Source organism: Kitasatospora sp. NPDC056138, assembly GCF_042264695.1.
In the GTDB taxonomy this organism is placed as follows: domain Bacteria; phylum Actinomycetota; class Actinomycetes; order Streptomycetales; family Streptomycetaceae; genus Kitasatospora.
Map to the genome: position 1 here is coordinate 55,758 of NZ_JBHJVK010000018.1, position 55,980 is coordinate 111,737.

Sequence of the window (55,980 nt, forward strand, 5' to 3'; positions counted from 1 at the left end):
CGTCCTGACCAGCGGAGACGACGAGGACGAGGACTGATCGCGAACCGTTTTTGCAAGGTGTGACCGGGGGCGGTGCACCTGTTCCGTGGACGGACACCCAACGTTCACGTCAATTGCCGATCCGGCGTGCGTGACGGGTGGGTGTGCCGGGTAGGACGGTCGGGGTCCGTGGGCGCTCGCAGGTAGATTCGATGCAGCGAGCGACCAGGCCCGCCACCCTGCCCCCTGGGCGGGGCCCGTCCAGGTGGGAGAACTGAGTTGCTGGACCGCGTCACCCTGCGGGGCCTGCGTGCCCGGGGCCATCACGGCGTCTTCGAGCGCGAGCGCATCGAGGGCCAGACCTTCGTGGTCGACCTCGTGCTGTTCCTGGACACCCGCCCGGCCGCCTCCGGCGACGACCTCTCCCGCACGGCCCACTACGGCATCGTCGCCGAGGAGGTCACCGCGATCATCGCCGGTGACCCGGTCGACCTGATCGAGACCCTCGCCCAGCGGATCGCCGACCAGTGCCTCAAGCACGAGGCGGTGGAGGAGGTCGAGGTGACCGTGCACAAGCCGGACGCCCCGATCACCGTTCCCTTCGACGATGTCACCATCACGATCCACCGGGGCCGCGCGTGACGCGAACCGCCCTGTCCTGTCCCACAGCCCGAGCCGTAGAGGGATACCGATGAGCACCGACCCGACCACCTCGCCGACCACGTTCGACCTGGAGCGCCGAGTCGACAGTGCCGACTCGACCCTGCACAACCCGCGGCACGCCGTGATCGCGCTCGGCAGCAACCTCGGCAACCGCCTGGAGACCCTCCAGGGCGCCGTGGACGCGCTGGAGGACACCCCCGGCGTCCGGATCACCTCCGTCTCCGCGGTCTTCGAGACCGAGGCCGTGGGCGGCCCCGACGAGCAGCCGAACTACTACAACGCCGTGGTCGTGCTGCGCACCACCCTGCCGCCGAGCTCGCTGCTGGAGCGCGCCAACGCCGTCGAGGACGCCTTCGGGCGGGTCCGCACCGTCCGCTGGGGCGCGCGCACCCTGGACGTCGACATCCTCGCGTACGAGGGCGTCACCAGCGACGACCCGCAGCTGCTGCTGCCGCACCCCCGGGCCCACGAGCGGGCCTTCGTGCTCGCGCCCTGGCTGGACGCCGAGCCGGACGGCGAGCTGCCGGGCCACGGCCGGGTCGCCGATCTGCTGAAGGGGCTGGGCGAGGAGGCCGGTGACGCGGTGCGGCGGCGCGAGGACATCCAGCTGCGGCTGCCCGAGTAGGCCCCGCGCGCTCCGTGCGCGCGGCAGGCCGTGCAGCGCCCCGTGCCGGGGCGCCGCGCGGCTGCCTTCCGGCCGGGAACGGGGCGTGCGCGGCCTCCGCGCACGCCGGATCGGGAACTCCGCGGTGCCGGTCGGCCGTACGAGTAAGTGATCGGAAGGGCTCGGCCCGGGTACGGTGGCCTGTGGCGCCGCCGTAGCGCGACCGTCCGTCAGATCCGTCCTCAGCCGTCGGCCGGGGCGCCCCAAGCCGTCGCGTCCGTCGGGAAGGAACTCCGTCCGCGTGAAGCCGCTCCGCCTCCGCCTGCTCCTGGGTATCGCCATCGTGGCGGCGGTGCTCTCCTGGGCAGGTGCCAAACTCTGGGACTCCTTCGGCCAGCTGCCCGGTGTGCCCACGGCTGCCCCGATCGTGCTGGCGGCGGTCGCCGTCGTCCTGCTCGCCACCGCGATCTCGCTCCGGGCCAGACTCAAGGCCGTACGGGAGCGGCAACCGGGCGCCAAGGGAGTGGATCCGCTGGGCGCGGCGCGGGCGGTGGTCCTCGGCCAGGCGAGCGCCCTGGTCTCGGCCGTGGTGACGGGCATCTACGGCGGTGTCGGCGTCTACCTGCTCGGCCTGCTGGACATCACCGCCCGCAAGCAGCAGGCCGTGACGGCCGGCTTCGCGGTACTGGCGGGCGCCGGTGTGATCGCCGCCGCGCTGTGGCTGCAGCACGTCTGCAGGCTTCCCGAGGACCACGACGACCCGTCCGGTCCGGCCGCCTCACCCCGTTGAGCCGGGCCCGGCCGGGCGGATCTGTCATGACGTCAGGTGATGGTTCGGGTACCTGACGTGGTTTCGGCGCGCTGTCAAGACCCGAAAGGGTGTCGCGGCTGACAGCGCCCCGATTCGCACGCTAGTTTCTTTGACATGTCACGCGGACGCCACCGTCAATCCTCCGTCCTCGGCCGGGCCGTACCTCCGATCGCAGCAGGTGCCCTTGTCGTCGCCGCGCTGGTCGCGCTGGTGGTCAGTCCCGATGAACCACTGGTGCGCTCGGTCGGTGTCGCGGCGGTGTTCGGCGCCGTCGGCATGGCGGTCCTGCTGCGCCAGCGGGACCGGACCGCCAAGCAGGCGGCCGAGGTCGCCGCCAACCGCCGCCTGGTGGCCGAGGAGCGCTACGAGGAGCAGATCGCCGAGGCCGAGTACGCGGCCGAGGTCGCCGAGGAGCGGGCCACCCGTTTCGGACGCCGCCTGACCGCCGAGAAGGCCCGGCTGGCCAAGGCCGAGACGGAGATCGCCCGGCTGCTCCGCGAGCGTGCCGTGGCCGTCGCCGAGCAGGCCCTGAAGGAGGCGGAGGCGGCCCAGCTGGCGCTTGCCGCGGCCCGCCCCAAGTACCCGGCCACTCCGGCGGCGTTCGTCCGCGCGGCGGCCGTACTGCGGCACCTGGAGCGCGAGGCCGAACGGGCCGAGGCGCGCCGGGAGGGCTCCGCGCGGGCCCAGCTGGCGCTGCGGCCCAAGGCGCAGACGGTTCCCGCCCTGGCAGCAGGGGCGACCCCGGCGGCGGAGGCGGCTGCGGGGACTGCCACCGTCCCGGGTGCGGCGACGGGTGCGGCGCGCCTGGTCCCGGTGGCGTCGGTGGCGCCGGCCGTTCCCGCCCTCCCGGCTGCGCCCGCGGCGCCTGCTGCGGCGGTTGCCCCGGTGTCGACCGGCCTCGTACCCCGGCTCGCGTCGGCTGCCGCTTCCGTCGGGCCGGCCGTGCCCGCTGCGGTGTCCGCCGGAACGGTGTCCGCAGGGGCGGTGGCGTCGGGGGCTCCCGTCGCGCCCACCGCTCCGGCCGGTCCCGTCGTGCCCCGGTCCGCGCGGCCGGAGGAGACGGCGGCCGTCGGGCCGGTCGGTGCTCCGACGCGCTCCGGCGGGCTGCCCGCCGTCGGCCCGCGGCCCGTCCGTCCGGCGCCGGCCGTGCCGCAGCCGGGCGCGCCCGAGCCGGTGATGCCGCAGCCGCGGGTTCTCGGCGGTGCCGTCCTGCCGCGTGCGCTCGGTGCGGCGGCTCCGGCTGCGCAGGCCGGTGCGGCCGTTCCTGCCGGTCGGCAGCGTCCGCGTCCGCAGGGGGCGGGCCGCTCCGCGGGATTCAGCTTCTTCGGACGACCCGGTGCCGTCCGTCCGGCCGCTCCGGCGGCCGCCGCGGGCGGTGTGGCGGAGCTGGGCGAGCGGGCCGAGCTGGCGGACCTGGCCGACGTGGTCGGGGACGAGGCGGTGGCCGAGAGCGCCCGGTACGCCGTCCCCGGGACGGACGAGGCGGCTGTCGAGGTCGCCGGGCAGGGCGTGCGGGAGCCGGAGGGCCAGCCCGGCCACACCCGCCCCGAGGTGGTCGACCTGACGCCGCACGACGAGACCGAGTACCTGGAGCTCCCCGAACTCCGTGCCGACCAGGGCCGGCAGCGGTAGCGGACGACAGCGGACGACGGCACGTACGACGGACGCCCGGCCCCCTTTCGCAGGGGGCCGGGCGTCCGTTCTGGGTACGGCGCGTCAGATCGCGACGCCGAAGTCCTGGGCGATGCCCGCGAGGCCGGAGGCGTAGCCCTGGCCGATCGCGCGGAACTTCCACTCGGTGCCGTTGCGGTAGAGCTCGCCGAAGATCATGGCGGTCTCGGTGGCGGCGTCCTCGGAGAGGTCGTAGCGGGCGATCTCGGCGCCGCCGGTCGCGTTGAGCACGCGGATGTAGGCGTTGCGGACCTGGCCGAAGTTCTGGCTGCGGGCCACCGCGTCGTAGATCGAGACCGGGAAGACGATCTTGATGGCCTCGGCGGGCAGACCGGCCAGGTTGACCTTGATCTGCTCGTCGTCGCCGTCGCCCTCACCGGTGCGGTTGTCGCCGGTGTGCACCACGGTGCCGTCGGGGGCACTGGTGTTGTTGAAGAAGACGAAGTGGCCGTTGGACAGCACCTTGCCGTCCGCGTTCAGCACGATCGCGCTGGCGTCCAGGTCGAACTCGGTGCCCGTGGTGGTCCGTACGTCCCAGCCGAGGCCGACGGTGACCGCGGTCAGGCCAGGGGCCTCCTTGGTCAGCGAGACGTTGCCACCCTTGGAGAGGCTGACTGGCATGGTGTGTGGTGTCCCTTCGTTGCTCTTGTAGGCAAAGAACGTAAAAGGGGCCGGGCATGGTTCCAGCCGGGCCGGATCGATCTGCTGTCACGGCCGCCGGTGCCGGGGCGCGGAGAGGGGGCCGGTCAGACCCGGGGAAACTTCCCCTGCAGCGACCAGATATTCGGGTTGTCGCCCAGTCCCTCGTGCAGCTCGGTCAGATCGGCGATCACGTCCTGCAGGAAGTCCCTTGCCTCCCGGCGCAGTTCGGCGTGGCGGACCACGGCCGGCGGGGTGTTCCGCCGCCAGGTCGCGCTGATCTCCACCAGGCCGAAGCGGCGGGCGAACCGCAGCAGTTCGGTGTTCTGGGTGAAGTCCAGGTCGAAGGTCTGCACGGCGGCGGCGCGGCTGCCGCGCACATCGAGGTCCAGTTCCTCGACGGAGTCGCAGAGCGCCCAGGCGAAGTCGAGCACCGGCACCCATCCCCAGGCTGTGGACAAGTCCTGGTCGTCCGCCTCCAGGAAGATGTCACCGCAGAACAGGTCGTACCGCAGGCTGCGCACCGAGGCGTTGCGGTAGTCGGTCTGCGGGGGGTCGGGGAACCGGTCGGAGAGGGAGTAGTCGAGCTCGATCACGTAGGCCATTGTCCGGCATCCGGCGCGGGGCATCCGGCGGCGGCGGACCGGGCGGACTTGTCCACAGCTGTGGACAAGTGGAGAAGCCGACAAAACGAGAAGGTGCCCGGTCGACGGGTGGATGAGCCGGGGGACGAGTCGGGCGGATAACCGGGTGACCGGGGCGCGGCGGGGCGGGATGATGGGGGCATGCCTGAGCCCATCCGCGTACGGGGGTCGGTGGTCGTCCCGGACGCCGAGCTCGTCTGGCGCTTCTCACGTTCGTCCGGCCCCGGTGGCCAGCACGTCAACACCTCCGACACCCAGGTCGAGCTGCGGTACGACCTGGCGGCTTCGGACGCCCTTCCGCGGGTGTGGAAGGAGCGGGCGCTGGAGCGGCTGGCCGGCCGGCTGGTGGACGGTCGGGTCCTGGTGGTCCGCGCCTCCGAGCACCGTTCGCAGTGGCGCAACCGCGAGGTCGCGGCAGCCCGGCTGGCCTCGCTGCTGGGGGAGGCCACGGCCCCGCCGCCGAAGGCCAGGCGGGCGACCAAACCGAGTCGGGGGATGGTCGAGCGGCGGCTGCAGAACAAGCGGCACCGGTCGGAGTTGAAGCAGGGGCGCGGACGGCCGTCGGAGTACTGAGCAACGGCGTTGCGGTCCGGCCGAGTTGACGGGTGCCCGGGTGATCGGGCGGTCAGGCGAGCTTGCGGTAGCCGCCGCGGAAGTAGAGCAGGGGCCGGGCGTCCGGGCTCGGCACCCGGGCGGCCAGTACCCGGCCGATCAGCAGGGTGTGGTCGCCGGCGCCGACCCGCTGCTCGGTGCGGCACTCGACCGTGGCGAGCGCGCCGTCGATCAGTGGCGCGTTGACGAACTCGCCGCGGTGGTGCGGGGCGTCGGCGAAGAGCAGGCGGTCGCTGAGGCGGCCCTTCATGGCGAAGCGCGAGGCGGTCGTCCGGTGCTCCTCGCCGAGCAGTGACACGGCCCAGGTGTCCACCCGGGAGAGCAGCTCGTCCATCCGGGAGTCCTCGCGCACCGAGACGAGCACCAGCGGCGGCTCCAGCGAGACCGAGAGGAACGAGGTCGCGGTCATGCCGACGTCCTCGCCGTCGGCCCCGCCTTCGGGGTCGTGGGCGGTCACCAGGGTGACGCCGGCGGCGAGCTGGGCCAGCGCGGACCGGAACTCGTCGGCGGTGGCGGTCGGGGCGGCGGAGGTGGGCCGTGGGGAGCTGTACACGTACCGCACGGTAGTCGGCGCGACGGGTGGGCGGCATCGGGCCCTGGTCGTAGGACTGTCTCGGGACCGCAGACCGATGGCGGGGGCTGACCGCGGTCCGGCCCCCGGCCCGAGGCCGATGCGGAACCCTCCGTGGGCCTTCTCGCCCGCAGGGGCGGCCGGTGGGCGGTCCCGGCCGTCAGGTGCCCTCAGCAGCAACTCCCGGCCGTCGGCCACCCAATAGTCGTGATTGTCCGGGAACGGCTGGGTATCGGGCAGATGAACTACATATGTACGCATAAGGGTTGTGTGATTTGGGTCACAAGTGGCGGCCTATTGTTGACCGAGCGTGCCGATCGCAGTGCTCGCTGTGATTCAGTTCTTCTGGCAATCGGACCATAACCAATCAAGAACTATCCGAAGCAGCCGGGGAGCCCCCGCATGGAAGCCGAGTCGGAGCCGTACGTCCGCCTGGCGACCCTCCGCACCTTGCACCGGGTCGTGGCGGACCTCAACGCTGCCCGCAGCCTGGCAGGCACCCTGCAGGCCGTGGTCGAGGGCGCGGTGCACGGACTCGGGTTCGACGCGGCTGCGGTCAGCCTGGTCCGGCCGGACGGCGATCTGGTGGTGGCCGCGGTCTGGGAGATCGAGGAGAGCGCGTTCGGCGGGCCCGCCGTGCTGCTCGGCCAGGTCGGCTCCCGGGAGTCCTGGGACCGGCTGCTGGGGGTCAGCGACCACTGGGGCACGCTGCGCTTCCTGCCGCACGACCGGGGCTGGGCGATCGGTCCCGACATCCCGCGCTGGACGGGCGACGGCCCGCTGCCGGTGTACGCCAACGACTGGCACCCCGCCGACGCCCTGCTCGCCCCGATGTACAGCGCCGGCGGCGACCTGCTGGGCGTCCTCTCGGTGGACCGTCCGCGCAGCGGGAAGCGCCCCGGCGCATGGACCCGCGAGGCCCTGGAGATGTTCTCCCTGCAGGCGTCCATCGCCATCGGCAACGCCAGGCTACGCGCGGAGATGCAGCGTGCGCTGGCCCGTCTGGAGAAGGAGCAGCAGGCGCTGCGGGCCAGCGAGGAGAGCTTCCGGCAGGCTTTCGAGTTCGCCCCGAGCGGGATGGCCATCACCGAGCTGCACGGTGCCGGGCGGGGCCAGTTGAGCCGGGTCAACGACGCGCTGTGCCGCCTGCTCGGCCGTCCCCGGGCCACCCTGCGCCAGCAGCGCTTCGCCGATCTGGTGCACCCCGACGACCTGGCGCTGCTGCACCGCACCAGTGCCGACGGCGGCCGGGCCGAACTGCGGCTCTCCCGGCGGGACGGCGGCTACCAGTGGGTCTGTCTGCGCAACTCCGTGGTGACCGACGCCGCCGAGGGGCCGAGCTTCCTGCTCACCCACGTCGAGGACATCGAGGACCGCAAGCGGCACGAGCTCCAACTCGCCCACCGGGCCAGCCACGACGCGCTCACCGGCCTGCCGAACAGCGCCGAGCTGCGGGCCAGGCTCGGCCGACGGCTGTGCGACCAGCCGCAGTTGCCGGGGCCGGCCGGGCACACCGCGGCCCACCCGGAGATCGGCTTCTCCCCGCCCGGGTACGTCCCGCCGGGCTACCCGCCGCCCGGGTACCCCGACCCGGCGTACGCGGATCCCGGCTACGCCGACCAGTCCCGCGCCGAGCCCGGCTACGCGGATCCGCTCGGGACGCCGCACACGGAGCCCGCGTACGCCGCCCAGGGCGTCTCGTGCGGCGGGCACGGCGGCTACGACGGGCTGGGTGTCCCGGCCACTCTGACGCACGGTTACGGCGCGCCTGACGGCTCCGGCCCGGGTGCCGACTCGCGCTCGCTGGAGCGGGACCGCGAGGACTTCGCCGCCGGGCGCCCGCTGGTCGGCAGGGAGGAGACCCCGCCGGACCACGTGCACGCGGTGGTGCCGTCCGAGGGTGCCGGCGGCGGTGAGTTGTGGAGCGGGGGGTTCCGGGGCGGCGGGGTCGAGAAGGGGCTCGCGGTGCTCTTCTGTGACCTGGACGGCTTCAAGTCGATCAACGACCGGTTCGGTCACAAGGCGGGCGACGCGGTCCTGATCGAGGTGGCCAGACGGCTCCAACAGGCGGTGCGCGAGGGCGACACGGTGGCCCGGCTGGGCGGGGACGAGTTCGTGGTGCTGGCCGACGGGATCGGCCGCGAGGAGGCCAAGGACCTCGCCGGGCGGCTGCGCAACGCGATCGTGCCGCCGATGCGGATCGACAACCGCACCACCCGGGTCGGCGTCAGCCTGGGGATCGGCTGGGCGGGCTGCGGAATGAGCATCGAGGAAGTCCTGCACGCCGCCGACGAGCGGATGTATGACGAGAAACGGGCGCGTGGAGGCGCTGTGAGGGGCGCGCGGGGAGAGCGTTCGCATCGTCGCGCGGGCTGAGCGCAGCTCAGGGCGCCTTTCCCTGCGGTCAGCTCCGGAAGGTAGGGTTCGCGGGTACGACCGTCACCACTGGCCCGTACGGCGCGCTGCCGTGCGGCGCGCTGCGATGGGGAGTTGACCACCGTGACCACGGACGGCAGCAACGGCGCGCCCGAGAGCGCGGCCAAGGACGACCCGTTCGCCTACCTCTACCGCCCGGCGGAGGGCGAATCGGCGCCCGACACGACCCCGGTACCGGGGCAGCCGCGTACGTCGTACGCGCGCCCGATGGAGGTCGGCCGGGCCCAGTACGGCCAGCAGCCGCGCCCGCCGTACGGGCAGCAGCAGCCGTCGGTGTCGCCGACCGTGCAGGTTCCGCAGCAGCCGAACCGCTACGCCGAGCACTCCCGCCCGCAGCCGGGCGAGGAGCGGTCCTCGGGCGGGCGCGGCAAGGCCGCGGTGATCGGTGTGGTGGCCGTGATCGCCGCGGTGGCGATCGGCGGCGGGATCGCGCTGTCCGGTGGCGACGCGGGCAAGTCCGACAACGGCGCCAAGCCGGCCAACAGCCACAGTGCACCGGCCAGTCAGGGTGCGAGCCCGAGCGCCGCGGGCTCGTCGGCCGCGCCCTCGGTGGCGCCGCCGTCCAAGGATCCGATCGCGGACGCGTCCAAGTTGCAGCTGCAGGGCGCCGCGGTGAGCAGCACCATCAAGAACGCGGTCTCCAAGGACGGCAGTTACGTCACCCTGACCGGCGGTCCCGGTTCGAGCCTGGCCTGGACGATCGCGGTGCCCACGGCGGGTCAGTACCGGTTCTGGGTGCACTACAACAACCCGGGCGCGGACATTCCCGCCACGGTGCTGGTGAACGGCACGGAGTCGGCCACCGGCCCGGTCATGCTGAAGAACTACACGCACTCCAGCGATCCCGACCAGGCGTGGACCCGGGGTGCCATATGGCCGCAGCTGCCCGCCGGGACCGTCACCCTCACGGTGTCGGTTCCGGCCGGGAGCAGCGTCGCGATCGACCAGGTGGCGATCAAGCAGTTCGCGGACAGCACCGCCCCCTGGTGACCACCCCCGCCAGGCGGGCCACCGTCTCGGCCATCGCGGTGCGGGCCGGGGCGAGGTACTTGCGCGGGTCGGTGACCCGGTCGTCCCCGGCCAGGTACCGACGGACGGCCGGGGTGAAGGCGGTGTTGAGCGCCGTACCGATGTTGATCTTCACCAGGCCGGCCGCGATGCCCGTCGACAGCTGATCGTCCGGTACACCGGAACTGCCGTGCAGCACCAGCGGGACGGGGACGGCGTCAGCCAGACGGCGGATCAGGTCGTGGTCGAGTGCGGCCGTCCGGGTGGTCATCGCGTGTGAACTTCCGACGGCCACCGCGAGGGCGTCCACCCCGGTGTCGGCGACGTAGCCGGCCGCCTCGCGGGGGTCGGTGCGGGCGCCGGGGGCGTGCGGGGAGAGCGGTGGCTCGCCGTCCTTGCCGCCGACCCGGCCCAACTCGGCCTCCAGGTGCAGGCCGTGCCGGTGGGCCCAGGCTGCGGCCTCGGCGGTGGCCTTGACGTTCTCGGCGTGCGGGAGGGCGGAGGCGTCGAACATGGCCGAGGAGAACCCGGCGGCGGGTGCCGCCCGGAGCAGTTCGACGTCCTCGACGTGGTCGAGGTGGAGCGCGAGCGGTACCCGGGCGGCGGCAGCGATCTCGGTGCAGGCGCGGGCCAGCGGCAGCAGCCGGCCGCCGTGGAAGGCGACGGCGTTCTGACTGATCTGCAGCACGGCCGGGGTGGCGGCGCGTTCGGCCCCGGAGGCGATCGCCTCGGCGTGCTCCAGGGTGATCACGTTGAAGGCGGGCAGGCCGCGGCGTGCGGACACGGCGGCGGCGAGCAGCTCGGCGGTACGGGCAAGAGGCATGGGTGTCCCCCGGAAGGTGGGTGGCGGGGCGCGGCGCCGCTACCCACCCCCGGTGGGACGGGAGGGCTCAGGCCGCGTGGGCGACCGTGTGCAGGCGGTCCGCGCCGACGATCCACTCGCCGCGGCGCATCACCGCGACGAGCTCGTAGGTGTCGGAGTCGAGGACGACGAGGTCGGCGTTCTTGCCTGCCTCCAGGGAGCCGATGGAGTCCGACAGGCCGAGCAGCCGTGCCGGGACGGTGGACAGGGACTGCACGGCCTGGCCGAGGCTCAGGCCGTTCACGGTGACGGAGCGCCTGAAGGCGACGTCCAGGGTGAGGGTGGAGCCCGCGATGGAGCCGCCCTCGACCAGGCGGGCGACCCCGTTCTCGACCCGGACCTGGAGCGGGCCGAGCGGGTAGAGCCCGTCGCCCATCCCGGCCGCGCCCATCGCGTCGGTGATCAGCGCGACCCGGTCCGGGCCCGCCGTGCCGTACGCGAGGTCCAGCACCGAGGGGTGCAGGTGGACGCCGTCGTTGATCAGCTCGACGGTGACCCGCTCGTCCTCCAGGAGGGCGACGATCGGTCCCGGGGCGCGGTGCTGGATGCCCGGCATCGCGTTGAACAGGTGGGTGGCGACGGTGGCTCCGGCGTCCACCGCCTCCAGCGTCTTGGCGTAGTCGGAGTCGGTGTGGCCGACGGCCGCGATGATGCCGAGGTCGGCGAGCATCCGGACGGACTCCAGGCCGCCCGGCAGCTCGGGGGCGAGGGTGAACATCCTGGCGTGGCCGCGTGCGGCGTCCGCCAGCTTGCGCACCAGTGCCGGGTCCGGGTCGCGCAGCAGGTCGGGGCGGTGGGCGCCGCACCGGCCGGGAGAGATGAACGGGCCCTCGAAGTGGATGCCTGCCAGGACGCCGTCCTCGACCAGCTCGGAGAGGACGGCCGCCTGGTGGCAGAGCTCGTCGATCTCACCGGTCACGGTGGAGGCCATCGTGGTGGTGGTGCCGTGTTCCAGGTGCGTACGGGCGACCTCGAGGGCCTCCTCGGCCACCCCGGAGGCGTACGAGGCGCCGCCGCCGCCGTGCACGTGCAGGTCGACGAAGCCCGGGACGACGGTGTGACCGGTCAGGTCGAGGTCGCCCGGCTCGCCGCCGCCACCGCCCGCGCGGGGCGCGCCGCTCGTCACCGTCGCGATGCGCGAGCCCTCGACGGTCAGCCGGCCGTGCTCGACGACACCGCCCGGCAGCACCAGCCGGGCGCCGGACAGTGCCGTACCAGCGGCGACGGTGGCGCCGCCGGCCCGAAGGCCGCAGGGCGCCGATTGATTCCGCGCGGTCGTCACGCGGTCACCTCCATGGAGAGCAGATCCCAGGCGAGCAGGCCCGCGCCCAGGGACGCGGCGGTGTCTTTGAGCATGGCCGGTACGACCTTCGGGGGCATCTGGAAGGTCAGCCGCTCGGCAACCGCCGCGCGCAGGGGCGTGAAGAGGGTGTCACCGGCCTCGGCCAGCCCGCCGCCGACGATCACGGTGGCGGGGTCGAGCAGGCTCTGGGCCAGCACGATCCCGTCCGCGAGGGCGTCCACGGCGTTCTGCCAGACCGCGATCGCGCGTTCGTCCCCGGCGTCGACGGCGACCGCACAGGCCGCCGCGTCCGCCGCGGCCTCGCCGCTCGCCTCGGCCCAGGCCCGGGAGACGGCCGAGGCCGACGCCAGGGTCTCCAGGCAGCCGCGGGCTCCGCAGCCGCAGGCCGGGCCGCCGGGCCGGACCACGACGTGGCCGATCTCGCCGCCGTAGCCGTGGGCGCCCGCTTCGATCCGTCCCTCGATGCCGATGGCTCCGGCGATGCCGGTGCCGAGCGCGACGAACAGGAAGCGGTCCACGCCGCGGCCGGCGCCGAGCCGTCCCTCCGCCAGTCCGCCGGAGCGGACGTCGTGGCCGAGGGCGATCGGTACGGCCGTGCCGTCCGGGCCGCCGAGGCGTTCGCCGAGCAGCTTGCGCATCGGCAGGTCCCGCCAGCCGAGGTTGGCGGAGAAGACCGCGATCCCGTTCTTCTCGTCGATCGTCCCCGGCACGGCGACGCCTGCGGCGAGCGCCGGGCAGCCGAAACGGCTGCAGCCCTCGTCGGCCAGGTCGGCGGCGAAGTCGAGGATGGCGGCGACCACGGCGTCGGTGCCGCGCTCCCGCCCGGTCGGTCGGCGTGCTTCGAACAGCACGGAGCCGTCCTGGGCGAGTAGCGCGGCCTTCATGCCGGTGCCGCCCACATCGAGTGCGATGACGTGCTTCACGGGTGACAGTGTCCCTTGACCAGGTCGAAGAGGTCTAGTCCAGTTGCCGGATTGGTCTGGTCCAGCGGGGGTGAGCTTTGTCGCCATCGGAGGTGCACCGGGTGCTCTCCAGAACCGTGGGCAACCTTCCTTCCTGTTGCACCGCGCCGGTGCGGGCAAACGTGGGGTGGTGGGGGAACCGGACGGTGGGGCGGGCGCGGGGCCGGCGGGCGCGCGGGGAAGCGCGCGACCGGGCGCGCTCGGGGCGGCGCGTCCCGCCTCCCCGGCGGGGCCGCCGGCCCTGCCGCGAATCGTCGGACGGGCCTCAGGCGAGGATGACCGAGCGGGTGAGGCTGCGCGGCTCGTCGGGGTTCAGGCCGCGGGCCCCGGCCAGCGCCACGGCCAGCCGCTGCACCCTGACCAGGTCGGCGAGCGGGTCGAGGCCGCCGGCGCCGGAGTCGGCCACCAGCAGCGCCCCGGTGCGGGCGACGTCCGCCGCCAGTCCTGGCGGCAGCTCGCCGAGGGACCAGACCGCCCGCCCCGGGGCGGCGACGCTGATCGGCCCGTGCCGGTACTCCATCGCCGGGTACGCCTCGGTCCAGGCGGTGGCGGCCTCGCGCATCTTGAGCCCGGCCTCCTGGGCGAGTCCGTACGTCCAGCCCCGGCCGAGGAAGGTGACCTGTTCGGCGGCGAGCAGCCCCTCGGGCAGCGGCTCGGCGAGCGCCCGCTCGGCGTCGTCGGCGGCCCGCGGCACGCTCGCGACACCCGCCGGGAGCGCGTCCTCCAGCTCCAGGTGGGCGCGGAGCAGGGCGAGCGCCGTGGTGGCGAAGCGGGTCTGCACCACCGAGCGCTCGTCGGCGAAGTCCAGCACCAGCAGCTGGTCGGCGGCCCCGGCGATCGGGGTGTCCGGGTCACCGGTGACGGCCGCGGTCGGCGCCTTGGCCCGGCCGAGTACGTCGAGCACCTCGGTGGTGGTGCCCGAGCGGCTGATCGCCAGGATCCGGTCGTAGCCGCGGCCGGGCGGGAACTCGGAGGCCGCGAGGGCGTCCGTCTCGCCGTGCCCGCCGGCCTCCCGCAGGGCGGCGTACGCCTGGGCCATGAACCAGGAGGTGCCGCAGCCGATCACCGCGACCCGCTCGCCGCGCTGCGGCAGGGCGAGGGACGCCTCGGCGGCGAGTGTCGCGGCGCGGCGCCAGTTCGCGGGCTGGGTGGCGAGCTCCTCGCCGGTCAGGGAAGTCAAAGCCATGGGTGCGAGCTCCTCGGAGTGCTCAGGTCCATTGCTGCGGATGCGCCGACGGGCCGGCCCGCCGATCGTGAGTGCGTGAAGCTGATTGATTTATAGCCCTTTCGCGCATGATTGCGCAATGCTATGACAGGGCGTCCGGTTCGTGGCGGGCCTCCGACAACGCTTGGACCGGCTGCGGTGTGCAAAGCTGTCCAGGCTTCGCGCACCCGGCTCCGCGCACCCGCGCGGGGCGGTCGCGGCGTCGGCGCGGGACCGGTGCGCGACGTCGGCACAGGATCGGTACAGGAGGGGCGGCCCAGCGTGTCCAGGTACGAGCGGTGGAACGCCCTGCTGGAACTGCTTGCCGAGCACGGCAAGCTGGAGGTCGAGGAGGCCGCCGAGGCGCTGGACGTCTCCGCCGCCACCATCCGGCGCGACCTCGACCAGCTCGCCCGCCAGCAGATGGTCACCCGCACCCGGGGCGGCGCGGTGGCGCACAACGTCTCCTACGACCTGCCGCTGCGCTACAAGACCGCCAGGAACGCCGACGCCAAGCAGCGGATCGGCGCCGCCGTGGCCGACCTGATCGCGGTCGGCGAGGTGGTCGGCCTCAACGGCGGCACCACCACCACCGAGGTGGCCCGCGCGCTGGCTGTCCGCCCCGATCTGGCCGAACGGCCGGAGAGCGGCCCCGGGCAGAGCGTCACCATCGTCACCAATGCGCTGAACATCGCCAACGAGCTGACGGTCCGCCCGCAGGTGAAGATCGTGCTGACCGGCGGTGTCGCACGCCCTCAGTCGTACGAGCTGATCGGCCCGCTGGCCGGGCTGGTCCTGGGCGAACTCACCCTGGACGTCACGGTGTTGGGCGTGGACGCGCTGGACGCCGAGCACGGTGCGACCGCCCACCACGAGGGTGAGGCCAGCGTCAACCGGCTGCTCGCCGAACGGGCCCGCCGGGTCGTGGTGGCCGCGGACTCCTCCAAGCTGGGCCGTCGGGCCTTCGCCCGGATCTGCGGTGTCGACCGGATCGGCACCCTGGTCACCGACGAGGGCGTCAGCCCCGAACTCGCCGCCGCCTTCACCGAGGCCGGTGTCCGGGTGATCGCGGTCTGACAACTCCGGGGGCAGCCCGGGGAGGGAGTTCTGTCCCGGTTCGCCGGACCCCGGTTGCACGGAGTGCAACGCGGCGGCGCACCTCGATAAATACCCGCCGGTAGGTCTGGACCGCCACGTCAGGGCGCTGACAGTGTGGCCGCCCTCCCCACCCGAAGGCGGTATCCCCGTTGAACACCCCTGCCCGCACGTCCCGCCGCCGGCCGGCCCTGGCCGCCGTGCTCGCCGCCGTACTGGTGAGCAGCGGCTGCGGGACCCTCGTCTCCCAGGCCGGCGGAACGGTCACCCTCAAGCTGGTCGCCGCCGACTACGGGGACAGCGAGGCGACCAGCTCCAGCCACTACTGGGACGAGCTGGTCCGGCGGTTCGAGAGCGCCGACCCGTCGATCAGGGTCTCGGTCGAGGTGGTCGACTGGAACGACATCGACAACCGGGTCGCGGACCTGATCGCCAAGGGCGACACGCCCGACCTCGTCCAGACCGGCGGCTTCGCCGACCAGGTCGCCGCCGGGCGGCTCTACCCCGTCGGCGACGTGCTCACGATCGACACCCAGGCCAATCTGATCGACGCCTTCGCCAAGGCCGGGCAGGTCGTCGGCAGCCAGTACGGCATCCCCTTCGCGGCCTCCACCCGGGCCTTCTTCTACAACAAGGAGATCTTCGCCGAGGCCGGTATCACCGAACCCCCCGTCACCTGGGAGGACCTGCGCAAGGACGCCGCGCAGATCCACGGCAGGGTGCCCGGCGTCACGCCGTACGCACTGCCGCTGGGACCCGAGGAGGCCCAGGCCGAGTCGATGATGTGGACCATGAGCGGCGGCGGCGGCCTCTCCGACAGCGCGGGCAACTACAGCATCGACAGCCGGCAGAACCGGGCCACCTTCGGCTGGCTGCGCACCAACCTGGTGGACGCCCACCTCACCTATCCCGACCCCGGGTCGGTCGACCGCAAGACGGCCTTCGCCGACTTCGCGGCCGGCAGGGTCGCGATGCTCAACGGCCATCCTTCGCTGATGCAGAAGGCCAACGCCGCCGGCCTCGAGTACGGCACGGCGCCCATTCCGCGCAAGAACGCCCAGGACAAGGTCGGCACCCTCGGCGTCGCGGACTGGATGATGGCCTTCAAGGCCAACGGGCACCGGGCCCAGATCAAGAAGTTCCTCTCCTTCGTCTACCAGAAGGAGAACACCCTCAAGTTCGACGAGATCTACAACCTGCTCCCGGTCACCCAGGACACCCGCGACGAGATGACCGCCAGCGGGATGCGCGAGGACCTCAAGAGCTTCCTGGCCACCCTCCCCAGCGCCAGCTTCTACCCGGTCGGCGACCCGTCCTGGGAGAAGGTGAGCGCCATGATCAAGAAGGGCATCGGCGGCGCGGTGCGCGACGGCGGCGACCAGGTCCTCGCCGCCCTGCAGAAGTCGGCGGCCCAGGCGGCCGCCGAAGCGCACCACTAGCGGCCGCCCGGCCGACCGGCCGGGCAGGGGTGTCGGACCTCGGGGCGCGGGGAGCCGGGCGAGTCGGAGGACACCGACGTTCGCGCCCGGCTCCCCGCGCCCCGGCGGGCAAGCGCCGTGCTCAGTCGGTGCCGAGGGTGATCGAGTACGCCTTGCGCAGGGTCTCGTGGACGGTCCAGGTGGTGCGGTCGCCCTCGCGCAGTACGGCGAAGTCGCCCGGGCCGACGTGCAGGGTCGGTCCGCCCTCGATCTCGACGGTGGCGCGCCCGCTGACCACCACGAACAGCTCGTCCGCCTCGACGTCGGTCACCACGCCCGGGGTGATCTGCCAGACCCCGTGCAGCCGGCGTCCGTCCTCGGACTCCCAGAGCACCTTGCCGGTGACCTCCGGGCTGCCGGAGACGATCTGGGCGGGGTCGAGCGGCTCGGGTTCGAGGTCGAGGTCGGGAACGTGCAGTGCGAAGCTGTTGGTCATGGCACCGACGCTAGCCGGACGGCGGGTCCGGTGGGGACGGCAGAGTGTGTCCGAGCGGCCGGGCAGAATGACACTTCGTAGCGAGTCCGAGGCGAGGTGGGTGCGGTGGCCGCTCTGAGTGAACGCGAACTGGCGGTGCTCGCGCTGGAGGCCCGGCCGTGGCGGACGGCGGGCGCCAAGGAACGTGCCATCCGGGAGGAGCTCGACCTCTCGGCAACCCGGTACTACCAGCTGCTGAACGGCCTCCTGGACCGGCAGGAGGCGCTCGCGCACGACCCGGTGCTGGTCAACCGGCTCCGCCGGATCCGGGAGACCAAGCGCGCGGAGCGGTAGCGGCCGGCCCCGACGGGGTCCGGCGCGTGGTCCGGCGGTGGATGCGTCCGGGCTGGGTAGGGTCTGGGCATGGGGATGACTGAGCAGTCGGCACCGAGTACCCCGGCCGGACGCGCGGGCCTGGCGGCCCTGTTGGCGGCGCCCGCCGAGGCCGTGATCGCCCTCGACTTCGACGGGACCCTGGCCCCGATCGTGCCCGACCCCGACCAGGCGCGTGCCCATCCCGAGGCGGTGGCCGTGCTCTCCAGGCTGGCCCCGCTGGTCGGCGCGGTGGTCGTGGTGACGGGTCGGCCGGCGGCCGTCGCCGCGCGGTACGGCGGCTTCGCGGGCGTCCCCGGGCTCGGACACCTCACCGTGCTCGGCCAGTACGGTGCCGAGCGCTGGGAGGCCGCCACCGGTGAGCTGACCGCCCCCGAACCGCCGGCCGGTGTGGCCGCCGCCCGGGCCGAACTGCCCCGGGTGCTGGAGCGGGCGGGCGCCCACCCCGGTACCTGGGTGGAGGACAAGGGCCGTGCGCTCGGCGTCCACACCCGTCGTACCGACGCCCCCGGCGCCGCGCTCGACCTGCTCCGCGAACCGCTCGGCCGGCTCGCCGCCGGCCACGGACTGATGGTCGAACCCGGCCGCTACGTCCTGGAGTTGCGCCCGCCCGGGGTGGACAAGGGTGCGGCGCTGACCGCCTTCCTCGCCGAACGCCCGGCCGTCGGCGCGGTGCTGTACGCCGGGGACGACCTCGGCGATCTGCCCGCGTACGCGGCCGTCGAGAAGCGCCGTACGGACGGCCGGCCCGGACTGCTGGTGTGCAGCGGCGGGACCGTGGCGGGTGAACCACAGGTCGGTGAACTCGCCGAGCGGGCCGACCTGTTGGTGTCCGGTCCGACCGGACTGGTCGCGCTGCTGGCCGAGTTGGCCGACCGGATCGGCTCGGGGCGCTGATCCGGCCGGCGCCGGCCGTGCGGGCGCGGGCGTGTCCTCGAGGACGCCTGGGCCCCTGGCACGGAGCCTCAGTCCAGGGCGTGGAGCTGGTCCAGGAACCACTGCTGGGGCGGCAGCGCGGTCGAGGCCGCAGCCAGCCGCTTGGTGCGGTCCGCGCGTTCGTGACCGGGCATGGTCAGGCCCCGGTGCAGGGCCTCGGCGGTGGCGACGATGTCGTACGGGTTCACCGTGATGGCGTCGTCGGCGAGTTCGGCGCAAGCGCCCGCCTCGCGGGAGAGCACCAGGGCGCAGCCCGCGTCGGAGACCACCGGGACCTCCTTGGCGACCAGGTTCATGCCGTCCCTGATCGGGTTGACCAGGGCCACGTCGGCGAGCCGGTAGGCGGCCAGCGAGCGCGGGAAGTCGTCGTCGACGTGCAGGATCAGCGGGCGCCAGGTGGCCGTCCGGAACTCGTCGTCGATCTCCTGCGCGATGCGCCGGACGGCGGCCGTGTACTCGCGGTACTCGGGCAGGTCGTGGCGCGAGGGGTAGGCGAAGGCGACGTGCACCACCCGGTCCCGCCACTCGGGGCGGGTGCGGAGCAGGTGCCGGTAGGCGAGCAGACCGCGGACGATGTTCTTGCTCAGCTCGGTGCGGTCCACCCGGACGACGGTCCGGCGCGGCGCCCCGTCCGCGGAGCGGCCGACCGCCTCGCGCAGGGTGGCCAGCTGGGCGTCCACGTCCGGCCGGTGGGCGCGCGAGCGGAGGAAGTCCGCGTCGGCGCCGAGGCCGTGGACGCCGAGCCGGGTGGTGCGCCCGGCGTGCGTGACGGTGAGGGCGTCCCGGTCCACCGTCGCGCCGAGCACCGCCTCGCAGCAGTCGGCGAAGGCGAGTGCCCACCGGAGGGTCAGGAACGCCGCGCGGTCGGCGCCGAGGATGCCCGCGAGCACCGCCTCGGCGACGTCGTCCGGCAGCATCCGGTAGTACTCCGGCGGGGCCCACGGGGTGTGCGAGAAGTGCCCGATGCGCAGGTCGGGGCGGAGCGCGCGGAGCTGGGTCGGGGCCAGGGAGAGGTGGTAGTCCTGGACGAGCACCACCGCGCCGGGGGCCGCCTCGGCGGCCAGCGCCCGGGCGAAGGCGGAGTTGTACGCGCCGTAGGACTCCCACTCGCGGCGGAACCGGTCGTCGAAGAGCGGCGAGACGGGGGTGTCGTACAGCAGGTGGTGGACGAACCACAGAGTGGAGTTGGCGATGCCGTTGTAGGCACGGCGGAAGGTGTCCGGATCGATGTCGAGCATCCGGACGGCCTGGCCGCCGACCTCGAAGCCGCCTAGGTCGAGCCGGCCGTCGGGGGACCGGCGGGCCGCCGCGCGGTCGGCGTCGCCGAGCGCCGCGCAGACCCAGACCGAGGACGGGTCGTCGATCGCGGAGAGCCCGGAGACCAGGCCGCCGCCGCCTCGGCGCAGGGTCAGCGATCCGTCGTCCTCGAGGGTGAAGGACACCGGGCCGCGGTTCGAGGCCACCAGGATCGGGGCCCTGCCGGTCGGATTCGAACGTTCGGTCGCGAGATCGCCCATGTCTTGAACCTTGCCGGGCCCGGGGTGCCGGAAACCCTCCGGGTCGGGACACCCGCCGGGGCCGGGGCGAACGGATCGGGGGCGCGCGGAACCGCGCACATCGAAGGTGCGTGGTCCCCCGCGCCCCCGAGGGCTAACCCCGTTCCCGGTACTCGGGAACGCTGAGCATCGGAGGGCGTTCGAGGGCCGTGACCGGGTGGGTGTGCGGGGTGAAGCCGCGGGATCGGGAGGCCCGGGTGAACTGGGTGAGGTGCGGGTGGACCAGGTCGTCCGCGGCCTTGAGGCGGTGGGTCCGGTCGAGGCGTTCCAGGGCCGTGCGGTAGATGGTGGCGGCCATCCGGCCGAGGGCCTGGCCGTCCTGGTGGCGGTGGTGCCGGACGCCGACGTCCACCTGCGCCAGGGCGTCGAGGCCGACCTCGTCCAGGGCGTCCACCAGCAGGCCGAGCTCGACCCCGTACCCGGTCGGGAAGTGCAGCCGCTCCAGCAGTGAGCGCCGGGCCGCGTACTCCCCGCCCAGCGGCTGGACGAACCCGGCCAGCTGCGGCCAGTGCAGGTTGAGCAGCGGACGTGCGACCAGCTCGGTGACCCGGCCGCCGCCGGCCGGTACGACGGCGCCCTCGGTCTCCAGCGGCCGGTCGTACATCGCCTTGACCAGCTGGATGCCGGGGTCGGTGAGCAGCGGTCCGACGATCCCCGTGACGAAGGCCGGGTCGAACTCGCGCAGGTCCGCGTCGATGAAGCAGACGATCTCGCCGGTGGTCGCCAGCAGCGAGCGCCAGAGCACCTCGCCCTTGCCCGGCACGGTGGGTATCCGGGGCAGGATGTCGTCGCGGTGCACCACCCGGGCGCCGGCGGCGGCGGCCAGTTCGGCGGTCCGGTCCACCGAGCCGGAGTCGACCACCACCAACTCGTCGACCAGCGGGATCCGTTCCACCAGTTCGCGCCGGATCACCCGGACGATCTCGCCGACCGTCGGTTCCTCGTCCAGCGCGGGCAGCACCACGCTGACGGAACCGGCCCGGCCGGCCGCCCGCTTGGCCGCGAGCAGGGCCTCGACGGGACGGTCGGCGGCCGCCCAGGAGTGGCTGCGCAGCCAGCGCTCCACCTCCGGCAGGAGGGCCTCGGTCAGCTGGTCGGGCACGGTGTCGCTCCTCGTGTTCGGATGGAAACGGTCGGGTTCATCTCGCGTGTCGGACGCTCCCGTTCGAGCTTGACACCTTCGGCTACAGTCTTCGTAACCCGGCCGGACCTGCGTACATCGGGGTCGGCCCGGCAGCGTGACCACAACTTCACAGAGCTCATCCAGAGGGACTGAGGGAACGGCCCGTTGACGTCCCGGCAACCTTCTCGCCCGGCGGTCACAGGCCCCGGCGGGACAGGTGCCAATTCCGGCCTGTGGCGCAGCCGCGTCACGGGGAAGATGAGGAGAGAGGCCTCCGCCATCATGGCTACCGCTACCCAAGCACCCGTTGCGACCGTCGACCTCGGCCCTGCCGCCGCGCTGTCCTGTCGCGAGTGCGGTACCCGGTTCCCCCTCGGTCCCAGTTTCGCCTGCCTGGAGTGCTTCGGCCCGCTGGAGATCGCCTACGACTTCGGCTCCTACCGGGCCGAGCAGTTGCGCGAGCGGATCGAGTCGGGCCCCGCCAGCATCTGGCGCTACGCCCCGCTGCTGCCCGTCCCGGCCGACGTGGCCGGCAAGCCCAACCTGAACCCCGGCTGGACCCCGCTGGTCAAGGCCGACAACCTGGGCCGCGAGCTGGGTTTCACCGCACAGCTGCACGTCAAGGACGACTCCGGGAACCCGACCCACTCCTTCAAGGACCGGGTGGTGGCCTGCGCCATCGAGGCGGCCCGCGCCTTCGGCTTCACCACCCTGTCCTGCTCCTCGACCGGCAACCTGGCCGGTGCGGTGGGCGCGGCGGCGGCCCGGGCCGGGTTCAGGTCCTGCGTGTTCATCCCGCACGACCTGGAGCAGGGCAAGGTCGTGATGGCCGGTGTCTACGGCGGCGAACTGGTCGGCATCGAGGGCAACTACGACGATGTGAACCGGTTCTGCTCCGAGCTGATCGGCGATCCGGCCGGTGAGGGCTGGGGCTTCGTCAACGTCAACCTCCGTCCGTACTACGGCGAGGGCTCCAAGACCCTGGCGTACGAGATCTGCGAGCAGCTCGGCTGGCGGCTGCCGGAGCAGATCGTCATCCCGATCGCCTCGGGCTCCCAGCTCACCAAGATCGACAAGGGGCTGCAGGAGCTGATCGGGCTCGGCCTGGTCGAGGACCGCCCGTACCGGATCTTCGGCGCCCAGGCCGAGGGCTGCTCCCCGGTCTCCGCCGCCTTCAAGGCCGGCCACGACGTGATCCGCCCGGTCAAGCCGGACACCATCGCCAAGTCGCTGGCGATCGGCAACCCGGCCGACGGCCCGTACGTGCTGGACATCGCCCGCCGCACCGGCGGTGCGGTCGAGGACGTCACCGACGCCGAGGTGGTGGCCGCGATCAAGCTGCTGGCCCGCACCGAGGGCATCTTCGCCGAGACCGCCGGCGGGGTGACCGTGGGCGTGCTGAAGAAGCTGGTCGAGAGCGGCCGGCTGGACCCGGCCAAGGAGACCGTCGCGATCAACACCGGTGACGGCCTGAAGACCCTGGACGCGGTGTCCGACGCGGGCCTGACCGCCACCATCCGCCCGACGCTGGACTCCTTCCGCGCCGCCGGCCTGGCCTGAGCCCGACGCCGCCCGGGCCACCCGGCGTCCCACGACCCACCACCTAGGAGCTTCGCACCATGAGCGCATCCGTCCGCATCCCGACCATCCTGCGCACCTACACCGGCGGCGCCGCCGAGGTGACCGCCGAGGGCGCGACCCTGGCCGCCGTCATCGCCGACCTGGACGCCAACCACCCCGGCATCGCCGCCCGGATCCTGGACGACACGGGCAGGCTGCGCCGCTTCGTCAACGTCTACGTCAACGACGACGACGTGCGCTTCGACCAGGGCCTGGAGACCGAGATCAGGGACGGCTCGTCCGTCTCGGTCATCCCCGCCGTGGCCGGCGGCTGCTGAACCGCCGGAGCGGACCCCGCACACCTGCGGACGCGGTCGCCGCTACCACACCGGGAGCCGTCGACGGGCATGGAATGTTTATTTCCGTGCCGGTTGGCGGCTCTTGGCGTGCCGGTGGAAAAGGGCGCTCTCAAGTGGCGGTAAAGTGCGCAGGTGTCGGCATACTCCCCCGCCGACCACATCTCGGGAGCGAGGCCCAGGAGCGGCCGGTGACTGACGCTCCGCCAGCCGATCGCATACGCAAGGCTCTTCCGGCCGCTGAGACGGACCCCGGGCGGTCCACGGCAGAAGATGTCAGGACGACGTCAGAAATTTACCGGCGATTTGCGACTGTTCGTCCATTATGCCCGGCAGGAATTGGCGCATTCTGCCGCTTTTATCCCGCGACACCCGAAAGCTTCCGGATGGAATTCGCGGAAGTTGGGCCTGTTGCAGAGGGCGTCTGTCCGGATACATTCAGCGGCGGTCGTACGCAATCACCCGTCGACCCGGCAACTCCCGGGAAACGACGGCGGTTTGCGACGTGCACGGCTGTGCCCAGGGGGGGTTCCCTCGGGCCGGCCTACCAGCCTGGGCCCGCAACCTGCGGGTCCGTGAAGGGCCAGCACAGCACAAGGGGAGTTCGGAATGGCTCAGGGCACCGTCAAGTGGTTCAACGCGGAGAAGGGCTACGGCTTCATCGCGGTCGACGGTGGTGCGGACGTGTTCGTCCACTACAGCGCGATCCAGATGGACGGCTACCGCACCCTCGAGGAGGGCCAGCGGGTCGAGTTCGAGATCTCCCAGGGGCAGAAGGGTCCGCAGGCGGACATGGTCCGCAACGCTGCGGTCTGACCTTCCGACCTGCGGAGCCCTCGGCTCGGTCACGAGCTGGCGCTCACTCTGTTCGAGCAGTGGACCCGTACGACGCCTGTCGTGCGGGTCCACCGCCGTCTGCGGGGCCCGGGGCCGACTGCCGACTGCCGGTCGACACTGCCGCATTGGGCTTGCACTCGATACCCCGGAGTGCTAATCATTGGCGTTAGCACTCTCAGCTTGAGAGTGACAAACGGACCGGGTCGGTGAGGCCCCAGGGAGCGGCAGGGGAAAGGACCCGCGCTCGCAGGGCCGTCCGTCGCGGGCACCTCTCGGTCCGAGCAGTCGACCGTGTCCTGGAGGACCACTTCCGATGGCCAAGATCATCGCGTTTGACGAGGAAGCTCGCCGCGGCCTTGAGCGCGGCATGAACCAGCTTGCCGACGCCGTCAAGGTGACGCTGGGCCCCAAGGGCCGCAACGTCGTCCTTGAGAAGAAGTGGGGCGCCCCCACGATCACCAACGACGGTGTCTCCATCGCCAAGGAGATCGAGCTCGAGGACCCCTACGAGAAGATCGGCGCGGAGCTCGTCAAGGAGGTCGCCAAGAAGACCGACGACGTCGCGGGTGACGGCACCACCACCGCCACCGTGCTCGCCCAGGCGCTCGTCCGCGAGGGTCTGCGCAACGTCGCCGCCGGCGCCAACCCGATGGCTCTGAAGCGCGGCATCGAGAAGGCCGTCGCCGCCGTCTCGGACCAGCTGCTGGCCCAGGCCAAGGACGTGGAGACCAAGGAGCAGATCGCCTCCACCGCCTCCATCTCGGCCGCCGACACCCAGATCGGCGAGCTCATCGCCGAGGCCATGGACAAGGTCGGCAAGGAAGGTGTCATCACCGTCGAGGAGAGCAACACCTTCGGCCTGGAGCTCGAGCTCACCGAGGGCATGCGCTTCGACAAGGGCTACATCTCCGCCTACTTCGCCACCGACCTGGAGCGGATGGAGGCGTCCTTCGAGGACCCGTACATCCTGATCGCCAACTCCAAGATCGGCTCGGTCAAGGACCTGCTCCCGCTGCTGGAGAAGGTCATGCAGAGCGGCAAGCCGCTCGTCATCATCGCCGAGGACGTCGAGGGCGAGGCCCTGTCGACCCTGGTCGTGAACAAGATCCGTGGCACCTTCAAGTCCGTCGCCGTCAAGGCCCCGGGCTTCGGTGACCGCCGCAAGGCCATGCTCGGCGACATCGCCATCCTCACCGGTGGCACCGTCATCTCCGAGGAGGTCGGCCTCAAGCTGGAGAACGCCGGTCTGGACCTGCTGGGCACCGCCCGCAAGGTCGTCATCACCAAGGACGAGACGACCATCGTCGACGGTGGCGGCGACAGCGACCAGGTCGCCGGCCGCGTCAACCAGATCCGTGCCGAGATCGAGAACAGCGACTCGGACTACGACCGCGAGAAGCTCCAGGAGCGCCTCGCCAAGCTGGCCGGCGGCGTGGCCGTCATCAAGGCCGGCGCGGCCACCGAGGTCGAGCTCAAGGAGCGCAAGCACCGCATCGAGGACGCCGTCCGCAACGCGAAGGCCGCCGTCGAGGAGGGCATCGTCGCCGGTGGTGGCGTCGCGCTGCTGCAGGCCGGTGTCGCCTTCGACAAGCTGGAGCTGGACGGCGACGAGGCCACCGGTGCCAACATCGTCCGCGTGGCGCTGGAGGCCCCGATCAAGCAGATCGCGACCAACGCCGGCCTCGAGGGCGGCGTCGTGGTGGAGAAGGTCCGCAACCTCCCCGCCGGTCACGGCCTGAACGCCGCCACCAACGAGTACGTCGACCTGATCGCGTCGGGCATCATCGACCCGGCCAAGGTCACCCGCTCCGCGCTGCAGAACGCCGCCTCCATCGCGGCGCTGTTCCTCACCACCGAGGCCGTCATCGCCGACAAGCCGGAGAAGGCCGCTGCGGCCGCCGGCGGCGGCATGCCGGGCGGTGACATGGACTTCTGATCCCCCGGGGATCGGCGAGTTCTGATCGTCTGCGAGGGCGGTCTCCCCACTGCGGGGAGGCCGCCCTCGCGGCGTTCCCGCCCCGCGTTCACTCGTCCGTGGCACGCTGGGCGCATGAACGCCGTCGGCGACTTCGAGTCGGACCACCTTGAGGACGAGCAGCGTCACGAGGAAGGGGGATCGGGGGTGACGGCCATGGCAGTCGAGTCGGACCGGCAGTGGTCCTACCTGTTGGACACCTGGCGGGAACTGGACGTTCCCGAGGGCTGGCGCGCCGAGATCGAGGGAGGGCAGATCGTCTTGGTGCCACCGCCGAACACGGGTCACAACCTGATCGCCGCACGGGTCCACCGGGCGCTGGTCCGGTGCCTGCCGGACGACGTCGAGGTGTTCCAGACGCTCGGCACGCAGATCGCCCGGCTGGAGAAGCTCTACATCCCGGATCTGGTGGTCGTGGACACCGCTGTCCTCGCGGTGGACGAGGACGGTCCGGTCGACGCCGCCGAGGTGCTGCTGGCGGTCGAGATCACCTCACGGAGCACGGCCCGGCACGACCGGACGAAGAAGCTCTGGGGCTATGCCCACGCCCCGGTCCCGCTCTACCTGCTGATCGACCGCTTCGACGAGCCCGGCCCGACGGTCACGCTGTTCTCCGAGCCCCACAACGGTGCGTACCGGCAGAGTCTCCGTACGCCTTTCGGCAAGCCGGTCGGCCTGCCGGCGCCGTTCGGCGTCGAGTTGAGCACCGAGGGCTTCCCTGTGCCGAGCTGACCTGCGGGACAATGGGTGGATGGCCAGTTCTGACATCGAAACCGCACTGCACGCCGCCCGCGCCCTGATCCTCGCCGACCTCACCGCCCGGGACGTGGCCGAGGCGGAGGTCGTCTCGATGGTCGAGAAGGCCGTGACGCACCGCCGCTGGTGGCTGGAGCAGTGGCCGGCCGGGACGGAGTTCGTCCTCGGGCTGCTGGCGCAGGACGTGCAGGACGCGCTGCTGGAGGCGTACGGCCGCTGGCCGCTGTGCACCGCCTGCGCCGCGGACGGCGACCCGCACGCGCTGAGCGTGGAACCCGAGCTGGGGGCGGAGCCGCACTGGGTCTGCGGCAAGAACGCCACCGTGGTGGCCCCGGTCGGCGGGCTCGGCTGAGAGCGCTCAGGTCAGTGCGGTGAGTTCGGCGAAGAGGTTGGCGCGGGCTGCGGTGCCGAACCGCTCCCGGGCCGCCGGGGTGCGGTAGAGGGCGGGCAGGTCGAGCAACTGCCGCAGGACGGCGGCCCGTCCGGTCCGGAAGGCGTCGTCGGGGACGAAGCCGTACTCCTCGCGGACCGCCGCCGCGTAGGCCGCGTACGCCTCCGGTGGGCCGCCGAGTACGGCCAGGTCGGCGTCGCAGAGCACCTCGCCGTTGCGGTCACCGGGTTCGGGGTGGTGGCTGGCGGTGAGCCGGACCAGCCGGACCACCTCGGCGGTCGACTCCTCGGCCAGGCCCGCCTCGCGCAGTGCGCGGGCGGCCAGCTGGGCGCTGCGCTCCTCGTTCTCGGACCGGTCGGGGCGGTAGACCGCGTCGTGGAACCAGGCCGCCAGCAGGACGGCGTCCGGGTTCTCGGCGTACCCGGCCAGGGCGTCGACGTGGTCGAGCACCGCCGTCAGGTGCGCCGTGGTGTGGTACCGGCGCTGGGGTTCGGCCCAGCGCCCCAGCAGGTCGCGCCCGTACGGCGCGGGGTCGGCGGTGGCGCCGCAGCGGATCAGCAGGGCGTTCCAGCGGTCGAGCAGCGCGGGGGCTCCGGTCGGCATGCGGCCATTGTGGCGGGGCGGGCTGACGGTCGGTCGGCCGGGGTCGGTCGGCCGGGGCGGCGGGGGGCTCGCCGGGCGGGTCCACGATGTGGCAAGGTAGCGATATGTCTAGACCAATTCTCGAAGTCATCGCGCTGACGGCACAGGATGCCCAGGCTGCCGAGTCCGGTGGCGCCGACCGCCTCGAACTGGTCACCGACATGGCTGCCGACGGACTGACCCCCTCGGTGGCCGACTTCGCCGCCATCCGGGCCGCCGTCCGTGTCCCGCTGCGGGTGATGCTCCGGATCCGCGACGGCTTCGCACCGGGGGACCTGGACGAACTGCTCGCCCGCGTCGCCGCGCTGCGGGCCGAGGGCGCCGAGGAGTTCGTGTTCGGGTTCCTGAGTGCCGACGGTGCCGTCGACCTGGCCGCGACCACCGCCGTCGCGGCGGCCGTCGAAGGCTGCCGGTGGACCTTCCACCGGGCCCTCGACCACAGCGTCGACCGGGCCGCCGTCCGTGCCGCGGTGGGCGAACTGCCCGGCCTGGACACCTTCCTGACCTCCGGTGCGGCCGCCGGGGTGGAGACCGGCCTGGGGGTCCTGCTGGGGGAGCTGGCCAAGTCCGGTGCGCCGGGCTACCGCCAGGGGATCCTGGTCGGCGGCGGCCTGCGCGCCGGACACGTTCCTCAGCTGCGGGCGGCCGGCTTCGACGCCTTCCACGTCGGCGGCGCGGTCCGCGGCAACGGCTGGACCTCCCCGGTCGAGGCCGCCAGGGTCGCCGAGTGGCGCGCCCTGGTCGACGCCTGAGCGCCTCGGCCGCCGGGGCGGGCGGCCCGTGCCGTCCGGACCGGCGGCCCGCCCCCGCGGGTGACGCCTACCGGGTCAACTGCTCCGGCAGGGGCTCGGAGTGCAGCACCGTGAGCCCCGAGACCGCCCGGGTCAGCGCGACGTACAGGCGGCGCAGGCCGGTGCGTTCGTCCGGCTCGCCCGCGACCACGGCGGCCGGCTCGTCCAGGACCACGTAGTCGTACTCGAGACCCTTGGCGAGCGAGGCCGGGACCAGGGTCAGCCGGGCCTCGCTGCTGGTCTCGGTGCCGGGGTCGAGGAAGGGCAGCCCGGCCTCGGCGAGCACCCCGGCGAACAGCGGGATGCGGGCGTCGGCGGTGATCAGGCCGGTGGAGCCCTCGCGGGCCAGGGCCCTGCGGCAGCTCTCGACCACGGCCTCGGTCAGCCCGTCCGCGACGTGCTCGACCGCCAGCGCGCCGGGGGTGTCGCGGATCGAGGTGGCGGGGGCCAGTCCGGGCGCGATCGCCGGGAGCAGCCGGGAGGCGTACGCGATGACCTCCTCGGGCACCCGGAAGCCGGTGGTGAGCTCCTCGACGTGGGCGGCGGACTTGCCGAGGTGGTGCAGCGCCTCGGGCCAACTACCGGTCGCCCAGGGAGTGGTGCCCTGGGCGAGGTCGCCGAGGATGGTCGCGGAGCCGGTGGAGCAGCGGCGGCCGACGGCCCGGTACTGCATGGGGGAGAGGTCCTGCGCCTCGTCCACCACGACGTGCCCGAGCGAGGGGGTGCGCTGGACCAGGTCGGCGGCCTCGTCGACGAGGACGGCGTCGGCCGGGGTCCACGGCGCGGTCCGCAGGGAACGTCCGGGCTTCGACCGCAGGAGCGCGGCCTGCTCCCCGGCGTCCAGGACGCCGTCCGCGCACTCGGCGAGGAACTCCGCGTCGGTGAGCAGCCGGTGGACCAGCTTGGCCGGGTCGACCGGCGGCCAGCACTGCTTGACCACCGCCTTGACCGCCGTGTTGCGGGCGACCGCGTCCTGCACCCGGTCGTCGGGGGCCTCGCCGCTCTGCTCCATCTTCAGCAGGACGGCGTGCGCGATGCGCTGCGGCAGGGCCTCCCCGGCCGCGCCGTAGCGGATCTCGCGGCCCTTCAACTCCTCGATGATCTCGACCAGTTCGTAGGCGGGTACGCGCCAGCGGCGGGAGCCCCGGACCACCACGCAGGGCTCGGTGGGCAGGCTGATCCCGGCCCGGACCGCGCGGCGCAGCACCTCGGCCATCCTGGGGTCGCCCTTGACGGTGGCCGCCTCGACGGTGTCGGTGCCGCGGACCTCGACGTGGTCGACCAGTTCCTGGACGGTGGCCTGTGCCACGTCCAGCTCGCCGAGGGCGGGCAGGACCTGCTCGATGTAGTGGAGGAACGAGCGGTTCGGCCCGATCACCAGGGTGCCGGTCCGGGCGAGCCGCTCGCGGTGCGCGTACAGCAGGTACGCGACCCGGTGCAGGCCGACGGCGGTCTTCCCGGTGCCGGGCGCGCCCTGGACGCAGACCGTGCCGGTGATGTCGGCGCGGACGATCTCGTCCTGCTCGGGCTGGATGGTGGCGACGATGTCGCGCATCGGGCCGACGCGGGGCTTCTCGATCTCGGCCGCGAGCAGGGCGGAGGCGGTGTCGGTCTCGGCCGGATCGGTGAGGTTCTCGTCCTCGTACGCGGTCAGTTCACCACCGGTGTAGCCGAACCGGCGCCGGCGCTCGACGTCCATCGGCGCGGTGCGGCTGGCCCGGTAGAACGGCTGGGAGACCGGCGCGCGCCAGTCGATCACCATCGGGTCGCCGCCCGCGTCGTGCACGTGCCTGCGCCCGATGTAGAACCGCTCGCCGCTGCCCCCTTCCGCCAGCTCCTCGCTGATGGCGTGCAGGTAGTCCAGGCGGCCGAAGAACAGCGGGGTGTGGGCGAGGTCGGCCAGGGCCGCGATGCGCAGCTCGATCTGGTTCTGCAGGACGGCGGCGGAGACCCAGGTGCCGGTGACGTCGCGCAGGTCGAGCGACTCGACGTCCTCGCGCATGGCCGTCAGCGCGGCCCGGGAGGCGGCCAGATGGTCGCGTTCGCGCTGCAGGGGGTCGGTGGACCGGTGGTCGGTGGGGGCGTGCACAGCGAACCTTCCCGGCTGCCCTCGTGGGCGGGGCAGCGGACTCGTCGTTAGCTCACAGTGAAGGACACCGGCCGGTTGCCGAGCGGACGGTACTCCCACGGCTGCCGACGACTGGCACCACGTTTCGGGAGGGGCAGACCGGCGATCATAGACCGGTGCCGGACCCGGCGCTAATCATTTGACTCAGGGTCGCCGCGCGCCGGGACGTAGGGGTGCCGTACGCCGGAAGAAGGACGGAGGGCCTGCTCGCCGCGCACTTCGGGCTGATGTCCCGGCGGCGGCCGGAAACCTACGGTTGAGGCATGAACACCGAACGGATCAAGCAGCACGGGCCCACCGGGAGCACCGCCACCGACAACCGCCGCCGCAACCCGATGGCGCAGGCCGTCCGCAACATGGGGATCATGCTCGACACCGCCGCACGGGTGATCTTCCTCGGGCGCGACGGCGTCAAGCTGTGATCCGGTGCGCTACACGTCGTCGGCGTCGATGATCCGGTACGCGTAGCCCTGCTCGGCCAGGAAGCGCTGCCGGTGCGCGGCGAAGTCCTGGTCCACGGTGTCGCGGGCCACCACCGAGTAGAAGTGCGCCGCATGGCCGTCCGCCTTGGGCCGCAGGACCCGGCCGAGGCGCTGGGCCTCCTCCTGGCGGGATCCGAAGGTCCCGGAGACCTGGATGGCGACGGTCGCCTCCGGCAGGTCGATGGAGAAGTTGGCGACCTTGGAGACCACCAGCACGCTGATCTCCTTGTTCCGGAACGCCTCGAAGAGCTTCTCGCGCTGGGTGTTGCTGGTCTCGCCCTTGATCACGGGGGCGTCCAGGGCCTCGCCGAGCTCGTCCAGCTGGTCGATGTACTGGCCGATGATCAGGGTCTGGTCGTTCTTGTGCTTCCTGACCAGGGACTCCACCACCCGGCGCTTGGTCGCCGTGGTCGAGCAGAAGCGGTAGCGCTCCTCGGGCTCGGCGGTCGCGTACGCCAGCCGCTCGGAGTCGGTGAGCGTGACCCGGACCTCGCAGCAGTCGGCCGGGGCGATGTAGCCCTGGGCCTCGATCTCCTTCCACGGCGCGTCGAAGCGCTTGGGCCCGATCAGCGAGAAGACGTCGCCCTCGCGGCCGTCCTCGCGCACCAGCGTTGCGGTCAGCCCGAGCCGCCGCCTGGCCTGCAGGTCGGCGGTGAACTTGAAGACCGGCGCCGGCAGCAGGTGCACCTCGTCGTAGACCACCAGGCCCCAGTTGCGGGCGTCGAAGAGCTCCAGGTGCGCGTAGACGCCCTTCCGCTTGGTGGTCATCACCTGGTACGTGGCGATGGTGACCGGGCGGATCTCCTTCTTCGTCCCGCTGTACTCGCCGATCTCGTCCTCGGTCAGCGAGGTCCGCTTGACCAGCTCGTGCTTCCACTGCCGGGCCGAGACGGTGTTGGTGACCAGGATCAGCGTGGTCGACTTGGCCTCCGCCATCGCCGCCGCGCCGACCAGCGTCTTGCCCGCGCCGCAAGGGAGCACGACCACGCCGCTGCCGCCGTGCCAGAAGCCCTCGACGGCCTGCCGCTGGTAGGGGCGCAGCTGCCAGCCGTCCTCCGCCAGGTCGATCGGGTGCGCCTCGCCGTCCACGTACCCGGCGTGGTCCTCGGCGGGCCAGCCCAGCTTGAGCAGCACCTGCTTGATCTGGCCGCGCTCGGAGGGGTGCACGACCACGGTGTCCGGGTCGATCCTGGCGCCGACCAGCGGAGCGATCCGCTTGGAGCGCAGCACCTCCTCCAGCACCGGGCGGTCGGTGGTGGTCAGCACCAGCCCGTGCACCGGGTGCTTGGAGAGCTGGAGGCGGCCGTAGCGGGCCATGGTGTCGGCGATGTCCACCAGCAGCGCGTGCGGCACCGGGTAGCGGGAGTAGGTCACCAGGGCGTCCACGACCTGCTCGGCGTCGTGTCCGGCGGCCCTGGCGTTCCACAGGCCGAGCGGGGTGACCCGGTAGGTGTGCACGTGCTCGGGGGCGCGCTCCAGCTCCGCGAAGGGAGCGATCACCCGACGGCAGTCGGCGGCCTTCGGGTGGTCGATCTCCAGCAGCAGCGTCTTGTCGCTCTGGACGATGAGCGGTCCGTCGTTCACGCGGTGCAACCCTCCGTAGGTCCTGTCGCAGACTTTCCAGTGTCCCGCACTCGGCCCAAAGCACGTGACCCGTTTCCCGGGCCGTCGTTGAGCCGGGCATGAAGACGCCGAAGCGGGTTCTCTCCGCTGTGCTCCTGTCCGGTGCCGCGTTCGCGGCCAGCGCCACGCCTGCCCACGCCCTGGCCGGGCTCGGCGAGACCGGGGGACCTTTCGCGTTCCTCGGGCTCGGGGCGGCCAGCCTGATCAGCGGCCAGGACCTCTCGATGCCGGACACCAACAAGATGGTGCAGCAGGCCAAGGAACAGCACGCCAAGGACCAGCAGGCCAAGGAGCAGCAGAAGCAGCAGGGTCGGCACTGAGCCCTCGCCGGCTCAGGCGGGTTCGTCCACCTCGGCGACTCCGGTGATGCGGTGCAGGGCGAAGGTCCGCACCTCGTCCGTGAGGTGGTCGTACGCCGTCACGAAGCCGCCCTCGACCTTCACCGGGTCGACGACGCGCTGGGAGGCCAGACCCTCCGCGTTGACGTAGCCGATCCACATCCGCTCGCCGAGCAGGACGGCCGTCTGCAGGGCGGCGAGCGTGTCGGCGGCTGCGGTGCGCGGGAGCCGGCGCAGATCGGTACGGGCCGGTCCGGTCTGCTGCGGCGTGGCGGCGGGGCCGGCCACCGTCTCCTTGCGGACGGCGGTGGCCGCCCGGTCGCCCGCGCGCACCGCCTTGACCGCGGCGCCCAGCAGGACGTCGTCGGGGCGCGGCGGCCCGTCCGGGACCGGGGTCGGGGCGGCCCTCGGCGGAGTGCGGTGGCTGTCGGGGCGGGTGATCAGCACATCGCCCTCGGCGGACTCGGCGGCCGGTGCGAAGCCCATGCCGCGCAGCACCGAGAGCAGCGTCTCGGGCGGCACTTGGGCGGCCAGCACGGTCGGTGCCAGCAGTCGCAGCCGCAGCTCGGCGGTCCGCCGGTCGGCGAGCACCTCGGCCAGCAGCGCGGTGTCGTCGCAGCGCAGGTACGAGGAGGCGGAGCCGACCCGCAGTACGCCGTGCCGGCGGGCCACGTCGTCGATCAGGTAGCCGAGCGGCTGCGGGACACCCGTCCTGGAGTGCTGTTCCAGGAAGACGTGCAGGTCGGAGGCGGTGCGCCCGGCGTCCAGCGCGCGCCGCACGGATTCGGTGGTGAAGCGGTAGACCGTGGCGCCGCCCTTGGACTCGATGTCCGCACAGAGCGCCAGCGCCTGGGCGAGCGGGGTGAGCAGCGGGCCCGGGGCGATCGCGGTCAGGTCGGGCTGCAGGATCACGTGGTCGAGCGGCTGCGGCAGCAGCGGTGCGAGCACGGGCACCGGGTCGTCGCCCGTCAGCAGCGCGCGGGCCGGGCGGGCGAGGGCACCCCGGCCGGTGAGGCCGAGCAGTTCGGCCTCGTCGAGGGTGAAGTCGACCAGGTGGTCCCGCAGTTCGCGGTCGTCCGGCTGGACGGGGCCGCCGCGCAGCGGGCGCTGCCAGCGCAGCACGGGCAGCAGCGCGGCGGCGGTGGCGGTGCCGCCGGGCGGCAGTGCGGCCAGCAGGCCGAGGGTGGCGCGGCGGACCGACGGCGCGAGGGTCCGGTCCAGTTCGGGGCCGAGGGCGGCGCGGACCTTGCCCTTGCCGTCTGGGGTACCGGCGAGCCGGCCGACCCGGGTGGTGGCGAGCCAGCTGCGGGCGAGCAGTGCCCAGCGCTCGGCGACCGGCTGCTTCAGCCAGTTGTCGTACGCCGGGGTGGGGGCCCATCGCTCGTCCACCTCGCCGTCGGGGGCCAGCAGCCCGGCGCTGTGGGCGAGTTCCAGCCAGAACGCGGCGGTGGGCTCGGGGCACTCCAGCGCGAGCGCGACCCGCTTGAGGTCGCGTACGCCGAGTCCACCGGCCCGCAGACCGGGCGGCGGCGTCAGGCCCCAGCTGTCCAGCAGTTCCTCGACGGTGCGGACGGCGGTGTAGGCCTGTCCGGCGGCGGCGCCGTCCACAGCCTGTGGATCGCGCTCGGCGGCGGGCACCAGGGCGGGCGCGGCCGGCTCGACCGCACGGTGACTGCGGCCGCCGCGCAGGTGCAGGGCCAGTTCGCGGGGGAGCACCACGGAACCGGTGCTGGACGGCAGCAGCAGCCCCCGCGCCAGCAGCCACTCGACCGGGCTGCGGGCCTCCTCGGCGGTCACCGGGCGGGCGGCGTCCGGCACGGTGCCGGTGGGCGGGCCCCAGACCAGCTTCTCCAGCAGCGCGAGCGCGGCCTCGGGGGCCTCGGCGAGCAGCGCGGCGCAGCGCTTGCGGTCGGCGAGGAGCCCGGCGAGCGCGGCGACGGCGGTGACCGGGTCGGGGGTCGGCGGCAGCCCGGCACCGGCCAGCAGCTGCTGGAGCCGGGCCGGGGACATCCCCACCGTCGCCTCGGCGAGGGTGGGCCCCAGACCCGTACGGCCCGGGTTGCTCGCGCTGGGGGCGAGCGCCTCGCGGACGGCGATCACCAGGCGCACCGCGGAGTCCGGGCCCCAGAGCAGGGCGCGGCTGCGGAGGGCGGCCAGCGCGGCGGGCAGGGCGGCGGTGACGGCGGCACGCTCGACCGCGGCGGCGTGCGGATGCGCCTTGACCCGGGCGGGACCGGCCAGCAGGTTGCGGACGGTGGCCTCGGAACTCCCGTCGGGGGCGGCCGCCAGTGCCTCGGCGACCTGCAGGGTGAACCGGTCCAGGCGCTCCAGCGCGCGCAGCGCGGAGGCCCGGCCGGAGAGCCGGGCGGCGAGCTGGGTCAGATCGCTCGGCACCGGGTTCAGCAGGTCGGGCCGGGCCCGCAGCAGCTCGGCCAGCGCCTCGTCGCTGCGGGCGCGGAGATCCTCGGCGAGCGTACGTGGTGCGGCGGCGGCCCGGCCGGGGCGCGGTACGCGCTGCGATGCGGTCATCCGACCCAGCTTAGTCGGCCAGTCTTTGAGTGAGGGCACCCGAGCAACTCCCGGGGAGCGGGAACGGCTTGTACGGCCTGCCCGGATGCGTGGCTTGCCCGGAGGGTCGGGGCCGGTGCGTCGTCCAAGGGGTGGGAACGGTGCGGGGAACGCGCGGGTCGCCGTGGAGCTTCGGGGTGGGCTCGTCGGGCGGGCCTCCGTGCTCCCGGGGCACGGTCGAGCGGGGCCCGGGTGGGCGGGGCTCGCGTGGGTGGTCGGCTCGCGTGGGTAGTCAGGGAGTGGGTACCGTCGGCGAACGGTGGGCACGGCTACACGAGGCGGGGTGGCGGGGCGATGACGGACGGGCACGAGGGGGGCCGTGCGGGCGGCGAGTGGTGGCGGGTCGACGGGCCGCGGCGGGTCCTCGGGCAGTCGGACCCGGAGCACCGGGGCGCTGAGGCCGAGGGGGAGAGCGTGTACGCCGCCGAGGTGCCCGCACAGGCCTCGGCCCCGTCCGCCGTACCTCTGGCGAAGCCCGCCGCGCCTTCGGCGAAGCCCGCCGCGCCGGCGGACGTGCGCTCGGAGGCCGAGTCGATGGCGCGCGGCGGACCGGCCGCCCACGGGTTCGGGGTGAGCGCCGCGGACTTCCCCGGCTGGGACAGCGTCACCTTCGACTTCGGCAGTGCCACGCCGCCCGCCGCGCCGTCCGTCCCGGACCAGCGCAAGGAGTCCGCCGACGGCGCGCAGCCGACCGCCGACGCCCCTCCCGCACCCGAGGGCGCTGCCGAGGGCGGGACCGGTGACCGGCCGCCGCGGGCCGCGGCCTTCCTGGCGGGCCGCCGCCCGTCGCTGCTGCTGCTGATCGCCGCGATCGCCCTGCTCGCGGGGGCGGTGACGGGGCAGATCCCGGCCATGCTGATCGGGTGGGCCGCCGCGTACCTCTCCAGCAGGCTGGGCGACTTCACCAAGAAGTTCGCGGTCTTCGGGATCCCGCTGATCACCATGACCGCTTCGACGGTCTGGTTCTGGGGACGGGCGCAGGGGCGTTGGGGCTCCCCGGTGGCTCCGGGCGAGCAGCTCAACCACGAGGCGTGGGCGGCGGCGCCGGGAGTGCTGCGCCTGGCGGCGGTGCTCTCGGCGCTCTTCCTGCTGGTCCTCAACCTGCGCCGCGGTCCGAAGGGCTGATCAGCCGCCCAGGAAGCGCTGGAGTTCGGCCAGGACGAGGTTGGCGCCGGTGTAGCCGATGCCCTCGAACCAGAGCTGGTCGTCCACCGGGAAGGCCCGGTGCGCCTTGACCGCGCCCAGCGCCTGCCAGCCGCCGCTCGCCAGTACGGCGGCGGTCCCGGCCCTGGCCGGATCGCCGTACGTGGAGTAGAGCAGCAGGTCGCCGTCGGCCTTGGCGATCTGGTCGGGCGGCACCTCGATGTCGAACTGGTCGACGTTCTGCGGGTCGGGCCGCCCGAGTCCGAGATCGGTGAGCAGCGTTCCGATGAAGTTCTGCTTGCCGTACAGCCGTACGTTCGGTGAGCCCTCGACGAACCGGACGATGCTGACCCGCTTCCCGGCCGAGCCCGCGTCGGAGATGGCCTGCGAGGCCTGGGTGACGTGCCGCCCGTACGCGCCGACGACCGCGGTGGCCTGCTCCTGGCGGCCGAGGGCCTGGGCGTGCAGCTGGAAGTTGGCCTTCCAGGGGTAGCCGGTGGTCTGGGTGAGGACGGTGGGGGCGATCCTGCGCAGGGTGTCGTAGGCGGCGCCGTCGCGGGTCTGGTTGCCGAGGACCAGCTGGGGGGAGAGCGCGGCGATCCTGGCGGGGTCGGGGCTGTCGACGGTGCCGACGGGGGCGATCGCGGCGCGCCAGGAGGCGGGCCAGTAGTCGGGCAGGCCGCGGTCGGCAGACGCGCGGGCGGCGCCGACGGGGGCGATGCCGAGGGTGATCGCCGAGTCGAGTTCGGCGGTGTCCAGGGCGACCACCCGGACCGGCGAGCCGGGGACCACCACCACGCCGGTGGCGGCGGTGACGGTCGTGCTGGGCATGGGCCGCGGGCTCGGCGGACCGGTGTCGGAGGCGGCGGGCGACGGCGAGAGCGGGAGACCGGGCGAGGGGCTGCCTCCGCCGGCGGCCGGACCGCCGGACGGGGAGGTGCAGCCGGACAGCGCCCCCGCGCCGAGCGCGGCCAGGCCCAGCAGGGCGGTGCGGCGGGAGGGCTGACGCGGCATCGGGCGCTCCTCGCGTGGTCGGTTGAAGCCGTGGTGGAGACGTCCGTGTTCGGGGACGCCGCGTTCGGGGACGCTGGGATCGGGGACGCTGGGATCGGGGACGGCCAGGCGAGGTGGTCACGGCCGGGCAGTCCGCCCAGTATGTCTGAATTGTCGCTAGGCCCTGGCGCACGCCGCCCGGGGCGCGCCCGGGATGGCCGCTCCCGTCTCGCGGTCGGCCCGGGCGGGGCCGCATCGCCCGGTAGGTCCGGGGTGAATCACCGCCCGCATACCCTGGGCCCATGGCTCTCACCGTCGGCTTCGACCTCGACATGACCCTGCTCGACACCCGCCCCGGGATCAAGGCCGCCTACCAGGCCCTCTCCGCCGCCACCGGCACCTGGATCGACAGCGACCTGGTGGTCACCCGGCTGGGCCCGCCGCTGGAGCAGGAGCTGGCGCACTGGTACCCGGCCGGGCGGGTGGCCGAGATGGCGACCCGCTACCGGGCCCTCTATCCCGAGTACGCGCTCCCCGGCACCCTGGTGCTGCCCGGTGCGCGGGAGTCCGTCGACGCGGTCCGGGCCAGGGGCGGCCGGGTCGCCGTGATCACCGGCAAGTACGAGCCGAACGCCCGGCTCCAGCTGGACTACATCGGACTCGCCCCGGACATCCTGGTCGGCGACACCTGGGCCGAGGGCAAGGGCGAGGCCCTGCGGGAACACGGCGCGGCCGTGTACGTCGGCGACCACCTCGGTGACATCCGGGGCGCGCGGGCCGCCGACGCGGTCGCGGTCGGCGTGACCACCGGACCGTACGGCGCGGCGGAGCTGGCCGAGGCCGGTGCGGACGTGGTGCTCACGGACCTGACGGAGTTCCCGGCCTGGCTCGCGGCCTTCGCCTGATCCCGGGCCGACGCCGCGGCCGGGCCCGACCGGCCTGCCACGTGGCCGGCCGGGTGCGCGGCCGAGGTCGACTACGCGGCCACGCGGCGGCGCTGGGCGCGCGCCGAGCGGAGCAGGCCGCCGAGGGAGAGCAGGAAGCCCGCCGGCATCAGCATGCAGACCCAGTACGCGATGCTCGGGAACCGCGGCAGGCCGAAGAAGAGCGGGACGAACGTCACGATGGTGGCGATCGACCCGACGAGGAAGACGATCGCTCCGGCCCGGACCAGTCCGTCGCCGGCGCTCGTGGTGCTGCTCATGCCCGTTCCTCCAGCCGGATCCGGTTCCGATCGACGGTTCAGTGTCGCAGACCCCTTCCTACCCCCGCCGATCGGCGGGGGTAGGCTCACCCCTGACGCTCAGGTCTCCCAGGAAACTCTCAGGCACTCTAGGAGGGATGCCGGTCTTCCGGCGGGGGTGTCCTCGGGTGAAGGCCGGGTGCCGCAGAGGCAACGGTGGAGCATGGTCAATGGTGGAGCAGGGGCGTAACGACGCATGGGTCTGACCAGTCACAAGGTGCTGGCGCTGTCCGCGCTGATCTCGGTTCTGGTGGTTGCCGGCACGGTCTGGGTGTGGCCCCGGCTCGCCAAGCGCTCCTGGGCCGCGGTCTTCGGCCGGCTGGGCACCATCGTGGGCACGCAGCTCGCGGTGATGTGCACGCTCGGCCTGGTGGCCAACAACTACTTCGCCTTCTACAGCAGTTGGGACGACCTGCTGGGCACCGGCAACGACGGTCCGGTGAACATCCAGAGCCAGCTCTCGGCTGCCAAGGGCCAGCCCGGCGTGCAGCAGATCTCCAACGAGAACGTGCGCGGCGCCAACACCGTGGGCCGTGACCCGCTGGTGGTCGGCAAGTTGGAGAAGATCCGCATCCCGGGCGCGAGCACGGGCCTGTCCACCGAGGGCTACGTCTACCTGCCGCCGCAGTACTTCCAGCCGGAGTACAAGGACAAGAAGTTCCCGGCGGCCATCGCGATCACCGGCTTCCCCGGCGACGCCAAGAACCTGATCACCAAGCTCAACTACCCCTCCACCGAGCTCCAGCTGATCAAGGACGGCAAGACCAACCCGACCGTCCTGGTGATGATGCGCCCGTCCCCGGCGATGCCCCGCGACACCGAGTGCGAGGACGTCCCGAACAGCACGCAGGCCGAGTCGTACTTCGCCAAGGACGTTCCGCAGGCCATCCGCAGCTCCTACCGGGTCGCCGAGGGGGCCGGCAGCTTCGGCGTGATCGGCAACTCCACCGGCGGCTACTGCGCGCTCAAGCTGGCGATGAAGCACCCGGACGTCTTCAGCGCCGCGGTCTCGCTCTCCGGCTACTACAAGGCCGCCGACGACGCCACCACCGGTGACCTGTTCGCCGGCAGCAAGGACCGCCGCGACCAGGCCGACCTGGACTGGCGCCTGGCCAACCTGCCCAAGCCGGCGGTCTCGCTGCTGGTCGGCGGCAGCAAGGAGGGCGACGGCGACTACTACCCGGCCACCAAGAAGTTCATCGCGGCCGCCAAGGGCAGCGAGACCAAGGTCGCCGCGATCACCCTGGACACCGGCGGCCACAACTTCAACACCTGGTCCCGGATGCTCCCCGCCTCGCTCGGCTGGCTGGGCCAGCACCTCAGCGTCCCCGCCTGAGCCCGGAACCCGGACTCCTCGGCGGACTTCCGGCGGCCGGACGCCTCCGTCACTGCGTGCAGTTCCTCGGGAACTGGGAGTTTCGGCCTCCCGTTGACCAGGGTATGCAGCCATCGCACGGGGCCGTCCGGACGCCCCGCTTTCCCGACGGGGGCGTGAGCCATGGACAGCGCGATGCCGCGCCCTGGCCGCGCCAGGCCCGGGGCGGCGGCCGATGCCTCAGCAGCGCACGCACCATCGGCGCACGGATCCCGGGCGCGGGGCCCCAGGCAACTCCCTGGCCCGCGGTGAGCGGTTGAGCCGCTGACGGATCATTAGTCTGCAGAACGAGTCCGGCCCGCTTGTCCGTGCGGTCGGTTCGCCATCCACCCGGTGATCGTCGGCCTCGGCGCCGAGATCGCCCCGCACCCACACCGAGGACTTTTCGAGATGCCCACCGGCCAGGTCAAGTGGTTCAACGAGACGAAGGGGTTCGGCTTCCTGTCGCGCGACGACGGCGGGGACGTCTTCGTCCACACCAAGGCGCTGCCCACCGGGGTCACCTCGCTCCGGCCCGGCCAGCGGGTGGAGTTCGGCGTCGTCGCCGGCCACCGGGGCGACCAGGCGATGGCCGTCACCCTGCTGGAGGCGCTGCCCTCGGTGGCCGTCGCCCAGCGCCGCAGCGCCGACGACATGGCACCGATCGTGCAGGACCTGATCACCACGCTGGACGCGGTGCTGCCCGGTCTCCAGCGCGGCCGCTACCCCGCGAAGCCCGCCGGACAGAAGCTCGCGGTGCTGCTGCGGGCGGTGGCCGACCAGTTCGACGTCTGAGCGGGCCACCGCCCGGCGGGCTCAGAAGGCCAGTGCGCCCGGGTCGATCGCCGGTACCAGTCCCTCGGCGGCGGCCCGGGTCAGCAGGCCGTGCACGGCCGCGTACCCGGCCTCGCCGAGGTCGCCGGTGAACTCGTTGACGTAGAGCGCGATGTGCTGGTCCGCCACGTCAGGGTCCATCTCCTGGGCGTGCTCCAGCACGTACGGCCGGGATGCCGACGGGTTCTCCCAGGCCAGCGCGACCGAGGTGCGGATCGCCGCACTGAGTTCGCGCAGCCGCTCGGCGCCCAGCGAGCGCCGGGCGATGATCGCGCCGAGCGGGATCGGCAGGCCGGTCTCCTGCTCCCAGGCCTCGCCCATGTCGGCCAGCCTGTGCAGGCCGTACTGCTGGTAGGTGAACCGGGCCTCGTGGATCACCAGACCGGCGTCCACCCGACCGTCCCGGACGGCGGGCATGATCTCGTGGAACGGCAGCACCACGATCTCCCCGAACCCGCCGGGCACCGCCTTGGCGGCCCAGAGCCGGAACAGCAGGTACGCGGTGGAGCGCTCGCTCGGCACCGCGACCCGGCGGCCCGTCAGGTCCGTACCGGGCTCGCGGGTGAGCACCAGCGGCCCGCAGCCCCGGCCCAGCGCACCGCCGCAGGGCAGCAGCGCGTACTCGTCCAGCACCCAGGGCAGCTGGCCGTAACTGATCTTCAGCACGTCCAGTTCCCCGCGCTCGGCGAGGCCGTTGGTGATGTCGATGTCCGCGAAGGTCACCTCGGGGGCGGCCGCGCCGGGGACCAGGCCGTGTGCCCAGGCGTGGAAGACGAAGGTGTCGTTCGGGCAGGGGGAGTAGGCGACCCGCAGCGGCTCAGCCATGTCCGACCTCCTGGAGCAGTTCCGGGTACGGCAGGTGGGCGAAGGCCCGCTCCAGCGCGCCGAGTGCCTCGCCGATGCGCCAGGCGGAGCGGTCGCGCGGGCCGACGGCGTTGGAGACGGTCCGCAGTTCGAACACCGGCACCCCGTGCCGGGCGGCGGCCTCGGCGACCCCGAAGCCCTCCATCGCCTCGGCCAGCGCGCGCGGGTGGCGGGCGGCGAGCTCGGCGGCCCGTTCGGCGCTGCCGGTGACCGTGGAGACGGTCAGCACGGTGCCGCGGGCGGCACCGAGCGCCTCGGCGGCGAGGCCGACGGCGGCCTGCACCGGCGTGTGGCGGACGCTGCCGAAACCCAGCTCGGCGACGTCCAGGAAACCCTCGGGAGTCTGTGCGCCCAGGTCGGCGGCCACGATCTCGTCGGCGACCACGACGGAACCGATCGGTGCGTGCGGGGCGAAACCACCCGCGATCCCGGCCGAGACCACCAGCTCGTACCGGTGCAGCCAGGGCAGACCCGCAGTGGCCGCCGCCACGGCCGCCGGGCCGACGCCGCCGGCCAGGACGTCCACCGGCACCCCGCAGGCGTGCTCGGCGCGGTGCAGCTCACCGCCGGGGACCGGCAGGGTCACGGCACCGTCCCCCAGCCCGCGCAGCACGGCCCCGGCCTCGGCGGGAACGGCGACGACGACCAGCAGCCGGACGGCCTGCGCTCCCGGCTGCTGGTCGTCGGACGGACGCCGCGTCACTGCGCGGTCGGAACGAAGTCCTTGTTCTTGAGGTCGAAGAACCAGGCGGCGATGATGTCGCCGGTCTTCGCGTCGTTCTCGACGACGGTGACCCGGGTGTTCTCGGAGCTGGTGGAGAGCAGCGCGGAGGCGGACTGCAGACCGGAGAAGGTCGAGCCGGTGCGCAGCGAGGCGATCTGGGCCTGGCCCTGGCCGCCGTCGGTCGCGGCCCACCAGCCCTTGTCGGCCACGTCCGGGTCGACGCCGACGCCGATCCGGTCAGTGCTGGTCACCTCGGAGGACGGCAGCTTGCCCTCGTCGCCGGCCTTCTTGGAGTCGGCCTGGCACTTGGCGATGGCGTCCTTGTTCAGCGGCTTGCCGTCGTTGTAGCAGGTCGGCCCGGCGTGGATGGAGGACCGGCCGACCACCAGGGTGGCCAGCGGGTGCTCGGGCTTGCCCTGGTTGCTGGCGTACGCGACGGAACCGACGACCGTGCCGGCGCCGATCACGACAACGGCGCCGACGGCGGCGATGACACGGGTGCTGAGGCTCATGGGCATGAATCTACCGGGCAGCGCCGATCAAGGTGCGCGCGGGTGGCCAAGTCCCCCCGCCCGTGTCATGTGGAACCGGCCCGCCCGGGGCGGGGGAACCCCACAGGGGCGCGGGGAACCGCGCGAAGCGGGGGAGGACTGCGTTCGCTCCGCTCCGGTAGGCCGGTCGCGGGACCCCCGGTGGAGTGGTGCACCCTGCTGTCCGCAGGCCCGGCGCGGTCCGGCGCCGGTGGGGGTCACGCGACCCGGGGCTGGGCGGCCGGGCCGCGCAGGCCGACCCTGAGGAGCGCCCGTACGGTCCACAGGAGCATCAGGCCGACCAGTCCGGCGGCCACCGAGAGGCCGAGTGCGCCGTCCAGCGGCAGCAGGATGCCGATCGCGCCACCCGCCACCCAGGCCAGCTGGAGCAGTGTCTCGGAGCGGGCGAAGGCCGAGGTCCGGACCGCTTCGGGGACGTCCCGCTGGATCAGCGCGTCCAGGGCCAGCTTGCCGAGCGAGGCGGCCACCCCGGCCGCGCCCGCCACCACGGCGACCGTCGGCAGGCCGTACCAGAGCGCCGCCGCCCCGGTGGCCAGGGCGGCCAGCAGCAGCATCACCGTCACGGTGGCCTCCGGGCCCCTGGTCCGCAGCCAGGAGCCGAGGACCGAGCCGAACGCGTTGCCGGTGCCGGCCGCGAGGGCGACGATGCCGAGGCTCACCGTCGGATCGAGGCCGCCCACCGGGTCCTCGCGCAGCAGGAAGGCCAGGAACATCACCAGGAAGCCGACCAGCGCGCGCAGCGTCGCCATCGCGCGCAGGGCGAGGATCACCGACGGGCCGACGGTCCGCAGGGTCGCCTTCTCCGGCAGCAGCGTGATCCCGTCGGGCAGCGCCGGGCACTCTTCGTCGGCGTGCAGGACGGCGCGCTGCTCACCCTTGGCGGAGTCCACCTCGTGCGGCAGGTGGAAGGCCATCAGGGTGCCGATGACGAAGACCAGGAAGGCCCCGCGCAGTGGCCAGCCGGGCCCGATCAGGTGCAGCAGCCCGCCGAGGCCAGCCGCCAGGCCGGTGGCCAGCAGCCCGGCCAGGGTCACCCGCGAGTTCGCCTTCACCAGCGACAGCCGCTGCGGCAGCAGCCGGGGCACCACCACGCTGCGCACCACGCCGTACGCCTTGGAGGCCACCAGGACGCCGAGGGCCTCCGGGTAGAGCGCGAGGCCGCCGTCGGCGACCGTGCCGGCCATGGTCCACGCCAGGACGGCACGGACCAGCATCGACATCGCCATCGCGGTGCGGCGGCCGTGCGGCATCCGGTCGAGGAGTGGGCCGATCACCGGGGCCAGCAGGGCGAACGGGGCCATGGTGATCAGCAGGTAGAGCGCCACCCGGCCGCGGGCCTCGCCGGTCGGGACCGAGAAGAAGATGGTCGAGGCCAGCGCGATGGTGATCAGCATGTCGCCGAAGGAGTTCAGCGCGTGCAGCTCGATCAGCTTCGCCAGGCCCGACTCGCCCGCTCCCTCGGCGGCCGTCGCCCGCCGGATCCGGCGGCCGGTGCCGTGCACCAGCCGGCCGGTGCGCAGCCCGGCGGCGGAGGCGCCGCGGACCAGCAGACCGCGGCGTCGGCCGAACCCCGTGAAGGGCTCGTCCACGAAGGGTTCGTCCTCGTCCGGGAACGGCTCGCCCGGGAACGGCACCGGCACGGGCGACTCGGGCGTGCCCGGGGCGGACGCGGGCGGTGGTGCGGGCGTCGCTGCGGTCGGCGACGCGGGCGGGAGGTTCGCTGCGGGCGGGGCGGATCCGTCCTCCGGCTGCGGCTCGGCGCCGTCCGCAGGGGGGACCTGGAGCTGCTGTCGCGGCACGCCGGCCGGCTCCGGGGCCTGACCCGGGGTGCCGTTGGCCTGCTGGTCGTGCAGTGCGTGCTGCGACGGGGTCTCGTCCGCCACGTACGTCATCCTGCCTGACAAACCCCCACCGTACGAGGGAACCGGCGCCAATCGGCGCGGCTCTGTCAGGAGCTCGGCACCGGACTGTCGGAGGGGGCCGACCGGCGGGTAGCCTGCAGTTCGCATGTGCGCAACCCGGTGGGCGGCGCGGTCGGTCCCCGCGAGGGTCCCGGGTCGCGCAGAATGGGGAGCACGGTACCCAGCGGGGCCGGAACTCGCGGCATGGTCCGGTGAAGGTTCTCGGAGCCTTCTTTCGGGAGCATCTCCCGGAGAGCTCTCCGAATCCGACCGCGACCGACGACCACGACGGACGACCGCGTGGCGCGGGCGACGGAACGCTGGCAAGGGACCGACGGCCATGGACCGTCGGCCATGGACCGCAGGCAACAGAACTGGGAGAGAATCGACGCCGTGAGTGCTGCGATGCGAAGCCGTACCCCCGACCGGCTCTGTGCCGAGGCCGTCGAACTCGCCCGCCAGGCTGCTGACGACGCCGTCGGCGCCGAGATCGTGGGCGCGCACCTCGGGACCCAGGCGGACGCCGACCGGGTGGTGACCCACACCTTCGAGTGCCTGGACGCCGCCTACCGAGGCTGGCACTGGGCCGTCACCGTGGCCCGCGCGCCGCGGGCCAAGAACGTCACCCTGGACGAGGTCGTCCTGCTGCCCGGCCAGGACGCGGTGCTCGCCCCGCAGTGGGTGCCGTGGAGCGAGCGGCTGCGCCCCGGCGACCTCGGCCCCGGCGACCTGCTGCCGACCGGCGCCGACGACCTGCGCCTGGAGCCCGGCTGGACCGGCGAGGACGAGCCCGCCCCGAACTCCGCGGTCGCGCTGGCCGCCGAGGAGGACGTGGTGGTCGCCGACACCGGCGTCCAGCCCGCGCCCGCCCGGGCCGAGATCGGTGCCGTCGCGGAGGAGCTCGGCATGGGCCGCCCGCGCGTGCTGTCCCGGCTCGGCCTGCACCTGGCCGCGGACCGCTGGGAGACCGCGTACGGTCCGCAGACGCCGATGGCGCAGGCCGCACCGGCGCACTGCACCAGCTGCGGCTTCCTGGTGCCGATCGGCGGCTCGCTCGGGCAGGCGTTCGGCATCTGCGGCAACGAGTTCGGTCCGGCGGACGGTCAGGTGGTCTCGCTCGCCTACGGCTGCGGCGGGCACTCCGAGGCCGCCGTGCTGCCGGCTCCGCCGGTGCCGTCCGAGCTGATCCTGGACGAGCTGAAGGTCGAGCCGCTCCAGCTGCACCCCGACCGCTCCAGCGGTTCGGTCGAGCCGGACGCCCCGGCCGAGGAGCTCGGCCACTCCTGACCCGTCGCGAGGGCGGGCCCGCGCCGCCGGGGAACCCGTGAGGTGCGGGGCCCGCGTGCGCCGGAGGACGCCGGTTTGCACCGGTCTCCCGGTGGGCGGGGTGCATCCGTCCCACCGGGGGCGCAGTGGCGCGGGGCCGGACGCGCGCCGCCGCGCGCGGGTTCCCGCCCCCTGACGGAGCGGCATCGATTCCGACGGGTCGGCCCCTGCCCGGAAGGCCGTTTCCGGCGCCCGGGGCGCCCCTGGTCGGTGGCGGGGCGTCAGGCGGGGGAGAATGCCCACCGTACGCAGGGCAGGGTGCAGACGGCGGAAGGCGGCAAGGCCAGTGGAGCCTCGGATCATCGGCAGCGGTACGGACGAACAGGCCCCCGATGTCTTCGACACGGCCGGGCTGCGCCACCGGGTCCTGCAGGCGTGGACGGCCGCTCCCGCACGGTTCCGCGAGGACGCCAACGCGGAGGAGGAGCTGGCCCTCGGCGGCTACCGCGACCGGCTGATCGTCGAGCTGGCGCAGAACGCGGCCGACGCCGCCGCACGGGCCGGTGCCGCCCCCGGACGGCTGCGGCTGACCCTGCGCGACGGCACCCTCGCCGCCGCCAACACCGGCGCGCCGCTGGACGCCACGGCGGTCGAGTCGCTCTCCACCCTGCGGGCCTCGGCCAAGCGCGCCGAGCGCCCCGAGGACTCCTCCACCGTCGGCCGGTTCGGCGTCGGCTTCTCCGCCGTGCTCGCCGTCACCGACGAACCCGCCGTGCTGAGCACCCACGGCGGCGTCCGCTGGTCGCTGTCCGAGGCGTACGCGCTCAGCGAGGCCCGGCCCGAGCTGGCCGAGGAGCTGCGCCGCCGCGAGGGCCACGTCCCGCTGCTGCGGCTGCCGTTCCCCGCCGAGGGGGCCGCGCCCGCCGGGTACGACACGGTGGTGGTGCTGCCGCTGCGCGACACCGCCGCCGAGGACCTGACCCGCCGGCTGCTCGCCGAGATCGACGACGCCCTGCTGCTCACCCTCCCGGGTCTGGCCGAGGTGGTGGTGGAGACCCCGGACGGCACCCGGACGCTCACCCGGGCCGCCGCCCCGCAGCGGCCCGACGGCATCACCACCGTCACCCTCACCGACAACGGCGCCGAGACCGTCTGGCAGACCGTCACCCTGGCCGGGGCCACCGCTCCCGAGCTGCTGACCGACCGGCCCACCGAGGAGCGCGCCCGCCCGTACTGGACGGTGACCTGGGCGGTCCCGGTCGGCGCGGACGGGACCCCGCAGCCGCTGCGCACCCTGCCGGTGGTGCACGCCCCCACCCCGAGCGACGAGCCCCTCGGCGTGCCCGCCCTGTTGATCGCCGGGTACCCGCTGGACCCGACCCGGCGGCACGTCGCGCCGGGCCCGCTGACCGACTTCCTCACCGAGCGGGCCGCCGACGCGTACACCGACCTGCTGCGCGCCCGGGGCGCGGACCTCGGTTCGCTCTCGCTGGTGCCGGGGCCGCTCGGGCAGGGCGCGCTGGACAACGCGGTGCGCACGGCGATCATCGGGCGCCTCCCCGGTACGCCGTTCCTGCCGCACCCGGCGCCGGTGGAGGAGGGCACGCCCGCGCTCCGGCCGCGCGACGCGACACTGCTGGAGGGCGCGGACCACTCGGTGGTCGAGGCGCTCGCCCCGATCTTCCCCGGGCTGCTCCCGGCCGGGCTGGAGCGCCGCAGCGAGCTGCGGGTGCTGGGGGTGCGCCGGGTGCCGCTGGCCGAGGTGGTGGACCAACTCGGCGGCCTGGAGCGGGAACCCGCCTGGTGGCGCAACCTGTACGCGGCGCTCGCCGGGGCCGACCCGGAGGCGCTCGGCGCGCTGCCGGTCCCGCTCGCCGACGGTCGTACGATCACCGGGCCGCGCCGCGTCCTGCTGCCGTCCGATGCCGCCGACTGGGCCGGGTACGAGGGCTACCCCGACGCTCTCGCCGACGCCCTCGGCATGCTCGACCTGCGCCTCGCCCACCCCGAGGCCGCCCACCCGCTGCTGGCCCGGCTCGGCGCCGGAACCGCAACCCCCGCAGGGGTGTTGGACACCCCCGAGGTGCGCGCCGCGGTCGCCCGTTCGCTGGAACTCGGCGAGGACGACTTCGACGCCGCGGTCGATCTCGCGGACGCCGTCCTGGCCCTGGTCAAGGCCGCCGAGGCCGCGCCCGGCGAGCACCCCTGGCTGGCCCGGCTCGCCCTCCCCGACGACGAGGGCGAACTCACCCGCGCCGGTGAGCTGATCCTCCCCGACAGCCCGCTCGCCGCCCTGGCCCGCGAGGACGACGCCGGCTACGTGGACGAGGACCTGCTGGAGCGCTGGGGAGCCGAAGTCCTCGCCGCGGCAGGTGCGTTGAGCACCTTCGTGCTGGTCCGCGCCGAGGACGTGGTGCTCGACCCGGACGACCTGGAGCGGCTCGACCCCACCGCCCCCGCCGACCGTGCCGCCGGCGGCCGCCCCACCGGCCTGCTGGACGAGGCCCCGGACGGTCTCGCCGAATGGTGCGAGGACGCCCTGGAGGCCCTGCACATCGACGACGGCGGGGAGTTGGGCGTGCCGCCGGTCGCCGCCGAGCTGCTGGCCGTCCGCGACCTGGACCTGATCGACGACGAGGCCTGGCCCGAGGCGCTCGCGCTGCTGGCCCGCCCGCCGTACCGCGACGCGGTGGTCAACCCCGTGCGCACCCTGCTGCCGGACGGCTCGTACACCGACCTGCCGCCGTACACCGCCTGGTGGCTGCGCGATCACCCGGTGCTCGGCGGCCGCGAGCCCGCCGGGCTGCGCGCGGCCGGGGCCGACCCGCTGCTGCGCGGCCTCTACGAGGAGGCCCGCACCGGCCTGGACGAGCCCTTCCTGCACGCGCTGGGCGTGCGCACCACGCTGGCCGCGCTGCTCGCCGAGCCGCACGGGACGGACGAGCTGCTGGACCGCCTCGTCGACCCGTCCTCGCGCGTCTCGCACCGCCAACTGCACGGCATCTACAGCGCGTTGGCCGCGCTTCCGGCCGATCGGGTGGAGCCGCTGGACGAGGTGCGGGCCGTTCCGCCGCTGGACGCGGACACCGGCCGCCGCCCCGACGGCACGGTGATCGTGGACGCCGCCGACGCGGTCGTCGCGGACGCCCCCGACCTGGTCGAGCTCCTGCACGACCACCCGGTGCTGCCCGTCGCCCCCGAGCGGGCCGCCGAGCTGGCCGAGCGCCTGCACGTCTCGCTGGCCAGCGAGGTCGCGGGCGGCCGGGTCCTCTCCGAAGGCACTCTGCACCGGACCCCGGCCGTGGTGCGGGAGTTGCTGCCCGGCTGCCCCGCCGTGTACGAGGAGCACGAGGACCTGCTGGTGGTCGGCCCGGACGGCGAGGAGGCCGCGATCGGCTGGCGCTGGGACACCGCCGCCACCGCGCCCGAGCTCCCGTACGACCCCGAGGACACCGAGGCGGCCGACGAGGACGACGAGTTCGAGGTGCCGCCGGTGCCGGGACTGCTGCACGCCGCCACCCCCGAGGGCCTGGCCGCCGGGCTGGCCTGGTCGGTCGGGCAGTGGCACCGCCGCTTCGAGGTCCTGGCCGCCCTCGCCGAGCCCGACCGGGCCTACGAGCTGCTGGCCGCCCGGGACTTCGAGTCCTGAGCCGTGTGCCGGGCCCGGAGCCGGCGGTACGTCAGTACCGTGGTCCCGAGCCCGGCGGCGGCGGCCGGCACCAGCCACCACCTCGGCTCGCTGGTCGCCGACCCGCCGGCCACCAGCCACAGGCCCAGCAGCACCAGCAGTGTCACCACGAGCCCGCCGCAGAAGGCGATGAACGCCTCCAAGTCCCCGTCCCGCTCCGCCATCGCGCCCCCTCGTTCCACCGGGATCCTTCCAAGCCGGGGCGAGGGGTAACCCTCGGGGGCGCGGGGAACCGCGGCCGGGTCAGGGCCCGTCGGTCCGGCGGACGACGAAGCGCCAGACGACTTCCAGCAGGACCCCCGCGGTCACGGCGATGCCCACGCCGACGAACGGGTCCCGGGTGCCGACCAGGGAGAGCTGGAAGAAGTCCGACAGCCACGGCACCCACAGGACCAGCGCGAAGGCCGCCGCCATCGTGCCGATCAGGGTCAGCCGCCACCAGTTGTAGGGCCGGGCCACCATCGCCAGTACCCACATCGCCACCAGGAAGAGCGTCAGGGTGGCCACACTGGTGTCGGCCTTCAGATCGGTCGCGTGGTCGGCCCGCGCCAGCATGTACGCGGTGAAGGTGGCGGTGCCGGCGATCACGCCGCCCGGCACCGCCAGCCGCAGCACCCGCCGGACGAATCCGGTCCTGGCCCGCTCGTTGTTGGGTGCCAGGGCCAGGAAGAAGGCGGGGATGCCGATGGTCAGCGAGCTGAGCACGGTGGAGTGCCGGGGCAGGAACGGGTAGGGCACGTGGCAGCTGACCACCAGCAGGGCCAGCAGCACCGAGTAGACGGTCTTCACCAGGAAGAGGCCGGCCACCCGTTCGATGTTGCCGATCACCCGGCGGCCCTCGGCGACCACCGAGGGCAGGGTGGCGAACCTGTCGTCGAGCAGCACGATCTGGGCCACCGCCCGGGTCGCCTCGCTGCCCGACCCCATGGCCACGCCGATGTCGGCGTCCTTGAGCGCCAGCACGTCGTTGACGCCGTCACCGGTCATCGCCACCGTGCGCCCGCGCTCCTGGAGCGCGCCGACCAGGTCGCGCTTCTGCTGCGGGGTGACCCGGCCGAAGACGGTGGTCCGGTCGGCGACCTCGGCCAGTTCCGCGGACCCGCTCGGCAGCGTCCGGGCGTCCACCGGGTGCTCGGCGCCCGGCAGGCCCAGGTGGGAGGCGACCGCGCCGACCGAGACCGCGCTGTCGCCGGAGATCACCTTCGCCTCGACCCGCTGGCTCTCGAAGTACCGCAGGGTGGCGGACGCGTCCTCGCGCAGCCGCTGCTGGAGCACCACCAGGGCGAGCGGGTCCAGCCGTCCCGCCGGGTCGGGCGCGTCCAGCGGGAGCGGTGAGCGGCCGAGCAGCAGGACCCGCAGGCCCTTGGCGCCCAGCTCGTCCACCTCGTCCAGGGCGGGGTGGTCCGCGGGCAGCAGGACGTCGGGCGCGCCGAGCAGCCAGCTGGCCTCGGTGCCCTGCGGCTCCAGGAACTGCACCCCGCTCCACTTGCGGGCCGAGGAGAACGGCACGGCCTCCAGCACCCGCCAGCCGTCCTCCCCGTCCGGGGTGCCGTAGGCGTCGATCACGGCCCGCATGGACGGATTCGGGCGGGCGTCCGCGCGGCCCATCGCGCCGAGCGCCTGCTGCAGCGCGGCCGGTTCGGCCGGGGCGCGCCAGAGCCGGGACTCGTCCGGTGCGGAAGTGCCCGGTGCGGCGGTGCCTGGCGCGGAGGTGCTCGGGGCAGCGGCCGAGGGGGCGAGCGGGCGCAGCTCGACCACGTCCATGCCGCCTTCGGTGAGGGTGCCGGTCTTGTCCAGGCAGACGGTGTCCACCCGGGCCAGGCCCTCGATCGCGGGCAGTTCCTGCACCAGGCACTTGCGGCGTCCCAGCCGCACCACGCCGATCGCGAAGGCCACCGAGGTCAGCAGTACCAGGCCCTCGGGCACCATCGGCACGATGCCGGCCACCATCCGGCGGACGGCCTCCCGCCAGTCGTGCCGCTCCACCGCCAGCTGGCTGACGATCAGGCCGATCGCCGCCGGGACCAGCAGGTAGGTGATGAACCGCAGGATGCTGTCGATGCCGCTGCGCAGCTCGGAGCGGACCAGGGTGAACCGGCTCGCCTCCTCGGCCAGCTGCGCCGCGTACGCCTGGCGGCCGACCTTGGTCGCGGTGAAGGCGCCGGCCCCGGCCACCACGAAGCTGCCGGACATCACCGGGTCGCCCGGGTGCTTCAGCACGGCGTCGGGTTCGCCGGTGAGCAGGGACTCGTCGATCTCCAGGCCGTCCGCCTCGGTGACCAGGCCGTCCACGACGACCTTGTCGCCGGTGCCGAGCAGCACGGTGTCGTCCAGCACGATCTCGGCCACCGCGATCTGCCGGGCGGCGCCGTCCCGGCGGACCTGTGGTCTGGCCTCGCCGATCAGTGCCAGGCTGTCCAGGGTCCTCTTGGCACGCAGTTCCTGGATGATGCCGATGCCGGTGTTGGCGACGATCACCAGGCCGAACAGCCCGTCCTGGATGGGTCCGACGACCAGGATGATCGCGAACATGATGCCGATGATCGCGTTGAAGCGGGTGAAGACATTGGCCCGGACGATCTCGCGGACCGAGCGGCTGGACCGGACCGGTACGTCGTTCACCCGGCCGCGCGCGACCCGGTCGGCGACCTCCTCCGCCGTCAGCCCGCCCCGGCGGTGGGAGCCGAGCCCGGAGGAGTGGGCGCCCGGAGCTGTCGGACCCTGGCCGGTGGGGTCCGCGGTCTCTTCCGCCGGATGCGTCATGGGACCGACTGTAGGCGGGCGATTTGTCCGGTGCGCCCCCCTGTGGGGCGATTCAGTCCAACCGAGTGGCGGGGGGCTCGGGGGCCTCGGCGGCCGCCTCGCTGCGCCTGATGGCGTCCCGGCGGGCGCGGCAGTACCAGAGTCCGATCAGCCCGAGACAGCCGCCGGCCAGGCAGATCCAGGGCCAGTTGCCGTGCCCGCTGCGGTCCAGCGCGCCGTGGAACGGCAGCAGCACCAGGAAGGCGACGAACCACAGCACCGTGCCACCGCCGACGATCATGACGTCGTTCGCTTCGAGCGGCGGGGGAGAGGGGCGCAGCGGGGTCTTGGGCATGGCCCCAAGCGTACGGGGGCGGCGGTCGGGAGGAGGAGAGGCGGGTGGCCGGTCAGGGCTCCGGCCGGCCGGTCACCGCTGGTCGGCCGTCGACCGGCTGCCGGCTGGTCAGTGGTTCGGCCGTCGACCGGGCGCCGGTCGATCAGTGAATCGGCCTCAGTGGTTCGGCCGTCGACCGGCCGGTGATCGTAAGGGCTGCCTTCTACGCGCGAAGATGGCGCGTGCACGACCGAGGAACACATACTTGAGGTTCCGGTTAGCTCCGGCGTGTTGCCTTGACCGCGCGGTCGCTCCCGGCGGACCCGGCCACCGTCGCACCGGGTACCCCTCCTCCTCCGCCCCCACCCGACGAGGACCACCCGTATGTCTCCGCTGGCCCAGCCGACCTCCAAGTCGCCCGAGCCTCCCCAGGACGCCGCGCTGTCCCCCGAGAGCGCCGTGGACCGCTACTTCCGGATCTCCGAGCGGGGCTCCAGCCTGCCGCGCGAGATCCGCGGCGGTGTCGCCACCTTCTTCACCATGGCGTACATCCTGGTGCTGAACCCGATCATCCTCGCCAGTGCCACGGACCTCGACGGCGCTCACCTGAGCAGTGGCCAGCTGGTCACGGCGACCGCCCTCACCGCCGGTCTCACCACCCTGCTGATGGGTGTCATCGGCAACGTCCCGATCGGTCTGGCCGCCGGTCTCGGCGTCAACACCATCGTCGCCCTCCAGCTCGCACCGAAGATGACCTGGCCCGACGCCATGGGCATGGTCGTGCTGGCCGGTTTCGCGATCATGCTGCTGGTCGCCACCGGCCTGCGCGAGCGGGTGATGAGTGCGGTACCGCTCGGTCTGCGGAAGGCCATCGCGATCGGCATCGGCCTGTTCATCGCCCTGGTCGGTCTGGTCGACTCCGGCTTCGTCAGCCGGATGCCGGACGCCGCCCACACCACCGTCCCGCTCCAGCTCGGCGGCAACGGTCACCTCAACGGCTGGCCGGTGCTGGTCTTCATCCTGGGTCTGCTGCTCACCCTGGTGCTGCTGATCCGCAAGGTGCCCGGTGCCATCCTGATCTCCATCGCCTCCATGACGGTGGTCGCGGTCGTCATCGACAAGGTCGCGACGATCCCGGCCCTGCACTGGGGGCTCACCGTCCCGGCCTGGCCGGGGAACCCGGTCGCCGCGCCGGACTTCGGCCTGGTCGGCAAGGTCAGCCTGTTCGGCGGCTTCCACCAGGTCGGTGTGCTGACCGGGGTGCTCTTCGTCTTCACCGTGCTGATGTCCTGCTTCTTCGACGCGATGGGCACCATCCTCGGTGTCGCCGACGAGGCGCACCTGCTGGACGAGAACGGCGACCTGCCCGGGATCAACAAGATCCTGATGGTCGACGGCGTCGCCACCGCCCTCGGCGGTGCCACCTCCTCCTCCGCCAACACCTGCTTCGTGGAGTCCACGGCGGGTGTCGGCGAGGGCGCCCGTACCGGCTTCGCCTCGATCGTCACCGGCGGGCTCTTCCTGGTAGCCCTGTTCCTGACCCCGCTGGCCACCATGGTCCCCGCCCAGGCGGCCACCCCGGCGCTGGTCACGGTCGGCTTCCTGATCCTGGCGAACTCCATCCGGGAGATCGACTGGAGCGACTTCACCATCGCCATCCCGGCCTTCCTGACCATGGTGATGATGCCGTTCACGTACTCGATCACCAACGGCATCGGCTTCGGCTTCATCAGCTTCTGCATCCTGCGCCTGGCCGCCGGTCGCGGCCGGTCGGTGCCGGTCGCGCTGTACGCGGTGGCGGCGGTGTTCGCCTTCTACTACCTGATGCCGGCCCTCGGCCTCGGCTGAGAGGGGTGCGGAACCGTTCGAGCCCTCCCCCGGCTGCCGGGGGAGGGCTCGAGCCGTAGGTACGCCTTCGGAAGCTACCTGGTCTCCTCCAGGAGGGCGAGGTGGGCGGCGGCGCTGCGGGACAGGCTGTCGAGGATGGCCTTGCCCTTGGCGGGAGTGCCGAGCGAGGGCTGTCCGATGATCCCGTTCCCGGTGTAGCCGGCCATGCCGACGGTCAGCAGGTGGGGCCGGTCCGGTGCGGAGTGGTCGCCGTACTCGACGCCTTCGCGGACGAGCTCCGGTGCGCCGTGCAGGAGCAGGGAGAAGGCATGTCCGTACACGGATTCCCGGTCGGAGCCGGCAGCCAAGGGGAGTGCTGCACAGGTGTGCGGCGACGGGAGGGCGTTACGCAGGGTAGTCGCACCACATGCGCACTGTCAGCATGCGTGGCACGCTGATCCGGGGTGAGACCGCCCCATTGAGGCCATGATTTCTAGGAGTTCCCCAGTGACGCAGCCGTACGCGCCGACCCAGCCGCAGCCGCAGCCGTATCAGCCGCAGCCGTATCAGCCGCAGCCCTACCAGCCGCAGCCGGGTTACTACCCCCCGCAGCCCCCGCCCGGGTACTACCAGCCGCAGCCCGCGCCGGGGTACTACTACCCGCCGCAGCCGCAGCCGCAGTACTACTACCCGCCGCAGCCCCAGCCGACCGGGGAGAAGGAGTACCCGCAGCTCACCGCCTCGACGGTGAAGGGCACTGTTCTCGGTCAGGCGCAGGCTCAATTCAGTGCGAAGCTCATCAACAACGACGGTGAGCCGATCGTGGGCCAGCCGATCACCTTCGCCCTCACCGATGGCCAGCAGTTCGGCATCGGAGTGACCGACGCCAGTGGCGTCGCGCACCTTGACAGTGGATCGCACATCCTCGACCCGCAGCTGTGGGCCAAGGCGCTCGGCTCCGGTTACAAGGTCCACTTCCAGGGCAACAAGAAGTACATGCCCGGGGACGCCAACGGCAAGATCGTGCCCGGCATCGGATGATCCGCGCGAATTCCCTCTTCCCTTGCGGCATGAAGTCGCAGGCTTAGCGCCGCGAGACGAAGC

At 73.3% G+C, this 55,980-nt stretch carries 53 protein-coding genes and 1 riboswitch (1 of these 54 cut by a window edge); of the genes, 29 read left to right on the plus strand and 24 right to left on the minus strand.

Annotated elements, in window-relative coordinates; all coding sequences use genetic code 11:
* From ACFC1R_RS14210 to ACFC1R_RS14230, 5 genes are all read left to right on the plus strand, one after another.
* On the plus strand, positions 1-37 hold the 3' portion of the coding sequence (locus ACFC1R_RS14210; protein WP_045306247.1) for a nuclear transport factor 2 family protein. It extends 461 nt beyond the left edge of the window; 37 of the gene's 498 nt are visible here — the last part of the coding sequence; its start codon lies off the left edge, out of view; the stop codon is at positions 35-37.
* A 224-nt stretch (positions 38-261) separates the two neighbouring features.
* Positions 262-621, plus strand: coding sequence for a dihydroneopterin aldolase (gene folB / locus ACFC1R_RS14215; RefSeq protein ID WP_045306251.1), 360 nt, complete (start codon positions 262-264; stop codon positions 619-621).
* Positions 622-670: 49 nt separating this feature from the next.
* Entirely contained in the window at positions 671-1,267 is a 597-nt protein-coding gene (gene folK, locus ACFC1R_RS14220) for a 2-amino-4-hydroxy-6-hydroxymethyldihydropteridine diphosphokinase (RefSeq protein WP_375937956.1), read from the plus strand.
* A gap of 280 nt (positions 1,268-1,547) precedes the next feature.
* Positions 1,548-2,036: a DUF3180 domain-containing protein gene (locus ACFC1R_RS14225; RefSeq protein ID WP_375937959.1), complete on the plus strand. Its 489-nt coding sequence runs from the start codon at positions 1,548-1,550 to the stop codon at positions 2,034-2,036.
* A gap of 135 nt (positions 2,037-2,171) precedes the next feature.
* On the plus strand, positions 2,172-3,689 hold the full coding sequence (locus ACFC1R_RS14230) for a hypothetical protein (protein WP_375937962.1): 1,518 nt from the start codon (positions 2,172-2,174) through the stop codon (positions 3,687-3,689).
* Between the two features lie 84 nt (positions 3,690-3,773).
* Here ACFC1R_RS14230 and ACFC1R_RS14235 read toward each other — a convergent pair whose 3' ends face one another.
* On the minus strand, positions 3,774-4,349 hold the full coding sequence (locus tag ACFC1R_RS14235) for a TerD family protein (RefSeq protein WP_375937965.1): 576 nt from the start codon (positions 4,347-4,349) through the stop codon (positions 3,774-3,776).
* Between the two features lie 125 nt (positions 4,350-4,474).
* Positions 4,475-4,963 (minus strand): hypothetical protein, encoded by a 489-nt coding sequence (locus tag ACFC1R_RS14240; RefSeq protein ID WP_375937968.1) that lies wholly within the window; start codon positions 4,961-4,963, stop codon positions 4,475-4,477.
* A 189-nt stretch (positions 4,964-5,152) separates the two neighbouring features.
* Between ACFC1R_RS14240 and arfB the strand changes: the two genes are divergently transcribed.
* Positions 5,153-5,584, plus strand: a complete 432-nt coding sequence (gene arfB / locus ACFC1R_RS14245; RefSeq protein WP_375937970.1) for an alternative ribosome rescue aminoacyl-tRNA hydrolase ArfB — start codon at positions 5,153-5,155, stop codon at positions 5,582-5,584.
* A gap of 52 nt (positions 5,585-5,636) precedes the next feature.
* On the opposite strand, the gene ACFC1R_RS14250 is transcribed toward arfB, so the two are convergent.
* On the minus strand, positions 5,637-6,176 hold the full coding sequence (locus tag ACFC1R_RS14250) for a flavin reductase family protein (RefSeq protein ID WP_375937972.1): 540 nt from the start codon (positions 6,174-6,176) through the stop codon (positions 5,637-5,639).
* A 420-nt stretch (positions 6,177-6,596) separates the two neighbouring features.
* Here ACFC1R_RS14250 and ACFC1R_RS14255 point away from each other — a divergent pair, with 420 nt between their 5' ends.
* The gene (locus tag ACFC1R_RS14255) at positions 6,597-8,570 is read left to right on the plus strand and encodes a diguanylate cyclase domain-containing protein (RefSeq protein WP_375937974.1); all 1,974 of its coding nucleotides are present in this window, start codon (positions 6,597-6,599) and stop codon (positions 8,568-8,570) included.
* 123 nt (positions 8,571-8,693) lie between these two features.
* On the plus strand, positions 8,694-9,620 hold the full coding sequence (locus ACFC1R_RS14260; protein ID WP_375938117.1) for a CBM35 domain-containing protein: 927 nt from the start codon (positions 8,694-8,696) through the stop codon (positions 9,618-9,620).
* On the opposite strand, the gene ACFC1R_RS14265 is transcribed toward ACFC1R_RS14260, so the two are convergent.
* From ACFC1R_RS14265 to ACFC1R_RS14280, 4 genes are all read right to left on the minus strand, one after another.
* Positions 9,586-10,461, minus strand: a complete 876-nt coding sequence (locus ACFC1R_RS14265) for a ketose-bisphosphate aldolase (RefSeq protein ID WP_375937975.1) — start codon at positions 10,459-10,461, stop codon at positions 9,586-9,588. The two genes, ACFC1R_RS14260 and ACFC1R_RS14265, sit on opposite strands and share 35 nt — an antisense overlap.
* Before the next feature lie 67 nt (positions 10,462-10,528).
* Entirely contained in the window at positions 10,529-11,707 is a 1,179-nt protein-coding gene (gene nagA / locus ACFC1R_RS14270) for an N-acetylglucosamine-6-phosphate deacetylase (protein WP_375938120.1), read from the minus strand.
* 71 nt (positions 11,708-11,778) lie between these two features.
* Entirely contained in the window at positions 11,779-12,726 is a 948-nt protein-coding gene (locus ACFC1R_RS14275; RefSeq protein ID WP_375937977.1) for an ROK family protein, read from the minus strand.
* A 304-nt stretch (positions 12,727-13,030) separates the two neighbouring features.
* Positions 13,031-13,951 (minus strand): SIS domain-containing protein, encoded by a 921-nt coding sequence (locus ACFC1R_RS14280; RefSeq protein ID WP_375937979.1) that lies wholly within the window; start codon positions 13,949-13,951, stop codon positions 13,031-13,033.
* A 300-nt stretch (positions 13,952-14,251) separates the two neighbouring features.
* Between ACFC1R_RS14280 and ACFC1R_RS14285 the strand changes: the two genes are divergently transcribed.
* Complete coding sequence (locus ACFC1R_RS14285; RefSeq protein ID WP_375937981.1) at positions 14,252-15,046, plus strand: DeoR/GlpR family DNA-binding transcription regulator; 795 nt, start codon at positions 14,252-14,254, stop codon at positions 15,044-15,046.
* A gap of 170 nt (positions 15,047-15,216) precedes the next feature.
* On the plus strand, positions 15,217-16,503 hold the full coding sequence (locus ACFC1R_RS14290) for an extracellular solute-binding protein (protein ID WP_375937984.1): 1,287 nt from the start codon (positions 15,217-15,219) through the stop codon (positions 16,501-16,503).
* A gap of 121 nt (positions 16,504-16,624) precedes the next feature.
* Here ACFC1R_RS14290 and ACFC1R_RS14295 read toward each other — a convergent pair whose 3' ends face one another.
* On the minus strand, positions 16,625-16,978 hold the full coding sequence (locus ACFC1R_RS14295; protein ID WP_375937986.1) for a cupin domain-containing protein: 354 nt from the start codon (positions 16,976-16,978) through the stop codon (positions 16,625-16,627).
* 105 nt (positions 16,979-17,083) lie between these two features.
* On the opposite strand from ACFC1R_RS14295, the gene ACFC1R_RS14300 reads away from it, so the two are divergent.
* Both ACFC1R_RS14300 and otsB read left to right on the plus strand, forming a co-directional pair.
* Positions 17,084-17,311: a DUF3263 domain-containing protein gene (locus ACFC1R_RS14300; RefSeq protein WP_375937989.1), complete on the plus strand. Its 228-nt coding sequence runs from the start codon at positions 17,084-17,086 to the stop codon at positions 17,309-17,311.
* Positions 17,312-17,380: 69 nt separating this feature from the next.
* Entirely contained in the window at positions 17,381-18,247 is an 867-nt protein-coding gene (gene otsB / locus ACFC1R_RS14305; RefSeq protein ID WP_375937991.1) for a trehalose-phosphatase, read from the plus strand.
* A gap of 68 nt (positions 18,248-18,315) precedes the next feature.
* Here otsB and ACFC1R_RS14310 read toward each other — a convergent pair whose 3' ends face one another.
* Together ACFC1R_RS14310 and ACFC1R_RS14315 are read right to left on the minus strand one after the other, a co-directional pair.
* Positions 18,316-19,803: a trehalose-6-phosphate synthase gene (locus tag ACFC1R_RS14310; RefSeq protein ID WP_375937993.1), complete on the minus strand. Its 1,488-nt coding sequence runs from the start codon at positions 19,801-19,803 to the stop codon at positions 18,316-18,318.
* A 133-nt stretch (positions 19,804-19,936) separates the two neighbouring features.
* Positions 19,937-20,944, minus strand: a complete 1,008-nt coding sequence (locus tag ACFC1R_RS14315) for a glucosyl-3-phosphoglycerate synthase (protein WP_375937996.1) — start codon at positions 20,942-20,944, stop codon at positions 19,937-19,939.
* Positions 20,945-21,098: 154 nt separating this feature from the next.
* Positions 21,099-21,230: riboswitch (SAM riboswitch) on the plus strand.
* Positions 21,231-21,247: 17 nt separating this feature from the next.
* Between ACFC1R_RS14315 and thrC the strand changes: the two genes are divergently transcribed.
* The 6 genes from thrC to ACFC1R_RS14345 all read left to right on the plus strand — a co-directional run bounded on the left by thrC (position 21,248) and on the right by ACFC1R_RS14345 (position 26,801).
* Complete coding sequence (gene thrC / locus ACFC1R_RS14320; RefSeq protein WP_375937999.1) at positions 21,248-22,525, plus strand: threonine synthase; 1,278 nt, start codon at positions 21,248-21,250, stop codon at positions 22,523-22,525.
* 59 nt (positions 22,526-22,584) lie between these two features.
* Positions 22,585-22,863: a MoaD/ThiS family protein gene (locus tag ACFC1R_RS14325; RefSeq protein ID WP_375938002.1), complete on the plus strand. Its 279-nt coding sequence runs from the start codon at positions 22,585-22,587 to the stop codon at positions 22,861-22,863.
* Positions 22,864-23,490: 627 nt separating this feature from the next.
* Positions 23,491-23,697 carry a cold-shock protein gene (locus ACFC1R_RS14330; RefSeq protein ID WP_045305217.1) on the plus strand — a complete coding sequence of 69 codons (207 nt, stop codon included), beginning with the start codon at positions 23,491-23,493 and terminating at the stop codon, positions 23,695-23,697.
* A 334-nt stretch (positions 23,698-24,031) separates the two neighbouring features.
* Entirely contained in the window at positions 24,032-25,654 is a 1,623-nt protein-coding gene (gene groL, locus ACFC1R_RS14335; protein ID WP_375938006.1) for a chaperonin GroEL, read from the plus strand.
* Between the two features lie 195 nt (positions 25,655-25,849).
* Positions 25,850-26,425 carry a Uma2 family endonuclease gene (locus ACFC1R_RS14340; RefSeq protein ID WP_375938123.1) on the plus strand — a complete coding sequence of 192 codons (576 nt, stop codon included), beginning with the start codon at positions 25,850-25,852 and terminating at the stop codon, positions 26,423-26,425.
* A 19-nt stretch (positions 26,426-26,444) separates the two neighbouring features.
* Complete coding sequence (locus ACFC1R_RS14345; RefSeq protein WP_375938009.1) at positions 26,445-26,801, plus strand: hypothetical protein; 357 nt, start codon at positions 26,445-26,447, stop codon at positions 26,799-26,801.
* A gap of 6 nt (positions 26,802-26,807) precedes the next feature.
* Here ACFC1R_RS14345 and ACFC1R_RS14350 read toward each other — a convergent pair whose 3' ends face one another.
* Positions 26,808-27,443: a hypothetical protein gene (locus tag ACFC1R_RS14350; RefSeq protein WP_375938011.1), complete on the minus strand. Its 636-nt coding sequence runs from the start codon at positions 27,441-27,443 to the stop codon at positions 26,808-26,810.
* Between the two features lie 104 nt (positions 27,444-27,547).
* Between ACFC1R_RS14350 and ACFC1R_RS14355 the strand changes: the two genes are divergently transcribed.
* A complete protein-coding gene (locus tag ACFC1R_RS14355) occupies positions 27,548-28,234 on the plus strand; it encodes a copper homeostasis protein CutC (RefSeq protein ID WP_375938014.1) in 687 nt (228 codons plus the stop codon).
* A 67-nt stretch (positions 28,235-28,301) separates the two neighbouring features.
* On the opposite strand, the gene ACFC1R_RS14360 is transcribed toward ACFC1R_RS14355, so the two are convergent.
* A complete protein-coding gene (locus ACFC1R_RS14360; RefSeq protein ID WP_375938017.1) occupies positions 28,302-30,362 on the minus strand; it encodes a HelD family protein in 2,061 nt (686 codons plus the stop codon).
* Positions 30,363-30,664: 302 nt separating this feature from the next.
* On the opposite strand from ACFC1R_RS14360, the gene ACFC1R_RS14365 reads away from it, so the two are divergent.
* On the plus strand, positions 30,665-30,823 hold the full coding sequence (locus tag ACFC1R_RS14365; protein WP_375938020.1) for a hypothetical protein: 159 nt from the start codon (positions 30,665-30,667) through the stop codon (positions 30,821-30,823).
* Positions 30,824-30,832: 9 nt separating this feature from the next.
* Here the strand turns inward: ACFC1R_RS14365 and ACFC1R_RS14370 are convergent, their stop codons facing one another.
* On the minus strand, positions 30,833-32,467 hold the full coding sequence (locus ACFC1R_RS14370; RefSeq protein ID WP_375938023.1) for a DNA repair helicase XPB: 1,635 nt from the start codon (positions 32,465-32,467) through the stop codon (positions 30,833-30,835).
* 98 nt (positions 32,468-32,565) lie between these two features.
* On the opposite strand from ACFC1R_RS14370, the gene ACFC1R_RS14375 reads away from it, so the two are divergent.
* A complete protein-coding gene (locus ACFC1R_RS14375) occupies positions 32,566-32,826 on the plus strand; it encodes a hypothetical protein (protein WP_375938026.1) in 261 nt (86 codons plus the stop codon).
* A 12-nt stretch (positions 32,827-32,838) separates the two neighbouring features.
* Here ACFC1R_RS14375 and ACFC1R_RS14380 read toward each other — a convergent pair whose 3' ends face one another.
* Entirely contained in the window at positions 32,839-35,373 is a 2,535-nt protein-coding gene (locus ACFC1R_RS14380) for a helicase C-terminal domain-containing protein (protein ID WP_375938029.1), read from the minus strand.
* Positions 35,374-35,706: 333 nt separating this feature from the next.
* Between ACFC1R_RS14380 and ACFC1R_RS14385 the strand changes: the two genes are divergently transcribed.
* Positions 35,707-36,537, plus strand: a complete 831-nt coding sequence (locus ACFC1R_RS14385) for a hypothetical protein (RefSeq protein ID WP_375938032.1) — start codon at positions 35,707-35,709, stop codon at positions 36,535-36,537.
* Here ACFC1R_RS14385 and ACFC1R_RS14390 read toward each other — a convergent pair whose 3' ends face one another.
* Positions 36,538-37,569, minus strand: coding sequence for an ABC transporter substrate-binding protein (locus tag ACFC1R_RS14390; protein WP_375938035.1), 1,032 nt, complete (start codon positions 37,567-37,569; stop codon positions 36,538-36,540).
* Positions 37,570-37,850: 281 nt separating this feature from the next.
* Between ACFC1R_RS14390 and ACFC1R_RS14395 the strand changes: the two genes are divergently transcribed.
* Positions 37,851-38,453 carry an HAD family hydrolase gene (locus ACFC1R_RS14395; protein ID WP_375938037.1) on the plus strand — a complete coding sequence of 201 codons (603 nt, stop codon included), beginning with the start codon at positions 37,851-37,853 and terminating at the stop codon, positions 38,451-38,453.
* A 71-nt stretch (positions 38,454-38,524) separates the two neighbouring features.
* On the opposite strand, the gene ACFC1R_RS14400 is transcribed toward ACFC1R_RS14395, so the two are convergent.
* A complete protein-coding gene (locus ACFC1R_RS14400; RefSeq protein ID WP_375938040.1) occupies positions 38,525-38,752 on the minus strand; it encodes a hypothetical protein in 228 nt (75 codons plus the stop codon).
* Positions 38,753-38,987: 235 nt separating this feature from the next.
* Here ACFC1R_RS14400 and ACFC1R_RS14405 point away from each other — a divergent pair, with 235 nt between their 5' ends.
* Both ACFC1R_RS14405 and ACFC1R_RS14410 read left to right on the plus strand, forming a co-directional pair.
* Positions 38,988-40,127 (plus strand): alpha/beta hydrolase, encoded by a 1,140-nt coding sequence (locus ACFC1R_RS14405; protein WP_375938043.1) that lies wholly within the window; start codon positions 38,988-38,990, stop codon positions 40,125-40,127.
* A gap of 429 nt (positions 40,128-40,556) precedes the next feature.
* Positions 40,557-40,940, plus strand: a complete 384-nt coding sequence (locus ACFC1R_RS14410; protein WP_375938046.1) for a cold-shock protein — start codon at positions 40,557-40,559, stop codon at positions 40,938-40,940.
* Between the two features lie 21 nt (positions 40,941-40,961).
* Here ACFC1R_RS14410 and ACFC1R_RS14415 read toward each other — a convergent pair whose 3' ends face one another.
* From ACFC1R_RS14415 to ACFC1R_RS14430, 4 genes are all read right to left on the minus strand, one after another.
* Positions 40,962-41,804 carry a 1,4-dihydroxy-6-naphthoate synthase gene (locus tag ACFC1R_RS14415; RefSeq protein WP_375938049.1) on the minus strand — a complete coding sequence of 281 codons (843 nt, stop codon included), beginning with the start codon at positions 41,802-41,804 and terminating at the stop codon, positions 40,962-40,964.
* Positions 41,797-42,546, minus strand: coding sequence for a futalosine hydrolase (locus ACFC1R_RS14420; protein ID WP_375938052.1), 750 nt, complete (start codon positions 42,544-42,546; stop codon positions 41,797-41,799). Before ACFC1R_RS14420 ends, ACFC1R_RS14415 begins: the two co-directional genes overlap by 8 nt.
* On the minus strand, positions 42,543-43,079 hold the full coding sequence (locus ACFC1R_RS14425; protein ID WP_375938055.1) for a hypothetical protein: 537 nt from the start codon (positions 43,077-43,079) through the stop codon (positions 42,543-42,545). Before ACFC1R_RS14425 ends, ACFC1R_RS14420 begins: the two co-directional genes overlap by 4 nt.
* A 236-nt stretch (positions 43,080-43,315) precedes the next feature.
* Entirely contained in the window at positions 43,316-44,707 is a 1,392-nt protein-coding gene (locus ACFC1R_RS14430; RefSeq protein WP_375938126.1) for an MFS transporter, read from the minus strand.
* 717 nt (positions 44,708-45,424) lie between these two features.
* Here ACFC1R_RS14430 and ACFC1R_RS14435 point away from each other — a divergent pair.
* Together ACFC1R_RS14435 and ACFC1R_RS14440 are read left to right on the plus strand one after the other, a co-directional pair.
* The gene (locus ACFC1R_RS14435; RefSeq protein WP_375938129.1) at positions 45,425-46,306 is read left to right on the plus strand and encodes a DUF3027 domain-containing protein; all 882 of its coding nucleotides are present in this window, start codon (positions 45,425-45,427) and stop codon (positions 46,304-46,306) included.
* Between the two features lie 325 nt (positions 46,307-46,631).
* A complete protein-coding gene (locus ACFC1R_RS14440; RefSeq protein ID WP_375938058.1) occupies positions 46,632-49,934 on the plus strand; it encodes a sacsin N-terminal ATP-binding-like domain-containing protein in 3,303 nt (1,100 codons plus the stop codon).
* Here the strand turns inward: ACFC1R_RS14440 and ACFC1R_RS14445 are convergent.
* From ACFC1R_RS14445 to ACFC1R_RS14455, 3 genes are all read right to left on the minus strand, one after another.
* Complete coding sequence (locus tag ACFC1R_RS14445; protein ID WP_375938061.1) at positions 49,898-50,155, minus strand: hypothetical protein; 258 nt, start codon at positions 50,153-50,155, stop codon at positions 49,898-49,900. The genes ACFC1R_RS14440 and ACFC1R_RS14445 overlap by 37 nt on opposite strands.
* 61 nt (positions 50,156-50,216) lie before the next feature.
* On the minus strand, positions 50,217-52,736 hold the full coding sequence (locus ACFC1R_RS14450; RefSeq protein WP_375938064.1) for an HAD-IC family P-type ATPase: 2,520 nt from the start codon (positions 52,734-52,736) through the stop codon (positions 50,217-50,219).
* Between the two features lie 52 nt (positions 52,737-52,788).
* The gene (locus tag ACFC1R_RS14455) at positions 52,789-53,070 is read right to left on the minus strand and encodes a DUF2530 domain-containing protein (protein WP_375938066.1); all 282 of its coding nucleotides are present in this window, start codon (positions 53,068-53,070) and stop codon (positions 52,789-52,791) included.
* A 363-nt stretch (positions 53,071-53,433) separates the two neighbouring features.
* On the opposite strand from ACFC1R_RS14455, the gene ACFC1R_RS14460 reads away from it, so the two are divergent.
* Positions 53,434-54,897, plus strand: coding sequence for an NCS2 family permease (locus tag ACFC1R_RS14460; protein ID WP_375938069.1), 1,464 nt, complete (start codon positions 53,434-53,436; stop codon positions 54,895-54,897).
* A gap of 74 nt (positions 54,898-54,971) precedes the next feature.
* Here the strand turns inward: ACFC1R_RS14460 and ACFC1R_RS14465 are convergent, their stop codons facing one another.
* Positions 54,972-55,217: a creatininase family protein gene (locus tag ACFC1R_RS14465; protein WP_375938072.1), complete on the minus strand. Its 246-nt coding sequence runs from the start codon at positions 55,215-55,217 to the stop codon at positions 54,972-54,974.
* Between the two features lie 166 nt (positions 55,218-55,383).
* On the opposite strand from ACFC1R_RS14465, the gene ACFC1R_RS14470 reads away from it, so the two are divergent.
* The gene (locus tag ACFC1R_RS14470) at positions 55,384-55,917 is read left to right on the plus strand and encodes a hypothetical protein (RefSeq protein ID WP_375938074.1); all 534 of its coding nucleotides are present in this window, start codon (positions 55,384-55,386) and stop codon (positions 55,915-55,917) included.
* Positions 55,918-55,980: the final 63 nt, after the last annotated feature.

Coding starts and splice junctions, on each gene's coding strand:
- folK (WP_375937956.1), top strand. CDS start 671: ATGAGCACCGACCCGACCACCTCGCCGACCACGTTCGACCTGGAGCGC.
- ACFC1R_RS14230 (WP_375937962.1), top strand. CDS start 2,172: ATGTCACGCGGACGCCACCGTCAATCCTCCGTCCTCGGCCGGGCCGTA.
- ACFC1R_RS14235 (WP_375937965.1), bottom strand. CDS start 4,349: ATGCCAGTCAGCCTCTCCAAGGGTGGCAACGTCTCGCTGACCAAGGAG.
- arfB (WP_375937970.1), top strand. CDS start 5,153: ATGCCTGAGCCCATCCGCGTACGGGGGTCGGTGGTCGTCCCGGACGCC.
- ACFC1R_RS14255 (WP_375937974.1), top strand. CDS start 6,597: ATGGAAGCCGAGTCGGAGCCGTACGTCCGCCTGGCGACCCTCCGCACC.
- ACFC1R_RS14265 (WP_375937975.1), bottom strand. CDS start 10,461: ATGCCTCTTGCCCGTACCGCCGAGCTGCTCGCCGCCGCCGTGTCCGCA.
- ACFC1R_RS14280 (WP_375937979.1), bottom strand. CDS start 13,951: ATGGCTTTGACTTCCCTGACCGGCGAGGAGCTCGCCACCCAGCCCGCG.
- ACFC1R_RS14295 (WP_375937986.1), bottom strand. CDS start 16,978: ATGACCAACAGCTTCGCACTGCACGTTCCCGACCTCGACCTCGAACCC.
- otsB (WP_375937991.1), top strand. CDS start 17,381: ATGGGGATGACTGAGCAGTCGGCACCGAGTACCCCGGCCGGACGCGCG.
- ACFC1R_RS14310 (WP_375937993.1), bottom strand. CDS start 19,803: ATGGGCGATCTCGCGACCGAACGTTCGAATCCGACCGGCAGGGCCCCG.
- thrC (WP_375937999.1), top strand. CDS start 21,248: ATGGCTACCGCTACCCAAGCACCCGTTGCGACCGTCGACCTCGGCCCT.
- ACFC1R_RS14325 (WP_375938002.1), top strand. CDS start 22,585: ATGAGCGCATCCGTCCGCATCCCGACCATCCTGCGCACCTACACCGGC.
- ACFC1R_RS14330 (WP_045305217.1), top strand. CDS start 23,491: ATGGCTCAGGGCACCGTCAAGTGGTTCAACGCGGAGAAGGGCTACGGC.
- groL (WP_375938006.1), top strand. CDS start 24,032: ATGGCCAAGATCATCGCGTTTGACGAGGAAGCTCGCCGCGGCCTTGAG.
- ACFC1R_RS14340 (WP_375938123.1), top strand. CDS start 25,850: ATGGCAGTCGAGTCGGACCGGCAGTGGTCCTACCTGTTGGACACCTGG.
- ACFC1R_RS14345 (WP_375938009.1), top strand. CDS start 26,445: ATGGCCAGTTCTGACATCGAAACCGCACTGCACGCCGCCCGCGCCCTG.
- ACFC1R_RS14350 (WP_375938011.1), bottom strand. CDS start 27,443: ATGCCGACCGGAGCCCCCGCGCTGCTCGACCGCTGGAACGCCCTGCTG.
- ACFC1R_RS14355 (WP_375938014.1), top strand. CDS start 27,548: ATGTCTAGACCAATTCTCGAAGTCATCGCGCTGACGGCACAGGATGCC.
- ACFC1R_RS14365 (WP_375938020.1), top strand. CDS start 30,665: ATGAACACCGAACGGATCAAGCAGCACGGGCCCACCGGGAGCACCGCC.
- ACFC1R_RS14375 (WP_375938026.1), top strand. CDS start 32,566: ATGAAGACGCCGAAGCGGGTTCTCTCCGCTGTGCTCCTGTCCGGTGCC.
- ACFC1R_RS14380 (WP_375938029.1), bottom strand. CDS start 35,373: ATGACCGCATCGCAGCGCGTACCGCGCCCCGGCCGGGCCGCCGCCGCA.
- ACFC1R_RS14385 (WP_375938032.1), top strand. CDS start 35,707: ATGACGGACGGGCACGAGGGGGGCCGTGCGGGCGGCGAGTGGTGGCGG.
- ACFC1R_RS14390 (WP_375938035.1), bottom strand. CDS start 37,569: ATGCCGCGTCAGCCCTCCCGCCGCACCGCCCTGCTGGGCCTGGCCGCG.
- ACFC1R_RS14395 (WP_375938037.1), top strand. CDS start 37,851: ATGGCTCTCACCGTCGGCTTCGACCTCGACATGACCCTGCTCGACACC.
- ACFC1R_RS14400 (WP_375938040.1), bottom strand. CDS start 38,752: ATGAGCAGCACCACGAGCGCCGGCGACGGACTGGTCCGGGCCGGAGCG.
- ACFC1R_RS14405 (WP_375938043.1), top strand. CDS start 38,988: ATGGGTCTGACCAGTCACAAGGTGCTGGCGCTGTCCGCGCTGATCTCG.
- ACFC1R_RS14410 (WP_375938046.1), top strand. CDS start 40,557: ATGCCCACCGGCCAGGTCAAGTGGTTCAACGAGACGAAGGGGTTCGGC.
- ACFC1R_RS14415 (WP_375938049.1), bottom strand. CDS start 41,804: ATGGCTGAGCCGCTGCGGGTCGCCTACTCCCCCTGCCCGAACGACACC.
- ACFC1R_RS14425 (WP_375938055.1), bottom strand. CDS start 43,079: ATGAGCCTCAGCACCCGTGTCATCGCCGCCGTCGGCGCCGTTGTCGTG.
- ACFC1R_RS14435 (WP_375938129.1), top strand. CDS start 45,425: ATGCGAAGCCGTACCCCCGACCGGCTCTGTGCCGAGGCCGTCGAACTC.
- ACFC1R_RS14450 (WP_375938064.1), bottom strand. CDS start 52,736: ATGACGCATCCGGCGGAAGAGACCGCGGACCCCACCGGCCAGGGTCCG.
- ACFC1R_RS14455 (WP_375938066.1), bottom strand. CDS start 53,070: ATGCCCAAGACCCCGCTGCGCCCCTCTCCCCCGCCGCTCGAAGCGAAC.
- ACFC1R_RS14460 (WP_375938069.1), top strand. CDS start 53,434: ATGTCTCCGCTGGCCCAGCCGACCTCCAAGTCGCCCGAGCCTCCCCAG.